This is a genomic window from Mesorhizobium sp. M1142 (assembly GCF_040318565.1).
Taxonomy (GTDB): Bacteria; Pseudomonadota; Alphaproteobacteria; order Rhizobiales; family Rhizobiaceae; genus Mesorhizobium.
The window spans coordinates 1-54120 of record NZ_JAMYMK010000010.1; the positions used below are offsets into that span (position 1 = coordinate 1).

The 54120-nt window shown below is 61.6% G+C and carries 66 protein-coding genes and 1 pseudogene (1 of these 67 only partly in view); 57 read left to right on the plus strand and 10 right to left on the minus strand.

The features are described 5' to 3' along the window. The 38 genes from NKH42_RS17505 to NKH42_RS17690 all read left to right on the plus strand — a co-directional run. A partial coding sequence (locus tag NKH42_RS17505) for an EF-Tu C-terminal domain-related protein (protein ID WP_455749504.1) occupies window positions 1-84 on the plus strand: 84 nt, incomplete at its 5' end. 63 nt (window positions 85-147) lie between these two features. Then, on the plus strand, window positions 148-456 hold the full coding sequence (gene rpsJ, locus NKH42_RS17510; RefSeq protein WP_006205468.1) for a 30S ribosomal protein S10: 309 nt from the start codon (window positions 148-150) through the stop codon (window positions 454-456). A gap of 96 nt (window positions 457-552) precedes the next feature. Further along, the gene (rplC, locus tag NKH42_RS17515; RefSeq protein ID WP_023717519.1) at window positions 553-1281 is read left to right on the plus strand and encodes a 50S ribosomal protein L3; all 729 of its coding nucleotides are present in this window, start codon (window positions 553-555) and stop codon (window positions 1279-1281) included. Continuing rightward, on the plus strand, window positions 1281-1901 hold the full coding sequence (gene rplD, locus NKH42_RS17520; protein ID WP_023675140.1) for a 50S ribosomal protein L4: 621 nt from the start codon (window positions 1281-1283) through the stop codon (window positions 1899-1901). The genes rplC and rplD overlap by 1 nt, the downstream gene beginning before the upstream one ends. Continuing rightward, window positions 1898-2191 carry a 50S ribosomal protein L23 gene (locus NKH42_RS17525; RefSeq protein ID WP_006205465.1) on the plus strand — a complete coding sequence of 98 codons (294 nt, stop codon included), beginning with the start codon at window positions 1898-1900 and terminating at the stop codon, window positions 2189-2191. Before rplD ends, NKH42_RS17525 begins: the two co-directional genes overlap by 4 nt. 22 nt (window positions 2192-2213) lie before the next feature. After that, window positions 2214-3047: a 50S ribosomal protein L2 gene (gene rplB / locus NKH42_RS17530; RefSeq protein WP_023675138.1), complete on the plus strand. Its 834-nt coding sequence runs from the start codon at window positions 2214-2216 to the stop codon at window positions 3045-3047. Window positions 3048-3063: 16 nt separating this feature from the next. Next, entirely contained in the window at window positions 3064-3342 is a 279-nt protein-coding gene (gene rpsS, locus NKH42_RS17535) for a 30S ribosomal protein S19 (protein WP_006205463.1), read from the plus strand. Window positions 3343-3344: 2 nt separating this feature from the next. Beyond that, entirely contained in the window at window positions 3345-3734 is a 390-nt protein-coding gene (gene rplV, locus NKH42_RS17540; RefSeq protein WP_006205462.1) for a 50S ribosomal protein L22, read from the plus strand. Beyond that, a complete protein-coding gene (rpsC, locus tag NKH42_RS17545; RefSeq protein ID WP_352507451.1) occupies window positions 3734-4456 on the plus strand; it encodes a 30S ribosomal protein S3 in 723 nt (240 codons plus the stop codon). The genes rplV and rpsC overlap by 1 nt, the downstream gene beginning before the upstream one ends. 27 nt (window positions 4457-4483) lie before the next feature. Then, window positions 4484-4897, plus strand: coding sequence for a 50S ribosomal protein L16 (gene rplP, locus NKH42_RS17550; RefSeq protein ID WP_006205460.1), 414 nt, complete (start codon window positions 4484-4486; stop codon window positions 4895-4897). Window positions 4898-4910: 13 nt separating this feature from the next. Next, window positions 4911-5111, plus strand: coding sequence for a 50S ribosomal protein L29 (rpmC, locus tag NKH42_RS17555; RefSeq protein ID WP_006205459.1), 201 nt, complete (start codon window positions 4911-4913; stop codon window positions 5109-5111). A gap of 11 nt (window positions 5112-5122) precedes the next feature. After that, window positions 5123-5362: a 30S ribosomal protein S17 gene (gene rpsQ / locus NKH42_RS17560; protein ID WP_023675136.1), complete on the plus strand. Its 240-nt coding sequence runs from the start codon at window positions 5123-5125 to the stop codon at window positions 5360-5362. An 82-nt stretch (window positions 5363-5444) separates the two neighbouring features. Then, window positions 5445-5813 carry a 50S ribosomal protein L14 gene (rplN, locus tag NKH42_RS17565; RefSeq protein WP_006205457.1) on the plus strand — a complete coding sequence of 123 codons (369 nt, stop codon included), beginning with the start codon at window positions 5445-5447 and terminating at the stop codon, window positions 5811-5813. Between the two features lie 12 nt (window positions 5814-5825). Then, complete coding sequence (gene rplX, locus NKH42_RS17570) at window positions 5826-6140, plus strand: 50S ribosomal protein L24 (protein ID WP_254817150.1); 315 nt, start codon at window positions 5826-5828, stop codon at window positions 6138-6140. Further along, the gene (gene rplE, locus NKH42_RS17575; RefSeq protein ID WP_008875670.1) at window positions 6133-6711 is read left to right on the plus strand and encodes a 50S ribosomal protein L5; all 579 of its coding nucleotides are present in this window, start codon (window positions 6133-6135) and stop codon (window positions 6709-6711) included. The genes rplX and rplE overlap by 8 nt, the downstream gene beginning before the upstream one ends. A 27-nt stretch (window positions 6712-6738) precedes the next feature. After that, window positions 6739-7044 carry a 30S ribosomal protein S14 gene (gene rpsN / locus NKH42_RS17580; RefSeq protein WP_023675134.1) on the plus strand — a complete coding sequence of 102 codons (306 nt, stop codon included), beginning with the start codon at window positions 6739-6741 and terminating at the stop codon, window positions 7042-7044. Window positions 7045-7056: 12 nt separating this feature from the next. Beyond that, window positions 7057-7455, plus strand: a complete 399-nt coding sequence (gene rpsH, locus NKH42_RS17585) for a 30S ribosomal protein S8 (protein WP_006205453.1) — start codon at window positions 7057-7059, stop codon at window positions 7453-7455. A gap of 88 nt (window positions 7456-7543) precedes the next feature. After that, window positions 7544-8077, plus strand: a complete 534-nt coding sequence (rplF, locus tag NKH42_RS17590; RefSeq protein ID WP_023675133.1) for a 50S ribosomal protein L6 — start codon at window positions 7544-7546, stop codon at window positions 8075-8077. A gap of 85 nt (window positions 8078-8162) precedes the next feature. After that, a complete protein-coding gene (gene rplR, locus NKH42_RS17595) occupies window positions 8163-8522 on the plus strand; it encodes a 50S ribosomal protein L18 (protein WP_023675132.1) in 360 nt (119 codons plus the stop codon). A gap of 83 nt (window positions 8523-8605) precedes the next feature. Then, entirely contained in the window at window positions 8606-9169 is a 564-nt protein-coding gene (gene rpsE, locus NKH42_RS17600) for a 30S ribosomal protein S5 (protein WP_006333394.1), read from the plus strand. Between the two features lie 24 nt (window positions 9170-9193). Beyond that, window positions 9194-9391, plus strand: coding sequence for a 50S ribosomal protein L30 (gene rpmD, locus NKH42_RS17605; protein WP_006205449.1), 198 nt, complete (start codon window positions 9194-9196; stop codon window positions 9389-9391). 22 nt (window positions 9392-9413) lie between these two features. Further along, the gene (gene rplO, locus NKH42_RS17610; protein WP_023675131.1) at window positions 9414-9887 is read left to right on the plus strand and encodes a 50S ribosomal protein L15; all 474 of its coding nucleotides are present in this window, start codon (window positions 9414-9416) and stop codon (window positions 9885-9887) included. A gap of 191 nt (window positions 9888-10078) precedes the next feature. After that, entirely contained in the window at window positions 10079-11419 is a 1341-nt protein-coding gene (gene secY / locus NKH42_RS17615) for a preprotein translocase subunit SecY (protein ID WP_023675130.1), read from the plus strand. Then, window positions 11416-12027, plus strand: coding sequence for an adenylate kinase (locus NKH42_RS17620; RefSeq protein WP_352507450.1), 612 nt, complete (start codon window positions 11416-11418; stop codon window positions 12025-12027). Before secY ends, NKH42_RS17620 begins: the two co-directional genes overlap by 4 nt. A 198-nt stretch (window positions 12028-12225) precedes the next feature. Beyond that, window positions 12226-12594, plus strand: coding sequence for a 30S ribosomal protein S13 (rpsM, locus tag NKH42_RS17625; protein WP_006205445.1), 369 nt, complete (start codon window positions 12226-12228; stop codon window positions 12592-12594). 138 nt (window positions 12595-12732) lie between these two features. After that, entirely contained in the window at window positions 12733-13122 is a 390-nt protein-coding gene (gene rpsK, locus NKH42_RS17630; protein WP_023799279.1) for a 30S ribosomal protein S11, read from the plus strand. Between the two features lie 104 nt (window positions 13123-13226). Beyond that, the gene (locus tag NKH42_RS17635) at window positions 13227-14237 is read left to right on the plus strand and encodes a DNA-directed RNA polymerase subunit alpha (RefSeq protein ID WP_023675128.1); all 1011 of its coding nucleotides are present in this window, start codon (window positions 13227-13229) and stop codon (window positions 14235-14237) included. A 116-nt stretch (window positions 14238-14353) separates the two neighbouring features. Beyond that, a complete protein-coding gene (gene rplQ, locus NKH42_RS17640; protein ID WP_352974328.1) occupies window positions 14354-14785 on the plus strand; it encodes a 50S ribosomal protein L17 in 432 nt (143 codons plus the stop codon). A gap of 192 nt (window positions 14786-14977) precedes the next feature. Further along, window positions 14978-16465: a DegQ family serine endoprotease gene (locus NKH42_RS17645; RefSeq protein ID WP_352507449.1), complete on the plus strand. Its 1488-nt coding sequence runs from the start codon at window positions 14978-14980 to the stop codon at window positions 16463-16465. A 44-nt stretch (window positions 16466-16509) separates the two neighbouring features. After that, window positions 16510-17820: a replication-associated recombination protein A gene (locus tag NKH42_RS17650; protein ID WP_023675125.1), complete on the plus strand. Its 1311-nt coding sequence runs from the start codon at window positions 16510-16512 to the stop codon at window positions 17818-17820. 136 nt (window positions 17821-17956) lie between these two features. Beyond that, window positions 17957-18787, plus strand: coding sequence for an aspartyl/asparaginyl beta-hydroxylase domain-containing protein (locus NKH42_RS17655; protein ID WP_352507448.1), 831 nt, complete (start codon window positions 17957-17959; stop codon window positions 18785-18787). A gap of 31 nt (window positions 18788-18818) precedes the next feature. Next, window positions 18819-19205: a fluoride efflux transporter CrcB gene (crcB, locus tag NKH42_RS17660; protein WP_352507447.1), complete on the plus strand. Its 387-nt coding sequence runs from the start codon at window positions 18819-18821 to the stop codon at window positions 19203-19205. A gap of 110 nt (window positions 19206-19315) precedes the next feature. Continuing rightward, window positions 19316-19702: a fluoride efflux transporter CrcB gene (gene crcB, locus NKH42_RS17665; RefSeq protein WP_502896091.1), complete on the plus strand. Its 387-nt coding sequence runs from the start codon at window positions 19316-19318 to the stop codon at window positions 19700-19702. Beyond that, complete coding sequence (locus NKH42_RS17670; RefSeq protein ID WP_254817158.1) at window positions 19699-20037, plus strand: DUF190 domain-containing protein; 339 nt, start codon at window positions 19699-19701, stop codon at window positions 20035-20037. The genes crcB (NKH42_RS17665) and NKH42_RS17670 overlap by 4 nt, the downstream gene beginning before the upstream one ends. Window positions 20038-20099: 62 nt before the next feature. Beyond that, window positions 20100-21080, plus strand: coding sequence for an RluA family pseudouridine synthase (locus NKH42_RS17675; protein ID WP_352507446.1), 981 nt, complete (start codon window positions 20100-20102; stop codon window positions 21078-21080). A gap of 68 nt (window positions 21081-21148) precedes the next feature. Beyond that, window positions 21149-22006: a DMT family transporter gene (locus NKH42_RS17680; RefSeq protein ID WP_502896093.1), complete on the plus strand. Its 858-nt coding sequence runs from the start codon at window positions 21149-21151 to the stop codon at window positions 22004-22006. Window positions 22007-22008: 2 nt separating this feature from the next. Next, a complete protein-coding gene (locus NKH42_RS17685) occupies window positions 22009-22800 on the plus strand; it encodes an ATP12 family chaperone protein (protein ID WP_352507444.1) in 792 nt (263 codons plus the stop codon). Between the two features lie 185 nt (window positions 22801-22985). Continuing rightward, on the plus strand, window positions 22986-24872 hold the full coding sequence (locus NKH42_RS17690) for an MFS transporter (RefSeq protein WP_352689265.1): 1887 nt from the start codon (window positions 22986-22988) through the stop codon (window positions 24870-24872). Window positions 24873-24948: 76 nt separating this feature from the next. On the opposite strand, the gene NKH42_RS17695 is transcribed toward NKH42_RS17690, so the two are convergent. Then, the gene (locus NKH42_RS17695) at window positions 24949-25143 is read right to left on the minus strand and encodes a DUF2735 domain-containing protein (protein ID WP_352507442.1); all 195 of its coding nucleotides are present in this window, start codon (window positions 25141-25143) and stop codon (window positions 24949-24951) included. 319 nt (window positions 25144-25462) lie between these two features. On the opposite strand from NKH42_RS17695, the gene NKH42_RS17700 reads away from it, so the two are divergent. After that, window positions 25463-26503, plus strand: coding sequence for a glutamine synthetase beta-grasp domain-containing protein (locus NKH42_RS17700; RefSeq protein ID WP_352507441.1), 1041 nt, complete (start codon window positions 25463-25465; stop codon window positions 26501-26503). Window positions 26504-26624: 121 nt separating this feature from the next. Here the strand turns inward: NKH42_RS17700 and glnA are convergent, their stop codons facing one another. Beyond that, window positions 26625-28034 (minus strand): type I glutamate--ammonia ligase, encoded by a 1410-nt coding sequence (glnA, locus tag NKH42_RS17705; protein WP_254817166.1) that lies wholly within the window; start codon window positions 28032-28034, stop codon window positions 26625-26627. A 53-nt stretch (window positions 28035-28087) separates the two neighbouring features. Then, window positions 28088-28426, minus strand: coding sequence for a P-II family nitrogen regulator (locus NKH42_RS17710; RefSeq protein ID WP_019857988.1), 339 nt, complete (start codon window positions 28424-28426; stop codon window positions 28088-28090). A 364-nt stretch (window positions 28427-28790) separates the two neighbouring features. Here NKH42_RS17710 and NKH42_RS17715 point away from each other — a divergent pair, with 364 nt between their 5' ends. Together NKH42_RS17715 and NKH42_RS17720 are read left to right on the plus strand one after the other, a co-directional pair. Continuing rightward, window positions 28791-30320: an NAD(P)H-hydrate dehydratase gene (locus NKH42_RS17715; protein ID WP_352751738.1), complete on the plus strand. Its 1530-nt coding sequence runs from the start codon at window positions 28791-28793 to the stop codon at window positions 30318-30320. Further along, the gene (locus NKH42_RS17720) at window positions 30317-32320 is read left to right on the plus strand and encodes a hypothetical protein (protein WP_352751736.1); all 2004 of its coding nucleotides are present in this window, start codon (window positions 30317-30319) and stop codon (window positions 32318-32320) included. The genes NKH42_RS17715 and NKH42_RS17720 overlap by 4 nt, the downstream gene beginning before the upstream one ends. Before the next feature lie 172 nt (window positions 32321-32492). Here the strand turns inward: NKH42_RS17720 and NKH42_RS17725 are convergent, their stop codons facing one another. After that, window positions 32493-34025, minus strand: coding sequence for an acyl-CoA carboxylase subunit beta (locus NKH42_RS17725; protein ID WP_352751734.1), 1533 nt, complete (start codon window positions 34023-34025; stop codon window positions 32493-32495). A gap of 387 nt (window positions 34026-34412) precedes the next feature. Here NKH42_RS17725 and NKH42_RS17730 point away from each other — a divergent pair, with 387 nt between their 5' ends. Further along, window positions 34413-35834, plus strand: a complete 1422-nt coding sequence (locus tag NKH42_RS17730) for a DEAD/DEAH box helicase (RefSeq protein WP_352751732.1) — start codon at window positions 34413-34415, stop codon at window positions 35832-35834. A 236-nt stretch (window positions 35835-36070) separates the two neighbouring features. Here NKH42_RS17730 and NKH42_RS17735 read toward each other — a convergent pair whose 3' ends face one another. Then, window positions 36071-36892, minus strand: coding sequence for an SDR family NAD(P)-dependent oxidoreductase (locus NKH42_RS17735; protein ID WP_352751730.1), 822 nt, complete (start codon window positions 36890-36892; stop codon window positions 36071-36073). A gap of 214 nt (window positions 36893-37106) precedes the next feature. On the opposite strand from NKH42_RS17735, the gene NKH42_RS17740 reads away from it, so the two are divergent. The 6 genes from NKH42_RS17740 to NKH42_RS17765 all read left to right on the plus strand — a co-directional run bounded on the left by NKH42_RS17740 (window position 37107) and on the right by NKH42_RS17765 (window position 41837). Then, window positions 37107-38141, plus strand: a complete 1035-nt coding sequence (locus tag NKH42_RS17740; protein ID WP_352751728.1) for a cysteine synthase A — start codon at window positions 37107-37109, stop codon at window positions 38139-38141. Beyond that, a complete protein-coding gene (locus tag NKH42_RS17745) occupies window positions 38141-38884 on the plus strand; it encodes an alanyl-tRNA editing protein (protein ID WP_254817175.1) in 744 nt (247 codons plus the stop codon). Before NKH42_RS17740 ends, NKH42_RS17745 begins: the two co-directional genes overlap by 1 nt. A gap of 35 nt (window positions 38885-38919) precedes the next feature. Beyond that, the gene (gene sseA, locus NKH42_RS17750; protein ID WP_352751726.1) at window positions 38920-39771 is read left to right on the plus strand and encodes a 3-mercaptopyruvate sulfurtransferase; all 852 of its coding nucleotides are present in this window, start codon (window positions 38920-38922) and stop codon (window positions 39769-39771) included. A 5-nt stretch (window positions 39772-39776) separates the two neighbouring features. Beyond that, complete coding sequence (locus NKH42_RS17755; protein ID WP_292655364.1) at window positions 39777-40340, plus strand: GNAT family N-acetyltransferase; 564 nt, start codon at window positions 39777-39779, stop codon at window positions 40338-40340. A gap of 145 nt (window positions 40341-40485) precedes the next feature. Further along, window positions 40486-41292: a 4-hydroxy-tetrahydrodipicolinate reductase gene (dapB, locus tag NKH42_RS17760; RefSeq protein WP_254817178.1), complete on the plus strand. Its 807-nt coding sequence runs from the start codon at window positions 40486-40488 to the stop codon at window positions 41290-41292. 77 nt (window positions 41293-41369) lie between these two features. Then, window positions 41370-41837 carry a DUF1203 domain-containing protein gene (locus NKH42_RS17765; RefSeq protein ID WP_352751724.1) on the plus strand — a complete coding sequence of 156 codons (468 nt, stop codon included), beginning with the start codon at window positions 41370-41372 and terminating at the stop codon, window positions 41835-41837. Between the two features lie 218 nt (window positions 41838-42055). Here the strand turns inward: NKH42_RS17765 and NKH42_RS17770 are convergent, their stop codons facing one another. Together NKH42_RS17770 and ald are read right to left on the minus strand one after the other, a co-directional pair. Beyond that, on the minus strand, window positions 42056-43357 hold the full coding sequence (locus NKH42_RS17770) for an outer membrane protein (RefSeq protein ID WP_352478814.1): 1302 nt from the start codon (window positions 43355-43357) through the stop codon (window positions 42056-42058). A gap of 197 nt (window positions 43358-43554) precedes the next feature. After that, the gene (gene ald, locus NKH42_RS17775) at window positions 43555-44670 is read right to left on the minus strand and encodes an alanine dehydrogenase (RefSeq protein ID WP_352974330.1); all 1116 of its coding nucleotides are present in this window, start codon (window positions 44668-44670) and stop codon (window positions 43555-43557) included. A gap of 157 nt (window positions 44671-44827) precedes the next feature. Here ald and NKH42_RS17780 point away from each other — a divergent pair, with 157 nt between their 5' ends. Beyond that, the gene (locus NKH42_RS17780; protein ID WP_023675099.1) at window positions 44828-45301 is read left to right on the plus strand and encodes an Lrp/AsnC family transcriptional regulator; all 474 of its coding nucleotides are present in this window, start codon (window positions 44828-44830) and stop codon (window positions 45299-45301) included. Between the two features lie 12 nt (window positions 45302-45313). On the opposite strand, the gene NKH42_RS17785 is transcribed toward NKH42_RS17780, so the two are convergent. Beyond that, a complete protein-coding gene (locus NKH42_RS17785; protein ID WP_352689288.1) occupies window positions 45314-45970 on the minus strand; it encodes a 5-formyltetrahydrofolate cyclo-ligase in 657 nt (218 codons plus the stop codon). Between the two features lie 180 nt (window positions 45971-46150). Here NKH42_RS17785 and NKH42_RS17790 point away from each other — a divergent pair, with 180 nt between their 5' ends. Then, window positions 46151-47416, plus strand: a complete 1266-nt coding sequence (locus NKH42_RS17790) for an NAD(P)/FAD-dependent oxidoreductase (protein ID WP_352689290.1) — start codon at window positions 46151-46153, stop codon at window positions 47414-47416. Window positions 47417-47547: 131 nt separating this feature from the next. Then, window positions 47548-49526, plus strand: a pseudogene (locus NKH42_RS17795) (bifunctional 2',3'-cyclic-nucleotide 2'-phosphodiesterase/3'-nucleotidase). 85 nt (window positions 49527-49611) lie between these two features. On the opposite strand, the gene NKH42_RS17800 reads toward NKH42_RS17795, so the two are convergent. Beyond that, the gene (locus NKH42_RS17800; RefSeq protein ID WP_352507425.1) at window positions 49612-50601 is read right to left on the minus strand and encodes a glycerophosphodiester phosphodiesterase family protein; all 990 of its coding nucleotides are present in this window, start codon (window positions 50599-50601) and stop codon (window positions 49612-49614) included. A 159-nt stretch (window positions 50602-50760) separates the two neighbouring features. Between NKH42_RS17800 and NKH42_RS17805 the strand changes: the two genes are divergently transcribed. From NKH42_RS17805 to NKH42_RS17825, 5 genes are all read left to right on the plus strand, one after another. Further along, complete coding sequence (locus tag NKH42_RS17805; protein WP_292655342.1) at window positions 50761-50895, plus strand: hypothetical protein; 135 nt, start codon at window positions 50761-50763, stop codon at window positions 50893-50895. A gap of 103 nt (window positions 50896-50998) precedes the next feature. Continuing rightward, complete coding sequence (locus tag NKH42_RS17810) at window positions 50999-51286, plus strand: Dabb family protein (RefSeq protein WP_352507424.1); 288 nt, start codon at window positions 50999-51001, stop codon at window positions 51284-51286. 96 nt (window positions 51287-51382) lie between these two features. Beyond that, window positions 51383-52267 (plus strand): VOC family protein, encoded by an 885-nt coding sequence (locus NKH42_RS17815; RefSeq protein WP_352507423.1) that lies wholly within the window; start codon window positions 51383-51385, stop codon window positions 52265-52267. Further along, complete coding sequence (gene kdsA, locus NKH42_RS17820; RefSeq protein WP_352507422.1) at window positions 52264-53115, plus strand: 3-deoxy-8-phosphooctulonate synthase; 852 nt, start codon at window positions 52264-52266, stop codon at window positions 53113-53115. The genes NKH42_RS17815 and kdsA overlap by 4 nt, the downstream gene beginning before the upstream one ends. Window positions 53116-53237: 122 nt before the next feature. Further along, a complete protein-coding gene (locus tag NKH42_RS17825; RefSeq protein ID WP_023675091.1) occupies window positions 53238-53603 on the plus strand; it encodes a PRC-barrel domain-containing protein in 366 nt (121 codons plus the stop codon). 78 nt (window positions 53604-53681) lie between these two features. On the opposite strand, the gene NKH42_RS17830 is transcribed toward NKH42_RS17825, so the two are convergent. Next, window positions 53682-53804, minus strand: coding sequence for a hypothetical protein (locus tag NKH42_RS17830; protein WP_084642452.1), 123 nt, complete (start codon window positions 53802-53804; stop codon window positions 53682-53684). 213 nt (window positions 53805-54017) lie between these two features. Between NKH42_RS17830 and eno the strand changes: the two genes are divergently transcribed. Next, window positions 54018-54120, plus strand: the beginning of a protein-coding gene (gene eno, locus NKH42_RS17835) for a phosphopyruvate hydratase (RefSeq protein WP_352507421.1). It continues 1172 nt past the right edge of the window; the window shows 103 of its 1275 coding nt (coding positions 1-103); its start codon is at window positions 54018-54020; the stop codon falls past the right edge of the window.

Sequence of the window (54120 nt, forward strand, 5' to 3'; positions counted from 1 at the left end):
GCCATGGAAGAGAAGCTGCGCTTCGCCATCCGTGAAGGCGGCCGCACCGTCGGTGCCGGCATCGTCGTCACCATCAAAGAGTAATTTGGACTTAAACCGATCTGTCGCGGGCGCTGCCCGCGCCGCGCCAGAACAAGGAAGTGACGCATGAACGGACAGAATATCCGCATCCGCCTGAAGGCGTTTGATCACCGGGTGCTCGACGCCTCGACACGGGAAATCGTGTCGACCGCCAAGCGCACCGGCGCCAACGTCCGCGGCCCAATTCCGCTGCCGACGCGGATCGAAAAGTTCACGGTCAACCGGTCGCCTCACGTCGACAAGAAGAGCCGCGAGCAGTTCGAGATGCGCACGCACAAGCGTCTGCTCGACATCGTCGACCCGACCCCGCAGACGGTCGATGCTTTGATGAAGCTCGACCTGGCCGCCGGTGTCGACGTCGAGATCAAGCTCTAAGAAACCAGAGGTCAGCGGGGCGACCCGGAACTCTGAAGGAACAAGAGGCGTGGAGGGGCGACAGCCCCGACAGGGAACTCTAAAGGAATTGAACCGATGCGTTCAGGTGTGATTGCAAAGAAGGTGGGAATGACCCGCATCTACAACGATGCCGGGGAACATGTTCCCGTCACTGTTCTCCAGATGGAGAACTGCCAGGTCGTGGCGCAGCGCACGCAGGAGAAGAACGGCTATACCGCCGTCCAGCTCGGCGTTGGCCTTGCCAAGGTGAAGAACACGTCGAAGGCGATGCGCGGCCATTTCGCGACCGCTTCCGTCGAGCCCAAGGCCAAGGTTGCCGAGTTCCGCGTCTCCGCCGACAACATGATCGATGTCGGCGCCGAGATCACCGTCGAGCATTTCGTCGTCGGCCAGAAGGTCGATGTGACGGGAACCACGATCGGCAAGGGTTTCCAGGGCGTCATCAAGCGGCACCACATGGGTGGCGGCCGCGCGACGCACGGCAACTCGGTGTCGCACCGTACACACGGCTCGACCGGCCAGCGCCAGGATCCGGGCAAGGTGTTCAAGGGCAAGCATATGGCCGGACACATGGGTGACACCCGCGTCACCACGCAGAATGTCGAGGTCGTCTCGACTGACGCCGATCGTGGCCTGATCCTGATCCGCGGTGCGGTCCCGGGTTCGAAGGGTGCATGGATCCTGGTCCGCGATGCGGCCAAGGTGGCGCTTCCGGCCAATGCGCCGAAGCCCGCCGCGATCCGCGCCGTTGCAACCGATGGTGCCGCCAAGAACGAGGCCCCGGCCACAGAGGGAGCGGAATAATGGACCTCAAGATTACAACGCTTGGCGGCAAGGACGCCGGTAAGCTGAAGCTCTCCGAAGAGATTTTCGGCCTTGATCCGCGCGAGGACATCCTGCAGCGCGTCGTGCGCTGGCAGCTCGCCAAGAAGCAGCAGGGCACGCACAAGGCCAAGGGCCGCGCGGAAATCGCCCGCACCGGCGCCAAGATGTACAAGCAGAAGGGTACCGGCCGCGCCCGTCACCATTCGGCTCGCGCTCCGCAGTTCCGCGGCGGCGGCAAGGCCCACGGCCCGGTCGTGCGCAGCCACGAGCACGATCTGCCGAAGAAGGTGCGTGCGCTCGGTCTCAAGCATGCGCTTTCGGCCAAGGCCAAAAGCGCGTCGATCATCATCATCGACGAGCTGAAGCTGACCGAGGCCAAGACCAAGGCACTGATCGCGAATTTCGCGACGCTGGGCCTGAGCAACGCCCTGGTGATCGGCGGCGCCGAGCTTGACAAGAATTTCAAGCTGGCCGCGACCAACATCCCGAACATCGACGTGCTGCCCATCCAGGGCATCAACGTCTACGACATTCTGCGCCGCGGCACGCTGGTCCTTTCCAAGGCCGCCGTCGAGGCTCTCGAGGAGCGCTTCAAATGACCGACCTTCGTCACTACGACGTGATCGTCTCGCCGGCGATCACCGAAAAGTCGACCATGGCTTCCGAGCAGAACCAGGTCGTCTTCAATGTCGCCAAGAAGGCGTCGAAGCCGGAAATCAAGGCCGCCGTCGAAGCGCTGTTCGGCGTCAAGGTGATGGCTGTGAACACGCTTGTCCGCAAGGGCAAGATCAAGCGCTTCCGCGGCACGATCGGCCGCCAGAGCGACGTCAAGAAGGCGGTTGTGACGCTGGCCGACGGCCAGTCGATCGACGTCGCGACGGGTCTCTGAGCAAGGTCGCGAGGACAGAACAATGGCACTGAAAAAATTCAACCCGGTAACGCCGAGCACCCGTCAGCTGGTCATCGTCGACCGCTCGGGCCTCTACAAGGGCAAGCCCGTCAAGGGCCTGACCGAAGGCCTGACCAAGTCGGGCGGCCGCAACAATTACGGCCGCATCACGGCCCGCTTCATCGGCGGCGGTCACAAGCGCACCTACCGCATCATCGACTTCAAGCGCCGCAAGTTCGACGTCGTCGGTACGGTTGAGCGTATCGAGTACGATCCGAACCGCACCGCCTTCATCGCGCTGATCAAGTACGACGATGGCGAGCTGTCCTACATCATCGCCCCGCAGCGTCTGGCTCCCGGCGACAAGATCGTGGCCGGTGAATCGGTCGACGTGAAGCCGGGCAATGCGATGCCGCTGGCCTCGATGCCGGTCGGCACGATCGTCCATAATATCGAGCTGAAGCCCGGCAAGGGCGCTCAGGTCGCCCGTTCGGCCGGTGGTTATGGCCAGCTCGTCGGCCGCGACCAGGGCATGGCGATCCTGCGCCTCAATTCGGGCGAGCAGCGTGTCGTCCACGGCTCCTGCATGGCCACTGTCGGCGCCGTGTCCAACCCAGACCACGGTAACATCAATGACGGCAAGGCTGGCCGCACCGTGTGGCGTGGCAAACGTCCGCACAATCGCGGCGTGACCATGAACCCGGTCGACCATCCGCATGGCGGCGGCGAAGGCCGCACCTCGGGTGGCCGCCATCCGGTTTCGCCCTGGGGCAAGCCGACCAAGGGCAAGAAGACGCGGTCCAACAAGGCGACCGACAAGTTCATCCTGCGCTCGCGCCATCAGCGCAAGAGCTAAGAAGAGGTAACGCCAAGTGACTCGTTCGATTTGGAAAGGCCCCTTCATCGACGGCTACCTTCTGAAGAAGGTGGACAAGGTTCGTGAAGGTGGTCGCAATGAGGTGATCAAGATGTGGAGCCGCCGCTCCACCATCCTGCCGCAGTTCGTCGGCTTCACCTTCGGCGTCTACAACGGCCAGAAACACGTTCCCGTCTCGGTGAACGAGGACATGGTCGGTCACAAGTTCGGTGAATTCGCTCCGACCCGGACCTATTACGGTCACGGCGCGGATAAGAAGGCGAAGAGGAAATAATCATGGGCAAGGCCAAAGCTCCGCGCAGGCTTGCTGACAACGAAGCGCGCGCCGTGTTGCGCACGATCCGTATCAGCCCGCAGAAGCTGAACCTGGTTGCCGCGCTGATCCGCGGCAAGAAGGTCGCGACAGCGCTTTCCGACCTCGAATTCTCGGCCAAGCGGATTTCCGGCACGGTCAAGAAGACGCTGGAATCGGCGATCGCCAACGCGGAAAACAACCACGACCTCGACGTCGATGCGCTGATCGTGGCGGAAGCCTATGTCGGCAAGTCGATTGTCATGAAGCGGTTCCATGCCCGTGGCCGTGGTCGCGCCAGCCGTATCGAGAAGCCGTTCTCGCACCTCACGATCGTCGTTCGTGAAGTCGAAGAAAAAGGGGAGGCCGCATAATGGGCCAGAAAGTCAATCCGATCGGTCTGCGTCTCGGCATCAACCGCACCTGGGATTCGCGGTGGTTCGCGAACACCGGCGAATACGGCAAGCTGCTGCACGAGGACATCAAGATCCGCAAATATCTTGAGAAGGAACTCAAGCAGGCTGCGATCTCGAAGGTCGTGATCGAGCGTCCGCACAAGAAGTGCCGCGTCACCATCCATGCGGCGCGTCCGGGCCTGATCATCGGCAAGAAGGGCGCCGACATCGAGAAGCTTCGCAAGAAGCTGATGGAGATGACCAAGTCCGAGACGCATTTGAACATCGTCGAAGTGCGCAAGCCGGAGATCGACGCGACCCTGGTCGCCCAGTCGATCGCCCAGCAGCTCGAGCGCCGCATCGCGTTCCGCCGCGCCATGAAGCGCGCCGTCCAGTCGGCGATGCGCCTGGGTGCCGAAGGCATCCGCATCAACTGCGCCGGCCGTCTCGGCGGCGCCGAGATCGCGCGCATGGAATGGTATCGCGAAGGCCGCGTGCCGCTGCATACGCTGCGCGCCGATGTCGACTACGGCACGGCCGAGGCGAATACGGCCTACGGTATCTGCGGCGTCAAGGTCTGGGTGTTCAAGGGCGAGATCCTCGAGCACGACCCGATGGCTTCGGAGCGCCGCGCCACCGAGGGCGATCATGCGCATGGTGGTGGTGAGCGCGAGCGCGGTCGCCGTCGCGAAAACGCGTAAGACAGTCAGGAATTTGGAGTTAGAACGATGCTGCAGCCAAAGCGCACAAAGTTCCGCAAGCAGTTCAAGGGCCGCATCCACGGTACCGCCAAGGGCGGCACCAACCTGGATTTCGGTGGTTTCGGGCTGAAGGCGCTTGAGCCGAATCGCGTCACCGCGCGTGAGATCGAGGCGGCTCGCCGCGCGATCACCCGCGAGATGAAGCGCGCCGGCCGGGTGTGGATCCGTATCTTCCCGGACGTGCCGGTTACGTCGAAGCCGACTGAAGTCCGTATGGGTAAGGGCAAGGGCGCCGTCGACTACTGGGCGGCACGCGTCAAGCCGGGTCGCATCATGTTCGAGATCGACGGCGTCAACGAAGAAACCGCCCGTGAGGCGCTGCGTCTCGGCGCGGCCAAGCTCTCGGTCAGGACGCGCTTCGTACAGCGCATCGCAGAATAAGGACGGGCTGATCATGAAAGCCGAAGACATCCGGACCAAGACGCAGGACCAGCTGACCGACGACCTGGCCAGCCTGAAGAAGGAGCAGTTCAACCTGCGCTTCCAGAAGGCCACCGGCCAGCTTGAGAAGACCGCGCGCGTGAGGCAGGTCCGCAAGGACATTGCGCGTATCAAGACCATCGCTGCGGAAAAGTCCGCGGCCAAGAAGGCTTAAGGACGAAAACCATGCCAAAGCGCATTCTGCAGGGCACCGTCGTCAGCGACAAGAACGAGAAGACGGTTGTCGTCAAGGTCGAACGGCGCTTCACGCATCCCGTGATGAAGAAGACCGTGCGCATGACCAAGAAGTACAAGGCGCACGACGAGAACAACGCCCACAAGGTCGGTGATCAGGTGTTCATCCAGGAATCGAAGCCGATTTCCAAGGACAAGCGCTGGGTCGTGGTGTCTTCGGACCAGGCCTGATCGGGGCTAACGAAACGAATTTTGGACAGACCGGGGAGGGGTGAGAAACCCGTCCCGTTAGAAAAGAAGAAGGCGGCCAGTCATGATTCAGATGCAAACAAACCTCGACGTCGCGGATAATTCCGGCGCCCGTCGTGTCATGTGCATCAAGGTGCTGGGCGGCTCGAAGCGGAAATACGCTTCCGTGGGCGACATCATCGTGGTGTCGATCAAGGAAGCCATCCCGCGCGGCCGCGTCAAGAAGGGCGATGTGATGAAGGCGGTCGTGGTTCGCACGGCCAAGGACATCCGCCGCCCGGACGGCAGCGTGATCCGTTTCGACAAGAACGCAGCCGTTCTCGTCGACAACAAGAAAGAGCCGATCGGCACGCGTATCTTCGGACCGGTTCCGCGCGAACTCCGCGCCAAGAACCACATGAAGATCATCTCGCTCGCGCCTGAAGTGCTGTAAGGAGCCGGACCAATGCAAAAGATTAGAAAAGGCGACAAGGTCGTCGTGCTGGCCGGCAAGGACAAGGGCCGTTCGGGCGAAGTCCTTTCGGTGCAGCCGAAGGACGACACCGCGCTGGTGCGCGGCGTCAACCTGATCCGTCGTCATCAGAAGCAGTCCCAGTCCCAAGAGGGCGGGATCATCACCAAGGAAGCGCCGATCCAGCTGTCGAACATCGCGCTGGCCGACCCCAAGGATGGCAAGCCGACCCGCGTCGGCTTCATCTTCCAGAAGGACGGCAAGAAGGTGCGCGTCGCCAAGCGCTCGGGAGAAGTCATCAATGGCTAAGGCTCAAACCAAGCAGGCAACTGCCCAGAACACGCCGCGCCTCAAGCAGGTCTACAACGAGACCATTCGCAAGGCGCTGCAGGAGCAGTTCGGCTACGAGAACGAGATGCAGGTTCCGCGCATCGACAAGATCGTGTTGAACATGGGCGTCGGCGAGGCGACCGGCGATTCGAAGAAGCCTTCGATCGCGGCGGAGGACCTTGCAATGATCGCCGGCCAGAAGGCCGTTGTCACCCGCGCCCGCAACTCGATCGCCGGCTTCAAGGTTCGCGAGAAGATGCCGATCGGCGCCAAGGTCACGCTGCGCAAGGAACGCATGTACGAGTTCCTCGACCGCCTCGTGAACATCGCACTGCCGCGCGTCCGCGACTTCCGCGGGCTCAACCCGAAGAGCTTCGATGGCCGTGGCAACTATGCCATGGGCATCAAGGAACACATCGTGTTCCCGGAGATCAACTACGACAAGGTTGATCAGATCTGGGGCATGGACGTCATCGTTTGTACGACTGCGAAGACGGACGACGAAGCCAGGGCATTGCTCAAGGCCTTCAACTTCCCCTTCCGCCAGTAACGGCAGCGAGAAAAGGAAAAATCTGAAATGGCAAAGACCAGCTCAGTCGAGAAGAACAACAGGCGCCGCAAGCTTGCGGACCAGTTCGCTGCCAAGCGCAAGGTGCTCAAGGCGATCATCATGGATCAGTCCAAGCCGATGGAAGAGCGCTTCCGCGCTCAGCTGAAGCTTTCGGCGCTGCCGCGCAACTCGGCCAAGACCCGCATCCGCAACCGCTGCGAAGTCACCGGACGTCCGCGTGCCTATTATCGCAAGCTCAAAGTATCGCGTATCGCGCTTCGTGATCTCGGCAATAACGGCCAGATCCCGGGCCTGGTCAAGTCGAGCTGGTAAGGAGGACATAAGATGTCATTGAGCGATCCTCTCGGCGATATGCTGACCCGCATCCGCAACGCGTATGGCCGTAAGAAGTCGAGCGTTTCGACGCCGGCTTCGCGCCTGCGCACCCGTGTCCTCGACGTGCTGAAGGCCGAAGGCTATATCCGCGACTACAGCCAGACCGACTTCGACAACGGCAAGTCCGAAATCGAGATCGAGCTGAAGTATTTCGACGGTGCGCCGGTGGTGCGCGAAATCGCCCGGGTCTCGAAGCCCGGCCGCCGCGTCTACGTTTCGGCCAAGTCGATACCACACGTCGCCAACGGCCTCGGCATCGCCATTCTTTCGACGCCGAAGGGTGTGATGGCCGACCACGAAGCGCGCGAACAGAATGTCGGCGGGGAAATCCTCTGCCAGATCTTCTGATCTGGTATGTGACCCGTTGGAATCCGGCTTTCGGGATCAAGTCCCGAAAACCGAGACCTGAAACAAGAGAAGTGACGAGGACAACAGAATGTCTCGTATTGGAAAGAAACCCGTTTCGCTGCCGCAGGGCGTGACCGCGACCGTCAACGGCCAGACCGTGACGGCGAAGGGTCCGAAGGGCGAGCTGAAGTTCGTGGTGAACGACGAAGTGCTGGTCAAGATGGAAGGCAGCGAGATCGCTGTCCAGCCGCGCGACCAGACCAAGACCGCCCGTTCCAAATGGGGCATGTCGCGCACGCAGATCGTCAACATCCTGCAGGGCGTCAAGGACGGCTTCGAAAAGAAGCTCGAGATCACCGGCGTCGGCTATCGCGCCGCGATGCAAGGCAAGAACCTGCAGCTGGCGCTCGGCTTCAGCCACGACGTTGTCTACGAGACGCCGCAGGGCGTGACGATTTCGGTGCCGAAGCCGACGGAAATCACCGTGACCGGCATCGACAAGCAGCAGGTCGGCCAGGTTGCCGCCGAGATCCGCGAGTACCGCAGCCCCGAGCCCTACAAGGGCAAGGGCGTTCGCTATGCTGGCGAGAAGATCGTCCGCAAGGAAGGCAAGAAGAAGTAATTTTAACGCCGCGGGGAGCGGTCGCGGGAGGCTCGTCCTACCGCATATGGTTGCCCCCGTTTTTTGAAGGCAAGGAACTGATATCATGGGCTCGAAAGAATCCACCCAACGCCGCGCTCAGCGCGTCCGCCGCCAGATCAAAAAGGTTGCCGGCGATCGTCCGCGTTTGTCGGTCCATCGCACGTCGAAGAACATCTATGTCCAGGTGATCGACGACGCCAAGGGCCACACCATCGCGGCTGCTTCGACGCTTGAGAAGGAGCTCAAGGGCTCGCTCAAGACCGGCGCCGACACCGCGGCCGCAGCTGCCATCGGCAAGCTGATCGCCGAGCGTGCCTCGAAGGCCGGCGTCAAGGAAGTCGTCTTCGACCGCGGCGCCTACATCTACCACGGCCGCGTCAAGGCGCTTGCCGAGGCTGCACGTGAAGGTGGTCTGAGCTTCTAAAAACGAAATTCGCCCCGGCGACCCACAGAGGCCGCCGGATATCATCATCAACCGTGCTTCCGGAAAAAAACAAGGAACAGGATATGGCACAGGAACGTAGGGATGGCGGCCGTGGCCGTGATCGCGAAGAGCGCGACGACGGCATGGTCGACAAGCTCGTCCACATCAACCGTGTCGCCAAGGTCGTCAAGGGCGGCCGGCGCTTCGGCTTTGCAGCACTCGTTGTCGTCGGCGACCAGAAGGGCCGCGTCGGCTTCGGCCACGGCAAGGCGCGCGAAGTGCCGGAGGCGATCCGCAAGGCGACCGAATCGGCCAAGCGCGACATGATCTTCGTGCCGTTGCGCTCGGGCCGCACGCTGCACCATGACGTCGAGGGACGCTGGGGCGCGGGACGGGTCCTGCTGCGCGCCGCCAAGCAAGGTACCGGCATCATCGCCGGCGGCCCGATGCGCGCCGTATTCGAGACGCTCGGCATGCATGACGTGGTCGCCAAGTCGATGGGTTCTTCCAACCCCTACAACATGGTTCGCGCCACTTTCGACGCGCTGAAGAGCCAGATGCATCCGAAGGATGTGGCTGCCGCGCGCGGCATCAAGTATTCGACCCTTCAGGCCCGCCGCGGCACCGCCGTTGCGGCTGAAGAATAGTCGACGCTGACCAGGGATCTGACCATGGCCAAGAAAGCAACCAAGACCATCACCGTCGAGCAGATCGGTTCGCCGATCCGCCGGCCGAAGGAGCAGCGCGCAACGCTGGTCGGCCTCGGCCTCAACAAGATGCACAAGCAGCGCACGCTGGAGGATACGCCCTCGGTGCGCGGCATGATCGCTGCCGTCCAGCATCTCGTCCGCGTCGTGGACGAGGGCTGAGCCAGAGCGCAGGAGAATCCAGATGAAACTCAATGATCTGCGTGACAAGGACGGCGCGACGCACTCCAAGAAGCGTCTCGGCCGTGGCATCGGTTCCGGTTCGGGCAAGACCGCCGGTCGCGGCGTTAAGGGCCAGAAGGCGCGCTCCGGTGTCGCCGTCAACGGCTTCGAGGGTGGCCAGATGCCGCTCTACCGGCGTCTGCCGAAGCGCGGCTTCAACAATATCTTCGCCAAGAGCTTCACTGTCGTGTCGCTGGCCCGCATCCAGGCGGCGCTCGATGCCAAGAAGCTTGACGCTAAGACAGTTGTGACGGCCGAGGCGCTGGTTGCGGCCGGCGTCATCCGTCGCGTCAAGGACGGCGTGCGCATCCTTTCGGACGGCGACATCAAGGCCAAGCTTGCCTTCGACGTGGCCGGAGCCTCCAAGGCCGCGATCGAGAAGATCGAAAAGGCCGGCGGCTCGGTGAAACTGCCTGAGCAGGCAGCCGCCGAGTAACGGCAATTTGAAGCACGTTCGGCAAAGGCGGAATTCGGTTTTGCCTGCGGTCGTGCTTTGATCCGACAGATGTGGCGGCCGCATCAACGCGGCCGCTTGCATGTTTGCAGTCCGGAGCTTATCTCGTGAGCTTCGGTGACACGCGCCGCCTGAGCTGCGGGCATCGAGCGTGACCAAGCGGAGAATCAGGCATGGCTTCGGCTGCTGAACAACTAGCCTCGAATCTGAATTTTTCGGCCTTCGCCAAAGCCGAGGATTTGAAGAAGCGCATCTGGTTCACCATCGGCGCGCTGCTCGTCTACCGTCTTGGCACCTACATCCCGCTGCCCGGCATCAATCCCGACGCTTTCGCCCAGGCCTTCTCGTCGCAGAGCAAGGGCGTGCTCGGCATGTTCAACATGTTCGCCGGCGGCGCCGTGCAGCGCATGGCGATCTTTGCCCTTGGCATTATGCCCTATATCTCCGCTTCCATCATTATGCAGCTGATGACCTCGGTCATTCCATCGCTGGAAGCGCTGAAGAAGGAAGGCGAGCAGGGCCGCAAGATCATCAACCAGTACACGCGCTACGGCACAGTGCTTCTGGCGCTTGTCCAGGCGTACGGGATTTCGGTCGGGCTTGAGGGCGGCAACGGCATCGTCAACGATCCCGGCATGTTCTTCCGCATCTCTACCGTCGTCACGCTGGTCGGCGGCACCATGTTCCTGATGTGGCTTGGCGAGCAGATCACCGCCCGCGGCATCGGCAACGGCATTTCGCTGATCATCTTCTCCGGCATCGTCGCCGGCCTGCCGCGCGCCATCTCCGGCACGCTGGAGCTTGGCCGCACCGGCGCCTTGTCGACCGGCCTGATCCTGGCGATCATCGTGCTCGCCATCATCGTCATCGCGCTGATCGTCTTCTTCGAGCGCGCCCAGCGCCGCCTGCTGATCCAGTATCCCAAGCGCCAGGTTGGCAATCGCATGTTCCAGGGCGATACCTCGCATCTGCCGCTGAAGCTCAACACGTCCGGCGTCATTCCGCCGATCTTCGCCTCGTCGCTGCTGCTACTGCCTGCGACCGTCGCCGGCTTCTCGCAGACCACCAATATGCCTGCATGGGCTAGCACCATCCTGGCGGCGCTCGGCCACGGCCAACCGCTCTATATGGCCTTCTACGCGGCGATGATCGTGTTCTTCGCCTTCTTCTATACGGCGATCGTCTTCAATCCGAAGGACACCGCCGACCAGCTCAAGAAGCATTCGGGCTTCATCCCGGGCTATCGTCCGGGCGAGCGCACTGCGGACTATATCGACTATGTGCTCACCCGCATCACCGTCGTCGGCGCCATTTATCTGGTGCTGGTGTGTCTGTTGCCCGAGTTCCTGATTTCAGCGACTGGCGTACCGTTCTACCTTGGTGGCACTTCGCTCCTGATCGTGGTCAGTGTAACGCTCGATACGGTGGCGCAGATTCAGGGTCACCTGATCGCGCACCAGTATGAGGGCCTGATCAAGAAGTCGAAGTTGCGCGGGGGGAAAAAGGCCAGATGAGGTTGATATTGCTTGGACCGCCGGGGGCGGGCAAGGGGACACAAGCACTGAGACTGGTAGAACGACACGGCATCCCACAGCTTTCCACGGGGGACATGCTGCGTGCTGCTGTTCAGGCCGGCACCGAAGTCGGCAAGCGCGCCAAGGCGGTGATGGACGCTGGCGAACTGGTGTCCGACGCTATCGTCAATGCCATCGTGGCCGAGCGCATCGATCAAGCTGATTGCGCAAACGGTTTCATCCTTGACGGGTATCCCCGAACTCTGGTGCAAGCGGACGCCGTTGAGGAAATGCTGTCGGATCGCGGACTGGAGCTAGACGCGGTCATCGAATTTGTCGTCGACGACAAGGCGCTGGTTGGCCGAATCGTCAAGCGCGCCGAAGAAGCCAAGGCCGCAGGCCTGCCGGTGCGCAAGGACGACAGTCCAGCGGTGTTCGAAGAACGCTTGAGGGAATATTACAAGAAAACCTCGCCGCTGATCGGCTACTACTATGCCAAGGGCAAACTCAAGGGCGTCGATGGCATGGCCGACATCGATGCGGTGACGCAGCAGATCGAGGCGGTGCTCAGGGCGACGACCCGGCAGGTTGGCCGAGCGGCCGGCTAGAGAATCGAACGATTGCGCTTGACTGGAGCGGCCCGCTGGGGTATGGCGGCCCGTCTTCCTATCAGGCATGAGGCTTGCTTGTCCGCAAGGGCAAGGCAGGCCGCTTTGAACTGGAAACTCCCGCAAGGGCCGGCCTCCACCGGACGCGGGGCAACTTGAAGCGCCGGCTCGCCCGGCCTACATGGAGAAGAGAAGAACATGGCTCGTATAGCCGGCGTCAACATTCCGACCAACAAGCGCGTCGTCATCGCGCTTCAATACATTCACGGCATTGGCAAGAAGTTCGCCCAGGAGATCGTCGACAAGGTCGGCATCCCGGCCGAGCGTCGCGTCAACCAGCTGACCGACGCGGAAGTGCTGCAGATCCGCGAGACCATCGACCGCGACTATCAGGTCGAGGGCGATCTGCGCCGCGAAGTGTCAATGAACATCAAGCGACTCATGGACCTCGGCTGCTACCGCGGTCTGCGTCACCGCCGCTCGCTGCCGGTTCGTGGTCAGCGCACACATACCAATGCGCGCACCCGCAAGGGGCCGGCCAAGTCGATTGCCGGAAAGAAGAAGTAATTTAGGGCAGTAAGGAGTAGGGCAGTAAGGCACTAGGAACGGCAGACATACTGCCCTACTGCCATATTCCCCTACTGCCTTCTCCCTGGTGGAGCCGCTGGCATTACGGCGGTGTAGAGATCAACTGAAAGGACCATCATGGCCAAGGAAGCCACTCGTGTTCGCCGTCGCGAACGCAAGAACATCTCGTCGGGCGTTGCCCACGTTAATTCGACCTTCAACAACACGATGATCACCATTACCGACGCGCAGGGTAACTCGATTGCCTGGTCGTCGGCTGGAGCCCAGGGCTTCAAGGGATCGCGCAAGTCGACCCCGTTCGCTGCCCAGATGGCCGCCGAAGATGTTGCCAAGAAGGCCCAGGAACACGGCATGCGTATGCTGGAGGTCGAGGTCTGTGGACCCGGCTCCGGTCGTGAATCGGCGCTGCGCGCGCTGCAGGCCGCCGGCTTCACCATCACCTCGATCCGTGATGTGACGCCGATCCCGCATAATGGTTGCCGCCCGCGCAAGAAGCGCCGCGTTTAAAGAATTTACCGAACGCCGCGCGAGCGCCTCAAGGGCGCTCCTCCACGGTATTCCAGGTCGCCCGCCACGATTGGATGGTGGCGGGACAACGGAAGGAAAGCACTATGATCCAGAAAAATTGGCAAGAACTGATAAAGCCGAACAAGATCGAGTTCTCGTCGAAGAAGAAGACGCTGACCACGCTCGTCGCCGAGCCGCTCGAGCGCGGCTTCGGCCTCACCCTCGGCAACGCGCTGCGCCGCGTGCTTCTATCTTCGCTGCGTGGCGCGGCTGTGACCGCCGTGCAGATCGACGGCGTTCTGCATGAATTCTCGTCCATCGCCGGCGTGCGCGAGGACGTGACCGACATCGTCTTGAACATCAAGGAAATCGCCATCCGTATGGAAGGCGACGGCCCCAAGCGCATGGTCGTACGCAAGCAGGGACCGGGTGCGGTTCTCGCCGGCGACATCCAGACCGTTGGCGACGTCGAGATACTCAATCCCGACCACGTCATCTGCACGCTGGACGAGGGCGCTGAAATCCGCATGGAATTCACCGTCGACACCGGCAAGGGCTATGTGCCGGCCGACCGCAACCGCGCCGAGGACGCGCCGATCGGGCTGATCCCCGTCGACAGCCTGTATTCGCCGGTCAAAAAGGTCTCCTACAAGGTCGAGAACACCCGCGAGGGCCAGGTTCTCGACTATGACAAGCTGACCATGACCATCGAGACCGATGGTTCGATCTCGGGCGAGGACGCAGTGGCCTTCGCCGCTCGCATCCTGCAGGACCAGCTCGGCCTGTTCGTCAATTTCGACGAGCCGCAGAAGGAAGTCGCCGCCGAACAGGTTACCGAGCTTGCCTTCAACCCGGCGCTGCTCAAGAAGGTCGACGAGCTCGAGCTTTCGGTGCGTTCGGCCAACTGCCTGAAGAACGACAACATCGTCTATATCGGCGACCTGATCCAGAAGACCGAAGCCGAGATGCTGCGCACCCCGAACTTCGGCCGCAAGTCGCTGAACGAGATCAAGGAGGTCTTGGCGGCGATGGGCCTGCATCTCGGCATGGAAGTGCCGGACTGGCCGCCGGAAAACATCGAAGACCTCGCCAAGCGTTACGAAGATCAATATTAAGCATGATCCCGAACCGAAGGTCAGCGCAGCAAAAAGTTGCAGACTTTTCGGACAAGATCATGCGGCTAACCAACTGGGGCTCAGGCCTCTTGAAACCGCAATGAAGGAGAAGAGCCATGCGCCACGGATTTAAAGGCCGCCGGTTCGCCCGCAGCATAAGCCATCGCAAGTCGATGTTTGCCAACCTTGCCGTGTCGCTTATCGAGCACGAGCAGATCCTCACCACGCTGCCGAAGGCGAAGGATTTGCGTCCGATCGTCGAGAAGCTGGTGACGCTCGGCAAGCGCGGCGACCTGCACGCCCGCCGCCAGGTTATTGCCCAGATCGGCGATGAAGGCGTCGTCAAGCGCCTGTTCGATACCATCGCGCCACGTTATGCCACCCGCAACGGCGGCTATCTGCGCATCATGAAGGCCGGCTTCCGCCACGGTGATAACGCGGCAATGGCGGTCATCGAGTTCGTCGACCGCGACACCTCGGCCAAGGGCGCCGGCGACCGTGCCCGCATCGAGGCCGAAGGCACCGACGAGGAAGCCGCAGCCGCATAAGGCTCGGCTTTCCTGAGAAGTTCAAAAGGGGCCTTCGGGCCCCTTTTTCTGTTTCCGAAGGTACCGGGCAGGGCTAGCAGGGGTTTTGTCACCGGTTTTTGCGGCGACTACCAAAATAATCGGATTTCAGCGGCTTAGCCTTTCATTTTGCACAATCGTCAGGACAATGGCGCCCGACTTGGAGGATTCGGAATGCGCGTTAAACGGCTGTCCATTGTTCTGATCTGCGCCTTGATGGCGTTGGCCGTCGTGCCTGCGGCCAGGCACGCGCTGGCGGAGGAGACCAAGCCAGATCCTGGTCTGTCCGACGTGCTGACCGATCTGTTGCATGGCGTCGAAGGCGAAAACGCCACCTCCGGCCCCGACAAGCGCGTGCCCTTCGGCCGCGAGGAGGTGCAGCTGTCCTTTGCGCCGCTGGTCAAGCAGACGGCGCCGGCTGTAGTCAATGTCTACGCCTCGCAGACCGCCAAGGTGGCGTCACCCTTCGACGGCGATCCGTTTTTCGAGGAGTTCTTCGGCCGCTCGCAGCCGCGCGCGCAGTCGTCGCTCGGTTCGGGGGTACTGGTCGATCCGACCGGCGTCGTGGTCACCAATTTCCATGTCGTCAAGGACGCCGACCAGGTCAAGGTCGCGACCGCCGACGGGCGCGAATTCGACAGTAAGGTGCTGCTCAAGGATGAGACGCTCGACCTCGCCGTGCTCAAGATTTCTTCTGACAAGCCGTTCCCGGTGATCGCCATCGGCGATTCCGACGCGCTCGAGGTCGGCGACCTGGTGTTGGCGATCGGCAATCCGTTCGGGGTCGGCCAGACCACCACCAGCGGCATCATTTCGGCGGTGGCGCGCAGCCATATCGGCATCTCCGATTCCAGCTTCTTCATCCAGACCGATGCCGCCATCAACCCCGGCAATTCCGGTGGCGCGCTGGTCAACATGGGAGGGCAGCTGATCGGCATCAACACCGCGATCTATAGCCGTAGCGGCGGCTCGATCGGCATCGGCTTTGCCATCCCTTCGAACATGGTCCGCGCCTTCGCCGATGCGGCCAAGGCCGGGCTCGACTTCTTCGAGCGGCCGTATGCCGGTGCCGAGTTCGAGGCGGTGACGCCGCAGATTGCGGAATCGCTCGGCATGGACAAACCGACCGGTGCGCTGGTTTCTTCGGTCGAAGAGGCGGGACCCGCGGCCAAGGCAGGGCTCAAGCCTGGCGACGTAGTGCTGTCGCTCAACGGCAAGCCGGTCGAGAGCGTCGGGGCGCTGGACTACCGGATGGCGACGCTGTCGATTGGTACGAATGCCAGCTTCGGCGTTCTGAGCAAGGGTCAGCAAGCGACGATGGACATCGCTCTGGAACGACCGCCCGAAGGCGCCAAAGCTGCGGAACTCACATTGCGCGGCCGCAGCCCCTTTTCCGGCGCCAAGGTTGCTGAACTGTCGCCACGGCTTGCCCAACGGCTCGGTCTGCGCACCGATGTCAAAGGCGTAACCGTGGTCGACATCAACCGCGATTCGCCCGCTGCCGATTTTGGATTCCAGCCGGGCGACATCGTGCGTGAGGTCAATGGCCTGACGATCGACAAGGCGGCGACCCTGGAACAGGTAGCCCAGCAGGATACGCGCTGGTGGCGCTTTACCGTCGAGCGCGGCGGGCAGATACTGCGCCAGGTGTTGCGTTACTGAGCCCGACCGTCAGCATGATCGGGCTCCAGGCAAGAAGAAGTTGCATGGCCGATCTGTTCAGTGTCGATGAACCGGAAAAGACGCCGCCCGGCAGGCCGCTGGCCGACCGTTTGCGCCCAAAGAACCTCGGCGAGGTCGTCGGCCAGGAGCATCTGACCGGACCCGACGGCGCGCTGACGCGGCTGATCGGCTCCGGCTCGCTCGGCTCGATGATCTTCTGGGGCCCGCCCGGCACCGGCAAGACCACGGTCGCACGGCTGCTTGCCGGCGAGACAAGCCTCGCCTTCGAACAGATCTCGGCCGTGTTTTCCGGCGTTGCCGACCTGAAGAAAGTGTTCGAGGCAGCGAAGCTGCGCCGCTCGAACGGCCGCCAGACGCTGCTGTTCGTCGACGAGATCCACCGTTTCAACCGCGCCCAGCAGGACAGTTTTCTGCCCGTGATGGAAGACGGCACCGTCGTGCTGGTCGGCGCCACCACCGAGAACCCGTCCTTCGAGCTTAACGCCGCGCTTTTGTCGCGCGCGCGCGTGCTGGTCTTTCACTCGCTCGGCGAAGACAGCATCGCCAAGTTGCTGGCGCGGGCCGAGGAGGCAGAGGGCAGGGCGCTGCCGCTCGATGAAGACGCGCGTGCGATGCTCATCCGCATGAGCGACGGCGACGGCCGCGCGGCGCTGACGCTCGCCGAAGAGGTCTGGCGCGCAGCGAAATCAAAGGAGGTGTTCGGCGCCGAAGCTCTGCAGCGCATCGTCCAGCGCCGCGCGCCGATCTACGACAAAGGCCAGGACGGCCATTACAATTTGATCTCCGCGTTGCACAAATCGGTGCGCGGCTCCGACCCCGACGCGGCACTCTACTATCTGGCCCGCATGTTCGACGCCGGCGAAGATCCGCTTTATCTCGGGCGCCGGTTGGTGCGCATGGCGATGGAGGATATCGGGCTGGCCGACCCGCAGGCGCTCGTCGTCGCTAACGCCGCCAAGGACGCCTACGACTATCTGGGCTCGCCCGAGGGCGAACTGGCCTTCGCCGAGGCGACCGTCTATCTCGCCACCGCGCCGAAATCCAATGCAGTCTATACCGCGTTCAAGGCCGCCACACAGGCGGCGAAGGAATTCGGTTCGCTGCTGCCGCCCAAGCACATTCTCAATGCGCCGACCAAGCTGATGAAACAGGAAGATTACGGCGCCGGCTATCGCTACGACCACGACGAACCCGACGCTTTTTCCGGCCAGGACTATTTTCCGGAGAAGATGGGAAGGCAGACATTCTACGACCCGCCCGAGCGCGGCTTCGAGCGCGATATCAGGAAGCGGCTGGACTATTGGGCGAAGCTGCGCAGCGAGCGGGAAAAATAGCTGCCAGTCGCACAGTGGCGTGATCGCCGTTGTCTGGCGTGACAAAAAACCCTATCAAGATGCGCCTTCGGCCGGCGGACAGGCCAGAAACGTACCGACGATATTCAGAACGGAATCGCGCCTGGCGCGTGGAAAAATGACGAAAAAATCTCGCAAGACCCTTCGGAAGTTCGCCATAGCGATCCCGCTGCTGGCGCTCGGCTTTTATTTCATTCCCATCCTGATGACAATTTTCATTGTCCTCGGTCTGATCGACGTGTTGCGCAACGACAACAAGAACTGGGCCCTGTTCAGTGGTTATTTCCTCGGCAACGGCATCTTCACCTGGCTGCTTTCGCCCTTCAATCTGCTGGTCGATCTGCTGTGCTACAGAAACCGGGGTGTCTGGAAACTGGACCAGTTTCCTCCGGACTATCAACGCGAGGTCAACGAGGTCCTGGACGTATTCAAGGAGCGCAAGGACGAGATCATCGCCGATATCGACGCCAATTTCGGCAGCGGCCGGCGCGGCATGTATGTCTATCAGTGGTATGGCAAGCACAAAATAGACAACGTTGCCGAATTCAACAAGGATTTCAAATATATCAAGACGATTGCCGTTTCTGTTTTCAGCGGCAGGGAATCGACTTCCTGGCACTTTGGCCCGCTCCGGCTCAGCCTGCGCATTCTCTACAACCTCATCCCGGTGAAATCGGAAGTGTTTGTCGAGTGCGGCAACGCCAAGAACTACTGGCACGAGAACCCGCTGTTCATCTTCGATGACACACTGCTGCATCGCTCGGTCAACCAGTATGACGGGCGCCGCTACTGTGTGTTCATGGACATCATTCGCCCGTCGCCGTTTCCCGGTCTGATCTCGACACTCCTGGCCATCGTTTCGGTCAGCGTCGAGCGCATCAATGCCATGTTCTACAAGAACTGGAAGATGATCGCCTCCAGCAAGCCGAAGAAGGCCGGAGCCGCCTGACACCGTGGTGTGACCGGCGTGAGGAAGCACGATGTATCATCTTTTGCTTGTCTGCCTTGGTGGCGCGATCGGCGCAATGGCCCGCTTCTTCTTGTCCGGCTTCGTCGCCCGCCGGGTTGGCGAGACCTTTCCCTGGGGCACGATGGTGGTCAACGTCTCGGGAGCGTTTGCAATCGGTGTCGTTGCGCATGCGGTGACGCGCGACGGCATGCCCGCCATCTGGGCCTTTGCCGTCACCGGCGGCCTCGGTTGCTACACTACGGTCTCTTCCTTCAGCCTGCAGACGCTGGCACTGGCGCGCGAGGGCGAATGGCTGCGCGCCGGCGGAAATGTGCTGCTTTCGGTTTTCCTGAGCCTCGGCGGCGTGACGCTGGGCTTTGCCGCGGGAAGTCTTCTGATTGGCAGCGGGGCGCCGTGAGCGGCCCGCGGAAGCTCCGCCACAACGGGACGGACACTGCCGCGGCCGGGCATGGCGGACGCCTCATTGGTTGGCGCAGAACCTCCGAAGCGGTTCGGCTCTATGCGACCGTGGCCGCAGGCAGCATGATCGGCGGTGTGCTGCGGGCGCTTGCCTCATCGACGAGCACTGCCCTGTGGGGCGCTGGATTTCCCTTCGGCACACTCCTCGTCAACATTGTCGGCTCATTCCTCATCGGCTTCTACACGACATTGACGGGACCGGATGGTCGTGTCTTCGCCGGTCCGCTGCAGCGCCAGTTCTTCATGGCCGGCTTCTGTGGCGGCCTGACGACCTTCTCGGCCTTCAGCCTTGAAACGCTCACCCTCGCGCAAGGCGGGAGGTTTCTGGCGGCTGGACTCAATATCGCGATCTCCGTGGTGGCCTGGCTTGCCGCCGTCTGGCTCGGCCACATCTTTGCAGTTCGCCTCAACCGGCTGAGAGGGTCCAGGCAATGAAGATACCAACACAGGCACAATTGCTGCGCATATTTATCGGCGAAAACGACAAGGCAGATGGCCGTCCGCTGTATGAGGTTATCGTGCTGAGGGCCCGCGAAATGCAGATCGCCGGCGCGACAGTCCTGCGCGGCGCGATGGGGTTCGGCCATTCCAGCCGGCTTCACACCACGAAGATCCTCCGCCTATCGGAGGATCTGCCCCTCGTCATCGAGATCGTCGATGACGAGGAAAAATTGGCCGCTTTCCTGCCCGTTCTTGAAACAATCATGACAAGTGGTTTGATTACGCTGGAGAAAGTTCAGGTTCTGCAATATGGAACCGACAACGAATAACCGAGTGAGATTGCGGGTGCCGGCGAATGCCGTTGCATGCCTGCAAAACGGCGATTGGAATCATGGCAGGCGTTGAACAGATCACAGTGGACGCCGGTGAGGCGGGCATGCGGCTCGACCGCTGGTTCAAGAGCCATTTCCCCGGTCTCGGTTTTGGTCATCTGCAGAAGCTGCTGCGTTCCGGCCAGATCCGCGTCGACGGCGGCAGGGTGAAGGCCGATACCCGCGTCGAAGCCGGCCAAACGGTGCGTGTGCCGCCGCTCGAAGTCGACAAGAAAGGCGAAAGCCCGCTGACCGGCCATTCGATACGCAACCAGGGCGACGCCGATGTCCTGGCCAAGATGCTGATCCATGAGGACCCGAAGGTCTTCGTCTTCAACAAGCCGGCCGGCCTGGCGGTGCAAGGCGGCTCCGGGGTCACCCGCAATGTCGACGACATGCTGGAAGCCTGGCGCAACCAGAAGGGCGAGAAGCCACGTCTGGTGCACCGGCTCGACCGCGACACGTCGGGTGTTCTGGTTGTCGCCCGTACAAGGCTCGCCGCCATGAAGCTCGCCGAAGCGTTCCGGGCGCGTGAGACGAAGAAAACCTACTGGGCGCTGGTCAAGGGTGTGCCGCCGAAGCGCGAGGACAAGATCTCGACCTGGTTGATCAAGGAACCGACGCCCGACGGCGATCGCGTGCGCATCGCCAAGCATGGCGAAAAGGGCGCCGACCACGCCGTGTCCTACTACCGTGTCATCGAGCAGGCTGCACAGACGATGACCTGGCTGGAGATGGAGCCGTATACCGGCCGCACCCACCAGCTTCGTGTCCATGCCGCGCATATCGGCTGCCCGATCATCGGTGACCCCAAATATTTCGAGGCCGACACCAATTGGGATTTTCCCGGCGGCATGCAGAACCGTCTGCATCTGCACGCCCGCCGCATCGTCATCCCGCATCCCGATAAGGGGTTTGTCGACGTCACCGCGCCGATGCCGCCGCACATGCGCCAGAGCTGGAACCTGATCGGCTTCGACGACGCCAGTGCGGAGGACTAGGGCCGGTGGGCGTCGCCACAGATACGCTCGACCGCCGTGACGCGGTCGATCTGGCGGCCTCCGCCATCATGGTTGGGCTGACTTTTTCCTGGGGGCTGAACTACGTCGCCGCCAAGATCTCCTATGCCGGCTACGATGCCGTTTTCCTGTCGATCGCCCGCTCGGTGATCGGCGGCCTGTGTGTTTTCGGCTGGTGCCGCTGGCGCGGCATCGCGCTGTTCACGCCCGACAAGACCCTCGTCGCCGGCATTCTGGCAGGCGCGCTTTTCGGTCTCGAGTTCCTGTTTCTGTATGTCGGGCTCGAACACACCACCGTCGTGCGCAACACCTTGCTGGTCAACACCATGCCGTTCTGGATGCTGGTCGGCGGCCATTTCCTGCTGGGTGAAAGCATCACGGCACGCAAGCTCGTTGGTCTTCTGCTCGCTTTCGCCGGACTGGTCGCGGTGTTTTCCGACAAACTGAGCGCCAATGGCGGCGCAACATTGAGCGGCGATTTGCTCAGTCTCGGCGCCGGCATTCTGTGGGCCGTGACCAATATCGTCATCAAGCGGTCGAAGCTGGTGACGGCCAGCGCCGAAAAGCTGCTGCTCTATCAGCTGGCCGGGGCCGCCGTCGTCGGGATTTTGGTGATGCCTTTTGCCGGCCCGCCAGTCCGCAGCTTTGCCGTTCTGCCGACCTTGGCTCTGTTGTTCCAGGCCGTCTACGTCGTCGCCTTCACCTATGTTCTGTGGTTCTGGCTGCTCCGGCGCTACCCTGCATCTGGACTGTCGAGCTTCACCTTCCTGTCGCCGGTGTTCGGTGTGCTCTGCGGCGCCGTCTTCTTGAACGAGCCGTTGACCGTTCGTATCTTCCTGGCACTCGGCCTCATCGCCGCCGGTCTTATCATCGTCAACCGGCCGGCCCGAAAACAAGCCCCCGGATGAGCATGCGCGACATATTGAACGACCTCGAAGCGGGAAAGCAGCTCTCCGATCCGGACCCGGTGCGTCGCGCCCAGATCCAGATGAAGACGCAACTGCCGAAGCGCTTCTACAAGACGGTCGCGGTAGCACCGGTCGAAGACGGTTTTGCGGTCCATCTCGATGGCAAGCCCGTCCGCACGCCGGCCAAGGCGCTGCTGGCGCTGCCGACCGAAAAGGCGGCTGCTCTCGTCGCCGAGGAATTCGCCGCACAGGAGGAGACCATCGACCCGGTGACGATGCCGGTGATGCGTCTGGTCAATACGGCAATCGATGGCGTCGCCTGTGATCCCCAGGCGGTGCTGGAGGACGTCCTGCGCTTCGCCTCATCCGATCTGCTCTGCTACCGCGCCGATGCGCCCCAAGGACTAGTCGACCGGCAGAACGAGCATTGGGACCCGGTCATCGACTGGGTGCGCAGCGCACTCGGCGCCCGGTTCCATCTCGCCGAAGGCGTGATCCATGTCGAACAGCCGCGCGAGAGTATCGCGCTGCTCGGCCAGCATCTTGCCCAACGTGCCGATCCGCTGCGCCTTGCCGCCATCCACGTCATGACCTCGCTGACCGGATCGGCGCTGCTGGCGCTCGCCGTCGACTTCGGCGAGCTCGACGGCGAGGCGGCCTGGGCTGCCGGTCATGTCGACGAGGACTGGCAGGCTGAGCAATGGGGCCATGATGCAGAGGCGCTCGCGCGCCGCGCTGCCCGCAAGCGCGACATGATGGCCGCAGTCAAGCTGCTCGAAGCTCTCAAAGGCTGACGGCACCGCCCGCTATTTCGCACTGCACATTAGACCAAAGTCATAATCCCAAAGGCGGTCTGCCTCTGGGCACTGCTTTCTGTCATTTTTTGCACCGGTGGCTGCACTGAGTCTGCGTTGCGAGGAAACGCGGACGATGACGCGCAGCATCGAGGGCTGACGGAATCACACGGGAGGATACGCTCATGGCAATGGCATCGACCGCCGGCAAAACAAGCCGCGGCATGACACGCGAGGAGAAGAAGGTCATCTTCGCTTCTTCGCTCGGCACCGTTTTCGAATGGTACGATTTTTATCTCTACGGCTCGCTGGCCGCCTTCATCGGCGCCACCTTCTTCTCGTCGGCGCCGGAAGCGACACGCAACATCTTCGCCCTGCTCGCCTTCGCGGCCGGTTTCCTGGTGCGCCCGTTTGGCGCCCTGCTGTTCGGCCGCATCGGTGATCTCGTCGGCCGTAAATATACCTTCCTCGTCACCATGACGATCATGGGCCTGTCGACCTTCCTGGTCGGCCTTCTGCCCGGATATGCGAGCTGGGGCATCGCCGCGCCGGTGATCCTGATCATCCTGCGCATGCTGCAGGGCCTGGCGCTCGGCGGCGAATATGGTGGCGCCGCGACCTATGTCGCCGAACATGCGCCCGACGACCGCCGCGGCTACTACACGTCATGGATCCAGACGACGGCGACGCTCGGCCTGTTCCTGTCGCTGATCGTCATCCTGATCGTGCAGGCCTCGATGAGCAAGGAAACTTATGCCGCCTGGGGTTGGCGCGTTCCTTTCCTGGTCTCCTTCCTGCTGCTCGGCATCTCGCTCTGGATCCGGCTGTCGCTCTCCGAATCGCCGACCTTCCAGCGCATGAAGGACGAAGGCAAAGGCTCCAAGGCACCATTGACGGAAGCCTTCGGCCAGTGGAAGAACGCAAAAATCGCGCTGCTGGCGCTACTCGGCCTTACCGCCGGTCAGGCCGTGGTCTGGTACAACGGCCAGTTCTATGCGCTGTTCTTCCTGCAGAACGTGCTCAAGGTCGAGGCGCAATCGGTCAACATCATGATCGCCATTGCGCTGGCGATCGGCTCGATCTTCTTCGTCGTGTTCGGCTGGCTTTCCGACAAGATCGGCCGCAAGCCGATCATCATGGCCGGCCTTGCACTGGCAATCGTCTGCACCTTCCCATTGTTCAGGGCGCTGACCTGGGCAGCCAATCCGGCGCTCGCCACCGCGCAGCAGAACACACGCGCGACGGTGACCGCGGCACCGGGGGACTGCAAGTTCCAGTTCAATCCGGTGGGCACTGCAAAGTTCACGACCTCGTGCGATATCGCCACCTCGTTCCTGACCAAGAACTCGGTGCCGTACGACGTGGTATCGACTGCGGCGCCCGGTACAGCCGCGTCGGTCAAAATCGGCAACGAGACGGTTGAGTCTTATGACGCCACTGCCGCCGGCGATCAGGCCAAGGCCAAGGATGCCGCTTTCGCCAAGGCGGTCTACACGGCACTTCGGGATGGCGGCTACCCGCTGAAGCGGGCAGCCGCCAAGGTGCCGGACCAGAAGCTCGAGGCCTTCATTGCGGCCAATCCTGAGCTGAAGCTCGATGCCGCGGCAATCCGCGCCGGCGACAAGGCCACCGTTCCGACTGACCAGGCGATCAAGGACAAGCTGCTGACTGCCGACGAGGCTGCGGGAGCCCCCGAGGTCACCGTCTATACCGTGCCGGGCGGCGGTCCCTTCGCCATGTTTGCCGACCCTGCAGCGGTCAACTGGCCGATGACGATCGCCATCCTGCTCATCCTCGTGATCTTCGTCACGATGGTCTACGGGCCGATCGCCGCGATCCTGGTCGAGATGTTCCCGACCCGCATCCGCTACACCGGCATGTCGCTGCCCTATCACATCGGCAATGGCTGGTTCGGCGGGCTGCTGCCGGCCACGGTGTTCGCGCTTAGCGCCTACAAGGGCGATATCTACTATGGTCTCTGGTACCCGGTGGTGATCGCGGCGATGTCGCTGATCATAGGCATGATCTTTATCAGGGATACGCTCGGAACGGACCTGCACACCAAACAGTAGCCGGCCCGTCCCGGTTCAAAGCAAAGCCCGGCGCGAGCGATCGCGCCGGGCTTTTTCAATTTATCGAGTGCAGGGCTTAGCTCTTCCGATCCTGTTTCGCTTCCTCGATCGCTGCCTCATGATACCAGGCACTTCCGAAATCCGTTCGGTTGCGCAAAGAAGCAAGTTCTGCCGCGAACTTAGCCTTTCCGCTTAAATTTGAGGCAGAGGCGCGCGCTGCCACCGGGAACATCAGGATTTTGGCCGACTGACGAGTGGAAATGATTTCCATTGTCGGTTTCCTTTCTTCGACAGAACCTTGCCGATTCAACCTTTGCCCAACATAGGTTCAGCAATCGAATTAGGCAACATGATTACGAAAAGATCAGTACTTGCATATTATTTGTGCAAAATGTGCTTGTGGATGATCCGAGCGCAGCATGACGGCGGACCAGCGATTTTGGGTGGATACAACCCCACTTTTGCCGCATCCGTCGCCGGCGAGAATGGCACACGAATTGCATTTTACTAGTCCGGCAGGTCGGCTGCTGGATAGGCCGGCTCGCCCCGGCGCCATCCAGGGTTCGGTGATCAAGCAACGAGAGGCTAGAATGACGAAATACAAGCTCGAGTACATTTGGCTCGATGGATACACCCCGGTTCCCAACCTCCGCGGAAAAACGCAGGTCAAGGACTACGCCGAGTTTCCGACGCTCGACCAGCTTCCGCTGTGGGGCTTCGACGGTTCTTCGACCATGCAGGCCGAGGGCCACAGCTCCGACTGCGTTTTGAAGCCGGTCGCCATTTATCCGGATCCCGCCCGCACCAACGGCGCGCTCGTCATGTGCGAAGTCATGATGCCGGACGGCGTAACGCCGCACGCGTCCAACAAACGCGCCACCATTCTCGACGACGAGGGCGCCTGGTTCGGCTTCGAGCAGGAATATTTCTTCTATAAGGACGGCCGTCCGCTCGGCTTCCCCGAGAGTGGCTATCCGGCGCCGCAAGGCCCGTACTACACTGGCGTCGGCTACAGCAATGTCGGCTCCGTCGCCAGGCAGATCGTCGAGGAGCATCTCGACCTTTGCCTTGCCGCCGGCATCAATCATGAAGGCATCAACGCCGAGGTGGCCAAAGGCCAGTGGGAATTCCAGATCTTTGGCAAGGGCTCCAAGAAGGCCGCCGACCAGATGTGGATGGCGCGCTATTTGTTGCAGCGCCTGACCGAGAAGTACGGCATCGACATCGAATACCACTGCAAGCCGCTCGGCGACACCGATTGGAACGGCTCCGGCATGCATGCCAACTTCTCGACCGCCTATATGCGCGAAGTCGGCGGCAAGGGCTATTTCGAGGCGCTGATGGCAGCCTTCGACAAAAACCTGATGGACCACATCGCCGTCTATGGGCCGGACAACGACAAGCGTTTGACCGGCAAGCACGAGACCGCGCCCTGGAACAGGTTCAGCTACGGCATCGCCGACCGCGGCGCTTCGATCCGCGTGCCGCATTCCTTTATCAACAACGGCTACAAGGGCTATCTCGAGGATCGCCGTCCGAACTCGCAGGGCGACCCCTACCAGATCGCTTCGCAGATATTGAAGACGATCGCCTCCGTCCCGACCAGCGCCGAGGTTTCGGCGGCGGCTTGAGAATGCGTTCACGGCGCGGACCTCGGGTGTCTGCGCCGTGACTTTCTTTCCCATCCCATTGCATCAAAAAACCCCGGCGTGTCTCCGCCGGGGTTTTTCTACGTGACTATGAGGTTCGGGGTCACACCGAATAATACATATCGTATTCGACCGGATGCGGCGTCATTTCGAAGCGCATCACCTCGGCCATCTTGAGCTCGATATAACTGTCGATCTGGTCGTCGTCGAAGACGCCGCCGGCCTTCAGGAAGCCGCGGTCCTTGTCGAGGCTCTGCAGGGCTTCGCGCAGCGACCCGCAGACGGTCGGGATCTTCTTCAATTCCTTCGGCGGCAGGTCGTAGAGATCCTTGTCCATCGGCTGTCCCGGGTGGATCTTGTTCTTGATGCCGTCGAGGCCGGCCATCAGCATGGCGGCAAAGGCGAGATAGGGGTTGGCACCAGGATCGGGGAAGCGGACCTCGACGCGCTTGGATTTCGGCGACGAGCCGAACGGAATGCGGCACGAGGCCGAGCGGTTGCGTGCCGAATAGGCGAGCAGCACCGGCGCTTCATAGCCCGGCACCAGGCGCTTGTAGGAATTGGTCAGCGGGTTGGTGAAGGCGTTGATCGCCTTCGCATGCTTGATGATGCCACCGATGTAGAACAGGCAGCTCTCGGACAGGCCGGCATATTCGTTGCCGGCGAAAGTCGGCTTGCCTTCCTTCCAGATTGACTGGTGGACATGCATGCCCGAGCCATTGTCGCCGAACACCGGCTTCGGCATGAAAGTGGCCGTCTTCCCATAGGCGTTGGCGACCTGGTGCACGACATATTTGTAGATCAGCATCTTGTCTGCGTTGCGGACCAGCGTGTCGAACTTGATGCCGAGCTCGTGCTGCGCGGCGGCCACTTCGTGATGGTGCTTTTCAACGCGCACGCCCATTTCCGCGAGCACGGTGAGCATTTCCGAACGCATGTCTTGTGCCGAATCGATCGGCGGCACCGGGAAATAGCCGCCCTTGATGCGCGGCCGGTGACCGAGATTGCCGGTCTCATAGTCGGTGTCGTCATTGGACGGCAGTTCAGTGGAATCCAGCCTGAAGCCGGTGTTGTAGGGATCGGCCTTGTACTTGACGTCGTCGAACACGAAGAACTCGGCTTCAGGACCGACGAAGATCTGGTCGCCGATGCCTTCCGCCTTCATGTAGGCCTCGGCCTTCTTGGCGGTGCCGCGGGGGTCGCGGTTGTAGGATTCTCCCGAGATCGGATCGAGAATGTCGCACAGGATGACCATGGTCGACTGGGCGAAGAACGGGTCCATATGCACCGTATCTGCATCGGGCATCAGCACCATGTCGGACTCGTTGATCGCCTTCCAGCCGGCGATCGAGGAACCGTCGAACATGACGCCATCGGCAAACATGTCTTCCTCGACCTCGACGACATCCATCGTTACGTGCTGCAGTTTGCCCTTCGGATCGGTGAAGCGCAGATCAACGAACTTCACGTCGTTGTCTTTGATCTGCTTCATGATGTCTTTGGCTGTCGTCATGTCCCTGCTTCCCTATGTGATGACGTTTGAACGTGGCCTTTTAACGGGAAAATTCAGACGGCGTCCATGCCGGTTTCGCCGGTGCGGATGCGCACCACTTCCTCGATGTTCGAGACGAAGATCTTGCCGTCGCCGATACGGCCGGTCTGGGCCGCCTTGCGGATAGCTTCGATCGCGGCTTCGACCGCATCGTCGCCGAGCACGACCTCGATTTTCACCTTTGGCAGGAAGTCGACGACATATTCGGCGCCGCGATAAAGCTCGGTGTGGCCCTTCTGGCGGCCAAAGCCCTTGGCTTCGGTCACGGTGATGCCTTGCAGCCCGGCCTCCTGAAGCGCTTCTTTCACTTCGTCTAGCTTGAACGGCTTGATGATCGCTTCGATCTTTTTCATGTAAAAAGTGGCCTCCACTGCCAAAAAAGACGGGTTGTGAGCCCCGCTTGCGCCTCAATCAGGCACGAACTGTGCCAATTGATGGAGCGCCGAGCAGCCTCACATGATTTGGATACCATGCCGCGCAGGAATGTACATTCGCATCATTCGCTGCGTCGGATGTGCCATGAACGCCGCGAGCCTACACACCGCCGGTCCTGCCGTCCGCACAAAAATTGGGCAGATCGGATATTTCGTGAGCAGCTGCGCGCCGTCGTCCCGAACGAGGTGCGCCGCCAAATTTGCTTGGGGACCTTCGTTGTTTGCGTCGGATCAAAAACTGGACAATGCTTGGAGAAATGATGTGCATGTCGCCTGATATTTCATGAGCAACGAACTTTTGTCTCCCTCCGAAATGGCCGAGGCCGACCGGCTGGCGATTGCCGCCGGTCCATTCGACGGTATTGGCCTGATGCGCAATGCCGGCGCCGCGGTTGCCGCCGTAGTGCTCAAGCGCTACCCGGCGGCGACACGCGTCCACGTGCTTTGCGGCCCCGGTAACAATGGCGGCGACGGCTATGTCGTGGCCCGCATCCTTCGGGAGAGCGCCGTCGATGTCTCTGTGTGGGCGTCCGGATCGCCCAAAGGCGGCCGTGATGCGGCACTCGCTGCCTCGGAATGCCCGGTTGAAGCTCGGCCGCTGTCGGATTTCGTTGCCGAGATGGGCTCCGTCGTGGTTGACGCGCTCTATGGGGCGGGGCTGTCCAAGCCGCTGTCCGGCGACGCCGCCAAGGTGATCGACATTGCGGCCGAATTGAACTTGCCGGTTGTGGCGGTCGACCTGCCGTCGGGCGTTTCAGGCGAGAGCGGCAATGTGTTAGGAAAGGCCTTCCGGGCCCGGACCACGGTGACCTTCGCGCGAAAAAAGCCAGGCCATCTGCTGTTGCCGGGGCGCGAGCTGTGCGGCGACATCGAGCTCGCCGATATCGGCATAGACAACAGCATCGTTGCGCAGCTTCAACCGCGAACATTCGAGAACATTCCGGCGCTCTGGCTTGACCGCCTTCCGGTTCCGGCGGTCGACGCCCATAAATACAAGCGCGGCCATGTTGGCGTCTTTTCCGGCGGACCGTCGGCGACGGGTGCTGCGCGGCTGTCGGCGCTTGCCGCGGCCCGGAGCGGGGCAGGGGCCGTCACCTTGCTGTCGCCGGCGAACGCCATCCAGGTGAACGCGGCGCATCTGACCTCGGTCATGCTGCACAAGATAGACACTATCGCGGATGTGGACGAATTCGTCGGCAACCGCCGCCCATCGGCCTTCGTGCTTGGCCCGGGATTTGGCATCGGGGAGAAAACGCGCGATTTTGCCCTGGTCGTACTCGGCAACGCCCATGGGCAGGGCAGCGGGATCGACGGGCTGGTGCTCGACGCCGACGGCATCACCTCGTTTCGCGACGCGCCGGATGCCCTGTTCGAAGCCGCCCGTCGACCGAAAACGCCGGCTCTGGTGATGACGCCGCATGAGGGCGAGTTCGCCAAGCTTTTTCCCGATGTCGCCGGGAACCACGATTTGTCCAAGCTCGCCAAGGCCCGCGCCGCCGCTAAGCGTGCCAGTGCTATTCTCGTCTACAAGGGCGCCGACACAGTGATCGCGGCCCCCAATGGCCGGGCAGCGATCAACAGCAATGGTGCCTCATGGCTGGCTACCGCCGGTTCGGGCGATGTGCTGTCGGGCATCATCGCCGGGTTGCTGGCTCAGGGCATGCCAGCCTTCGAAGCGGCCTGTGCGGCAGTCTGGATCCATGCCGAGACCGGCAGCCGTTTCGGACCGGGACTGATCGCCGAGGACCTGCCGCTGGCGCTGGTGGCGGTGCTGCGCGAGCTCGTTGAAAGCCGCGGGATGGCTGCCGAATGAACCGCCTGACTGCGCTGCTCGTTGCGATCATTAGTGCCATGTCCATGGTACAGGCCGCGAACGCCGAAACTCCGCTAACCATCGTCGACGACCCGGCCGTTCTCGCCGAGCTTGACGGCAAGGGCTATGGTTTCGCCGGCATTTTCGGCGTCGATGGCAAGGGCGATTTGAAGACTCTCTACGACAAGGCGCCGGCCTATCATGCGATCGTCGAAACGATTGCAAGCGACGTCGCAGCATTGCGGGCCGAGATGAAGGCCGGCGGCCGGCCGCTTTACGAGGTGACCGACGGCAATGTCGGCCGTGTCATGGACATGCGCTGGCTGAGGACCGATGCCGCGCGCTTCCGTCTCGTTGGCATAGTCAACCGGCTCGATCGGCGCGACTTCGCCGCGCTGCAAGGCGACACGAGTTGCGGCGAAGTGCGCTTCATCTATCGCCTCGCCTACAGCTTCAAGAAGAACGGCAAGGTTTTGGCCTCGCGCCTACCGTTCAATTTCAGTGCCATCTACAATGTCGCGCCGGATGCCGATGGCGGTTGTGTCGGCGTCGCCGGACGCTGGGCGCCACAACTCGACGAGAGCGTCGATGCCGGCTGGCTGATCGGCGGGCCGCTGGAAAGAGCGGCACTCACCTTCAAGCAGCTCGAGCTCAATGCGCAAGTGGTCCGCTTCCCCTCCGGCCAGGAGACCGAATTCGGCGGACAGGCCGCCTATCTCATGCGCATTTTCGGCATCGACGGCGGGGCTGTCAGTGAAAAGCCGCTGGAAAACACGCCCGACACGGCACGTCTCGCCGACGACGCTGCGCTGAAAGCAAGACTTGCCGACTATGTCCGCACCAATGTCGCGGCAATCGACCTCGGCGTCTACCAAATCCCCGATAAGTTCTTGGCAAAGAAGGTAGTCTCGTGGTCGACTTTCGGCAGCGCAAGGCAGGCCAACCACCCGTTCACGCCACTGTTCCAGCCCGCGGATTTCGCCGGGCTCGATTATTCCAAGCGGAAGCTGGTGCGCACGTCAGAGGCATTGGTCGAGCGGCTGGACAATGGCACCTGCCAGGGCTGCCATCAGGCGGGTTCGACCGCCGGGTTCCACTTTATCGGTCTGGATGACAAGACGACCTCGCCGCTCAACCGCATCGAGGTCGGTATCTCACCGCATCTCCACGCCGACATCCCGCGCCGCGTCGCCTGGCTGCACGCGACTGCGAGGGGTAAGGAACCGAACCGCTTCCGCCCGCTGTCCTTCGCGCCGCCGGCGACATGGAACGAGGCCGGCGAAATTGCCTATTCGCCGGCCGAAATCGCGATGCCGTGCTTCATGCCAGAAGATGCAGCCCGCTTCGGCGCGACTTGGCAATGCGGCGGCGGCACCGTCTGCACGCCGCTAGCGACCGCGTCCGGCGTGCGCACCAAGCTGGCGCAATGTCTGTTGCCCAAGGACAGCGAAAACATATTCTCCGGCCATCCGTGCCTGACCGGCTCGATCACCAGCAACCCGGCGCAACCTTTCAATGACCGCTATATCATCACCGGCCAGTTCGCGGCGTTCGCGCCAGGCATTTCGCGTACCGGCTACACCTGCCGACCGCCGAAGATCGGCGTGCCGGCGGGTATCGCCTATCGCGGCTGCGACGATCGGGATCGCAGCTTTGCCGCCTTCAAACCGGGCAAGCCGATGCCGAACGAGATTTGCGGATTGGTCGGCGGCAAAAAATTCGACACCTGCGTGGCGACCAATAATTTCGACCAGTGCCTGGGCGGCGCTGTCAATCGCGGTAATCGTCCCGCTTGCTCGGCCGACCATTTCTGTCGCGAGGATTACATGTGCCAGTCGCTGCCGCCCGATACGCCGGGCATCGGCAAGGTGAAAGGCATCGGCTTCTGCTCGCCGACCTATTTCATCTTCCAGATGCGCATCGACAATCACGTCACGCCGTGGTCGGGCGCTGTCAGCGCGACGATGGGAGCCGGGTTCGGAGCGGCGGAAGCGGAATAGGCCGACGACTCTGACATTGGCCGCAGTAGCTCCAGGCGGACAGCTATCGATCGAGGTCGTCGGCGATGTTCGATGTCCATTCACCGTCGAAATGCCGGACGCGTTCGGCGACGATCGTATCGCTCAGCAGGCTCGACAAGGCGGAAACCAGATCAGGCGCGACATCAGCGCCTCACAGCGGTATATTGTCGTGTTTCTTCCACGGGTTCTGCATGTCCTTGTTGCGCAGCATCCTGAGTGCGCGGGCGATGCGCCGGCGGGTCGAATGCGGCATGATCACCTCGTCGACATAGCCGCGCTCGGCGGCAACGAAGGGCGACAGGAAGCGATCCTCGTAAGCCTTTGTATGCGCAGCGATTTTCTCCGCATCGCCGATGTCCTTGCGGTAGATGATCTCGACCGCGCCCCTGGCGCCCATGACGGCAATCTGCGCCGTTGGCCAGGCATAGTTCATGTCGCCGCGCAAATGCTTTGACGCCATAACGTCATAGGCGCCGCCATAGGCCTTTCTGGTGATGACGGTGATCTTTGGGACGGTCGCTTCGGCATAGGCGAACAGAAGCTTGGCCCCATGTTTGATCAGCCCGCCATACTCCTGCGCGGTGCCGGGCAGGAAGCCCGGAACGTCCACGAAGGTGACGATCGGGATCGAGAAGCAGTCGCAGAAGCGTACGAAGCGCGCCGCCTTGCGGCTGGCGTCGGCATCGAGCACGCCGGCCAGCACCATCGGCTGGTTGGCGACGAAGCCGACGGTGCGGCCCTCGACACGGCCGAGGCCGGTGACGATGTTTTTCGCAAAATTCTGCTGGATTTCGAAGAAGTCACTCTCGTCGGCAACTTTAAGGATCAACTCCTTGATGTCGTAGGGTTTGTTGGCATTGTCGGGGATCAGCCTGTCGAGCGACAGATCGTGATCGGTGACCGACTGGTGGCATTCGATCTCGGGAATTTCCGCCGTGTTGGAGGCGGGCAGCAGATCGACCAGCCGGCGCATCTGCAACAGCGCCTCGACGTCATTGTCGTAGGCTCCGTCGGCGATCGAGGACTTCGTCGTGTGGATGGAAGCGCCGCCGAGGCTTTCGGCGGTGACTGTCTCGTTGGTGACGGTCTTCACCACATCCGGCCCGGTGACGAACATGTAGGAGGTGCCGCGGACCATGAAGATGAAGTCGGTCATCGCAGGCGAATAGACGTCGCCGCCTGCGCAAGGGCCCATGATCAGCGAAATCTGTGGGATGACCCCGGAGGCCAAAACATTGCGCTGGAAGATCTCGGCGTAGCCGCCGAGCGCCGCCACGCCTTCCTGGATGCGGGCGCCGCCGGCGTCGTAAATGCCGATGATCGGCGCGCGGTTGCGCAATGCCATCTCCTGCACCTTGACCACCTTTTCGGCATGTGCCTCGGACAGCGAGCCGCCGAACACGGTGAAATCCTTGGCGAAAAGATAGACCGGGCGACCGTTGATGGTGCCCCAGCCGGTAACGACGCCATCGCCGGCGATCTTGGTTTTCTCCATGCCGAAATCGGTCGAGCGGTGCTCGACGAACATGTCGAACTCCTCGAACGAGCCTTCGTCGAGGAAGACGTCGATGCGCTCACGGGCGGTGAGCTTGCCCTTCTTGTGCTGGGCCTCGATGCGGGCTCGGCCGCCGCCCATGCGGGCGATCTCGCGGCGCCGCTCCAGTTCTTTCAGCACGTCCTTCATGACCGGTCCCCAAAACGGAAAGCTGGATTGTGGTAGTCGTGGCAGCAAGTGAGCGCAAGCGCCGCTTCGCCATGGCTTTTGCTGCGCTGCAGCATCCGACCCCTTGCATTCCGAAGCGAACTGGGCCATATGCGGCGGTATAGGCGCTTGGGCTGGGACACTCCGGCCTTCTCGACGAATGAGACTGGTTGCGTCTGTTTTCCCTCTTCCCGACATATCGGCAAGGTGGCGAAAAAGCCCCGTGGCATGAAGCCTGCGGGCACGACAGCGCAGCCGCGTGGACGATAACGTCCGCCCGCCTTGTCGTTTCATGACAATTTTCGACGGCAGGTTGCGCCCTGCCGCCATCGATGTTTGCGGCCAGAAGCCGCATGAAAGAAGAATATTTTGACCAATGAAAACACTTTGACCGGTGAGAACACTGGGGAACTGACCGGTTTCGCCGCACTTGGAATTAGCGGTGCACTGCTCAAGGCCACCCATGGCGCCGGCTTTACCGATCCCAAGCCGATTCAGGCGCAGGCCATCCCGCCGCAGCTCGAAGGCCGCGACATTTTCGGCATCGCCCAGACCGGCTCGGGCAAGACCGCGGCGTTCGCACTGCCGATCCTGTCGAAGATCATCGCGCTTGGCACCAAGCGCCGGCCGAAGACGGCTCGCGCACTGATCCTGGCGCCGACGCGCGAGCTCGCCGTACAGATCGAGGACACCATCAAGATTCTCGCCAAGGGCGCACATGTCTCGACCGCGCTGGTGCTTGGCGGCGTCTCGCGTTTCAGCCAGGTCAAGAAGGTTGCACCCGGCGTCGACATCCTGATCGCCACGCCTGGCCGGCTGACCGATCTGGTGCGTGAGGGCGACCTCGTACTTGCCGACACCAAATGGCTGGTGCTCGACGAAGGCGACCGCATGCTCGACATGGGCTTCATCAACGACGTCAAGCGCATCGCCAGGGCAACGGCGCCGGACCGTCAGACGGTGCTGTTCTCGGCGACTATGCCGGCCGAAATCGCCGAGCTGGCGAAAGGCTTGCTGAAGAACCCGATCCGCGTCGAAGTCGCCCCCCACAGCACTGCGGCCGCGGAGATCGTGCAGGGCGTCGTCTTTGCCCGCACCAAGCAGAAGCGCCAGGTGCTGTCGACGATGCTCGCCGACGACGCGATGAAGTCCGTTATCATCTTTTCGCGCACCAAGCATGGCGCCGACAGGGTGACCAAGGACCTCGAGCGCGACGGCTTCAAGGCCGCCGTTATCCACGGCAACAAGTCGCAGAATGCCCGCCAGAAGGCGCTCAACGATTTCCGCGAAGGCTCGGTGCGAATTCTCGTGGCGACCGACATTGCAGCACGCGGCATCGATGTGCCCGGCATTAGCCATGTGGTGAATTTCGACCTGCCGGACGAGGCGGAGAGCTATGTCCACCGCATCGGCCGCACCGGCCGTAACGGCATGGATGGCATCGCCATCACGCTTTGCGACCCTTCGGAAAACGCCAAGCTGCGCCAGGTCGAGCATATCATCCGCACCAAGCTGCCGATCGTTGCCGATCATCTCGGCAGCCCCGATCCGCAGCGCAATCCGGCCGAGAAGAACGAGCGCAGCTTCGAGCCGGCCAACGATCGCAACGACCACAACGGCCGTCGCGACGGCAGGCGTCCCGGCGGCGCCAACAACGGCTTCGCCAAGAAGCGTTTCGGCGGCGACAAGCCGGCCTTTGCGGGCGACCGCAAGCCGGAAGGCGCCAAGCCCTTCAAGGGCAACAACAAGCGCCGCTTCGGCGCCAAGCGGCCGGCTGCGCGGGCGGCATAACCTGACCGTTTTGCGTCCGGCCAAGCCTGGCTTGGTTACTCACGATTGAAAAGGGCGACCGGAGTGATGCTTCGGTCGCCCTTTGCTTGAGGCCTCTGGTTTACTTCACCACCGCCTCGACCCACACGACAGTCCGCTGCGCGAGGGAAGGCGTGGTCAATGGCGCGAGCGCGTCGCCGGCAATGACGTGGCGCCCCAGCGACCCGCAAACACGATCCGTCGCCGCGTCACCGATCCTATTCGACCGGTGGCTTGCGGTCGAAATTCAGCGGCCGCGCATCCCAGCGGGTGACCGTGCTGATCACCCATCGGCAGAACGGCCTCGGCAGCATCCTGAGCAGCTTCAGCGTCCAGCTCAGGCGGCGTGGGAAAGTGACTTCGAAGCCGCCGCATTCGATGCCTTGCGCGATACGGCGCGAGGCCAGGTTGACCGGCATCAAGCCCGGCATCGGCAGGACGTTCTTCTCAGTCAGCCGCGTGTCGACAAAGCCCGGATTAATCACCTGGATGCGGACGTTCATCTTGTCGAAATCATATTTCAGCGACTCGGCCAGGATATTGACCGCCGCGTTGGTGCCGCCATAGGCGGCGGTAGTGGGCCAGCCGAAATAGGCGGTGACCGAACCGATCAGCACGACATGGCCGCGCGAGCGCACGCGCATGCGTTCGATGACCGGCACCAGGCCATTGATGATGCCGAAATAATTGACTTCGAAAGACCAACGGAAATTGCGCGCGACAAGATCCTCGCCGGGCGTTGCGATATAGCTTCCCGCGTTGAACACTGCCAACACGATCGGACCGAGATTTTTCTCGATCGCTGCAACCGTCTCTGCCATGCGTTTTTCGTCGGTCACGTCGCAAGGAAAGGCTGCGACACGCCCCGACATCTGCGCCGTTTCGACGATGAGCGTATCGATCGGCTGGTCATCGGGCGCAGTCACCGCGATGACATAGCCCTGAGCGGCAAGATCCTTGGCCAGCGAACGGCCGATACCGCTGCTGCCGCCCGTAATCCAGGCGACGCCATGCTTCGGATTGGCCCGATAGAGTGTCATGCTGCGCCCCGCCGGCCCTTCTTAACCTGTGCTCTACCGGTGAAGAAATCGAATGAAAAGAGTGCTTTTCGGTACATCGTTGAAATGAATACCGGCTGGGCGCCCCTGGGTGCAGGAATTGCAGTGTGCGAATGCGACTGGACCAGGCAAATTCTTGCCTTGAAACCGAAGCTTCGGGTTTCTAGGGTTTCGCCGCACCCACAAAGGAATCTCCATGCCCCGTTCTGTGATCGACGTGATCGGCAACACGCCCCTGATCCGCCTCAACAAGGCCTCGGAAGCAACCGGCTGCGAGATCCTGGGCAAGGCCGAATTCATGAATCCCGGGCAGTCGGTCAAGGACCGCGCCGGCCTGTTTATCATCCGCGATGCGGAGCAGCGCGGGTTGCTGCGGCCCGGCGGCGTCATCGTCGAGGGGACGGCCGGAAATACCGGCATCGGCTTGACACTGGTTGCCAAGGCGCTCGGCTACCGCACGGTGATCGTCATTCCCGACACCCAGAGCCAGGAGAAGAAGGATACAATCAAACTGCTCGGCGCCGAGCTGATCGAAGTGCCCGCCGTGCCTTACAAGAACCCGAACAACTACGTGAAGCTGTCGGGCCGGCTGGCCGAGCAGATGGCGAAGACCGAGCCGAACGGCGCGATCTGGGCCAACCAGTTCGACAATGTCGCCAACCGTGACGGCCATATCCGCACCACGGCCGAAGAAATCTGGAACCAGACCGACGGCAAGGTGGATGGTTTCGTGTCGGCGGTCGGTTCCGGCGGCACTCTGGCAGGCGTCGGTTTCGGGCTGAAGGCCAAAAACAACCAGGTCAAGATCGCGCTGGCCGATCCGCTGGGGGCAGCGCTCTATTCCTTCTACACCAGCGGCGAGCTGAAATCCGAGGGCAGTTCGATCACCGAAGGCATCGGGCAGGGGCGGATCACCGCCAACCTCCAAGGCTTTACACCCGATTTTGCCTTCCAGATCCCCGACGAGGACGCGCTGCCGATCATATTCGACCTGATCCAGGAGGAGGGGCTTTGCGTTGGCGGTTCGACGGGCATCAACATTGCCGGCGCCGTTCGCCTGGCGCGCGAGCTAGGCCCCGGCCACACCATCGTGACCATGCTTTGCGACTACGGCACGCGCTACCAGTCGAAGCTGTTCAATCCTGAATTCCTGCGCGAAAAGAAGCTGACGGTGCCGGGGTGGATGGAGCAACAGAGCACGATTTCGGTACCGTTCGAAAGGGTTGCGTGATGGCGCACAAGACCGAAGCGCTGTTTCGTGACGACGCCTATTTGGGGACGGCCGACGCCACCGTCGTCGCAGTCAACGATCGCGGCGGCATCATTCTGGACCGGACGGTGTTTTACGCCACATCGGGCGGACAGCCGGGCGACACCGGCAGCCTCGAACGTGCCGACGGCACCGGCATAGCGATTGCCGCTACGATCACCGGCGAAACCAAGGACGAGATCATCCATGTGCCGGCGCTGGAGCAGGCAGTTCCAAAGGTGGGCGAGCGCATGCGGCTCGCCATCGACTGGCCGCGGCGGCAGTTGCTGATGCGCATGCATTCTGCCTGCCACTTGCTTACCGTCGTCTGCCCGTTCCCGATCACCGGCGCCGCGGTTTCCGAGGACGACAGCCGTATCGATTTCGACATCCCGGACGCCGGCTTTACTAAGGAAGACGTGACGGCCAGACTGATGGAGCTGGTGCGGGCCGACCACCCGATCTTCACCCGGCTCATTTCCGACGAGGAACTGGCATCCAATCCGGGCCTGGTGAAATCCAAGAATGTGCGCCCTCCGGCTGGCACGGGAAAGATCCGATTGGTCTGCATCGGCGAGAACGCCTCGATCGACAGCCAGCCTTGCGGCGGCACCCATGTAAAGAGCACCGGCGAAATCGGCGAGATCCATATCGGCAAGATCGAGAAGAAGGGCCGCGAGAACCGGCGCTTCCGCATTCGCTTTGGTCCTATGCCGCCAGCCTGATATAGGACTGCGACAGGCGGGACAGGAGAGAAAAGATGGCCGACGACAGTCCTTTCACCATCGATGCCGATTGGTTGCAGAAGCGGCTCGGCAAGCCCGGCCTGACGATTGTCGACGCGTCCTGGTATCTGCCGGCACAAAAGCGCGACGCGCGCGCCGAGTATGGCGCAGCGCATATTCCAGGCGCCCGCTTCCTTGACCAGGATGCGGTTTCGGACCCCGACGCGGCTCTGCCGCACACGCTGCCGTCGCCGCAGCATTTCGCGCAATATGTCGGCGCGATGGGTATTTCGGCCGATGACACGATTGTTGTCTATGACGGGCCAGGGTTCTTTTCTGCACCGCGCGTCTGGTGGTTGTTTCGCGTCATGGGCGTATTCCAGGTCTATGTTCTCGACGGCGGCTTCGACCGTTGGAAAGCCGCCGGACGGCCGGTGACGGCGGAGCCGACGAAGATCGCCCCTTGCGTGTTTTATGCCAACTTTGATGCCGCCCGCGTCGCCAGCCTTGCCGACATGCGCCGGATCGTCGAGACGGGGGAGAGCCAGATCGCCGACGCGCGCTCGCCTGGCCGTTTTGCCGGCACCGAGCCGGAGCCGCGCCCCGGCATCCGCTCCGGTCATATGCCGGGCGCGCACAACGTGCCGTTTTCGGCGCTTTCGGAAAACGGCGAATTGTTGCCAAAGGACAGGCTACGCAACGTGATCGAAGGAGCGGGCATCGACCTGTCGAAGCCGGTCGTCACCTCCTGCGGCTCGGGCGTCACCGCGGCAGCCATCACGCTAGCTTTGGAGACGCTTGGCCATACCGACAACAGGCTTTATGACGGTTCGTGGACCGAATGGGGCGGGCTTTCCGACACGCCCGTCGTGACGGGCAAGGACTGACGGGAATGGAAGACGGATCGCTGGAAGACATCGACGTCACCGTGACGTTTCTCGAAATGCATGTGCCGCCTGCCTATTCGCCCCCTCTGCCGTACAACCGCCAGATCGCGCTGCTCAAGACCAAAGACATTCCGCTGCATTTCTACCGCTATTTGATGGATCGGGTCGGCCGCAAATGGCACTGGGTCAATGTGCTGAGGCTGAGCGACGAGGAGCTTGCGGCGGGCATTCACCGCGAGGACCGCGACATCAGGGTGCTTTATCTGGATGGTGCGCCGGCCGGCTTCTTCGACCTCAAACCGCATTTGCCGGAGGAAGTGGAACTCGCTTATTTCGGAATGATGGAGCACGCGACCGGGCAAGGCATCGGCCGCTGGTTCCTCGGTGCGGCAATCGCCGCGGCGTGGTCGCACGGGCCAAGGCGGGTAACCGTGCAAACCTGTACCCTCGATCACCCGGCAGCACTGCCGCTCTATCAAAAACTAGGCTTTACGCCAGTGGCGCAAAAAAAAGAGGTCGTACATCCGATGTCTTTCGCCGAGCGCGCGGCCAGCGTCATGCGGCCGTGATTTCAGGCCCGTTCATCCAGGCTTCAGCTTGTCGTTGCCACGCCCAGGGTCTGGATCAACACTCAAAGGTGTGTCCGACTTGTATGAGCCTGGCACTTTCCATATCGCTGTCGTCTAAAAACCGATGGTGATGGAGGATCGCACGATGACAATACGGGTGGTAATGGCCGGCGCGACGGGCTGGGTCGGCAAGGCGCTGGTTCCGGCGATCGGGGCGCAAGGCGACATGGCGCTGGCCGGGGCCGTGTCACGTAGCGGCGCTGGGCAGGATTCCGGTCTGCTGGTTGGCATGCCGGCTAATGGTATTGTCGTTTCGGCTTCGCTGGCCGAGGCGCTGGAGGCGCCGTCGGACGTACTGGTCGACTTCACCAAGCCGCATGTCGTGAAAGACCATGTGCTGCTCGCCATCGACAAGGGACGGCACGCTGTGATCGGCACATCGGGACTGGGTGCTGCCGACTATGCCGACATCGATGCCGCGGCGCGCGCCAACGGCGTCGGCGTCGTTGCCGCCGGCAACTTTTCCATCACCGCGACGCTGATGAAGCGGTTTGCACTTATGGCGGCAAAATACGTGCCGGATGTCGAGGTCATCGATTATGCCAGTGCAAAGAAGCCCGACGCGCCCTCCGGTACCGCACGGGAGCTTGCTGAGGCGCTGGCCGACATCCGCAAGGCCTCAACGGCAAAGCCGGTCTCCGAGGTCTCTGGCGTGCCGGCTACTCGCGGGGGTGCGGTCGGCGCAGGCGAGGGGGTGCAAGTGCACGCGCTTCGCCTGCCGTCCTACATCCTGTCCTGCGAGGCGCTGTTCGGCCTGCCAGACGAGCGGCTGACCATCCGCCACGACGCCGGCTCGTCCGCGGCACCCTATGTGGCGGGCACGCTGCTCGCCATCAGACGGGTACAGCAGATCAAGGGTCTGGTTCGCGGTCTCGACGCGCTGATGGACTGATCCATTTCGGCAGGAATCGGGTGGGAAGCTCTGTCTTGCGAGCATAATTTCCGGTCAACGACACCGGAGATTTTGCCATGATGATAAGATTCAAGGCCTTGCCAACCGACGCGGTCCGGGCACTTCAGCGCGGCGGGGCGGATGCTTATGGCCTGAAGCCAGAGCGGCAGATTTCGGACGGCGACGGCGTGCCTTGCCGTCATTGCTTGAAGAATGTTGCTGCGGGGGAACCCTATCTTGTTCTGGCCTATCGGCCTTTTTCGGAGCTGCAGCCTTATGCCGAAACCGGGCCGATCTTTCTGCATGCGGAAGAATGCGAACGCGCTGCCGAGGTTGAGTTGCTTCCCGAAATGCTCGAAAGCAGCGATTACATCGTGCGCGGTTATTGCAAGGACGACCGTATTGTTTACGGTAGCGGCGGCGTCATTCCGACCGACGCCATTGCCGCACGGGCAGAGACGTTGTTCAGACGCGACGACATTGACTACGTCCACATCCGCTCGGCCCGCAACAATTGCTATCAGTGCCGGATCGACCGCGCGTAACCGAACAGGCTGCACCGGCTTGGGCCTGTCGCACTCCCGTCGCATACAAGCGGTAGAAAGAGACTGTCGATCGATTTGCCGACCGCGGATGAACCGGCGGAAATCTCGATAACCGAGGAAGCGGGGCTTTGGCTCCGCTTTTTTGTGCCTGCATTGTTCGCAAAACAAAAAACCCGCCGGGATTAGCCGGCGGGCTTGAACGATTTGCCTGGAGGGCCTTAGTTGAACTTATACTTCGCACCGATACGGACGGTGTGGAAAGAAGGAGTGGTGGTGAGGACATCGCTCGGCCCTCCAAACTCCTCCAGAATATCCTTCTCGGCAAACTGCGAATAACGATATTCGAGACCGACAGTTACGTTGTTGGTCACGGCCGCTTCCAAACCACCACCGACCGAGAAGCCGCTCGAGCCCCAATCGATGATGTCGCCGATGGGTGAAGATGCGTTCAGATCGAAATGCTGCCAGCTGTAACCGCCAAGCACATAGGCGAGGGTTGATTCGTTGACCTTCAAACCGACCCGGCCCAGCACATCGAAACCATAGTCGGTGTCCAGATTAATGGACCCGCCGGGCACTTCCAGCTCCGAGGTCATGCCGGAGTAGCGAGCATCAACCATAACGCCGGCAACCCAGCTGCCGAAGTCATGATCGTAGCCGGCGTTCAATTCGCCAAACACGCCTTCGCCGCCGATACCGTTGAACTCCAGGTCGCCAAGCGGCGGAACATTGATCTGATGCACCGACGCACCCGCGCCGCCCGCACCGCCGATATAGAAGCCGGTCCAGTTGTAGGTAGGTGCCTCAAAGGAAGAGACACCGCCATTCTGGGCGCCAAAACGATAATTGGCTGCTACCTGGAACGTGTGACGCGATGTATCGAGGTTGATTGCGCCATCCGGTACACCGAACTCGGAAAGGACATCATCGTTGGTGCTGAATTGCGTAAAACGATATTCGGTTTTGATGGTCCAGTTGCTGTTGATGGCCGTCTCGACGCCGGCTCCGACGAAGTAGCCGCTCTGGTCCCAGTCGAAGTCAAAACCTGCGCTCGTGTCAAATTTGTATTTCTGCCATGAATAGCCACCAAGGACATAGCCCAAAGTGTTTGGCGTGAAGAGGTAGCCTGCCCGCAAGCCAGCGTCGAAACCATAGGTCTCTTTGACCGATGCGTCGAATCCAGCAACGTCGAGGGAGGTTTCGATGTTGCCGGCATGAGCGTCCAGAAGTCCGCCGATCAGGAACCGCGGCGCCACCATATAGTCATACCCAACGGTGAGTTCACCGTACAGGCCTTCGCCACCAATACCGTTGAACGACACCCCAGGAATGAAGTCGCTGCTCAACTCGTGGACGTTCGCCCCGGCGCCAACGCCAAAGCCGACGTAGATGCCACTCCAGTTGAAGCCCGCCGTCTCCACGACCGGTTCGACCACGTCGGCGGCATGAGAGACCGACCCAAGCGCCAGAACAGAAACTGCGCCGAGAAGAAGAGATTTCGTGAATTTTCTGCTGATCATTACCCTGCCCCTGGTGAACCCGACATCTACGTAGCATCGGCTCATTGTGGCGGCTGTAACAAAAAAGCCACAGAAAGAGCACATTGCATCAAACGGGCACCAGATGCGGGCAAGACCGGCTGTAGACCGAGAAAATTGCCTGTGAACAAGCAGCCGCCGACAGCATCGGCGACTCATCAGGAACAAACGGTTGGAAATCAGGCCGCGAGAACGGCCTTCGGCTCGACCAGTTCGTAACCGAGCGCTTCGGCCACCGCGCGATTCGTTATCTTGCCCTTGTGGACGTTCAGTCCGTTGCGCAGATGGTGGTCGTCTACCAGCGCCTTGAGGCCCTTGTCGGCGAGCTGCAGGCCATAGTGCAGCGTAGCATTGTTGAGCGCGTGGGCCGAGGTGACCGGCACCGCACCCGGCATGTTGGCGACGCAATAATGGATGATGCCGTCGACTTCATAGGTCGGCTCGGCATGGGTGGTGGCGTGCGAGGTCTCGAAACAGCCGCCCTGGTCGATGGCGACGTCGACCAGCACGGCACCTTTCTTCATGCCCGACAGCATTTCGCGCGTCACCAGCTTGGGCGCTGCTGCCCCCGGGATCAGCACGGCGCCGACGACTATGTCAGCCGAAAAACATTCTTCCTCCAGCGCCTCGACGGTCGAGTAGCGGGTGTGAACGCGGCCGCCAAAGATGTCGTCGAGCTGACGCAGGCGCGGGATCGAGCGGTCGATAATAGTGACGTCGGCGCCGAGGCCGGCCGCCATCCGTGCGGCATGCAGGCCGACAACGCCGCCGCCGAGCACGGTGACCTTGCCGGGGAGCACGCCGGGCACGCCGCCAAGTAGCACGCCGCGGCCGCCATTGGCCTTTTGCAGCGCCGTGGCGCCCGCCTGGATCGACAGGCGGCCGGCAACTTCCGACATCGGCGCCAAGAGCGGCAGGCCGCCGCGCTCGTCGGTGACCGTCTCGTAAGCTATCGCGGTCACGCCGGAGGCCAACAGGCCCTTGGTTTGCTCCGGATCCGGGGCAAGATGTAGATAGGTATAGAGGATCTGGCCGTCGCGGAGCTGAACCCATTCGCTGGGCTGCGGCTCCTTGACCTTCACGATCATGTCGGACTTGGCAAACACGTCGGCTGCCGTCTTGGCGATCGTGGCGGCGGCAGCGCGATACGCGTTGTCATCGGCGCCGATGCCTGCACCGGCGCCGGTCTCGACCAGCACTTCATGGCCATGCGCGACATATTCGCGGACCGAGCCCGGTGTCAGGCCGACGCGGTATTCGTGATTCTTGATTTCCCGGGGGCAACCGACGCGCATCTTTTTTCTCCTGATCCGGCCCTTTGGGGCTCGTTCCCTGTCTAGAAATAGTGAACCACGAATCGCTCGATAAGTGTTTGCGAATGCGCTTGCCTGAGAGGCGACTCTTCGATAATCGTTGCGCAAAACATTGCAATTGTCGCAGGAACTCGCAAAAATGCCGCTCGACAGGATTGATATTGCCATTCTTGAGACGTTGCAGAAGGATGGGCGGATACCCAATGCAGCGCTCGCCGAGAAGGTCGGCCTATCGCAGTCGGCCTGTTCGCGGCGGCTGGACAATCTGGAGAAATCCGGAACCATCCGCGGCTATCACGCCCGGCTGTCCAACGCTGCACTTGGGCACCAGATGACGGCGATCGTGCATATATCGCTGTCCGGGCAATTCGAGAAGACGTTGTCGGATTTCGAGGCGGCGATAAAGCGCTGCCCGAACGTCCTATCCTGCCATTTGATGTCGGGCGAATATGACTACATCCTGCGCATAGCGGCAAAGGATCTCGTCGACTACGAACGTATCCACAAGGAGTGGCTGTCGGCAATGCCGCATGTGACGAAGATCAATTCGTCTTTTGCCTTGCGCGAAATCGTCGATCGCACGGCCGTGGGAATGAAACCTGAACTCGCCTAGGCCCGAACTCGCCTAGGTGTTGACTGCCTCGGTCACCACACGGTCCATCGGAATGTCGTGTGGCTGCGGGTAGATGCTGACGATGCGCTGCAGTTCGTAGCCGACGCCGATGACCAGCGGCTTGAAGGGCATCGCGGCAAGCGTACGATCGAAGAAGCCGCCGCCATAGCCCAGGCGAAACTGCTCAGGATCGATGCCGACAATCGGCGAAATGACTATGTCGGGTAACACCGGATCGCCGTCAGCCGGTATCGGGATATTCCAGACGCCCTTCTCTAGCCGGTCTCCGTGGGTATAGGCGCGAAAGACAAGCGGCCGGTCTTTCTCGACGACGACGGGCAACGCCGTGCGCCCGCCCCGCGCGTTGACGGTTTCCATCCACGGGCGCAGGTCCGGCTCGCCGCGAAACGGCCAATAGAGGCTGACCACGCGGCCGGCGACGTCACCGATCACCGCGTCGAGCCCTTCGGCAATGCGCTGCGACATGGCTGCGCGCGTGTCGGCTGAAACGGCAAGGCGGGATGCGATCAATCGCTGGCGCTCGGCCTTGCGCCAGCGCCTTACGTCGGTCCAGTCGGATAGCGGAGCTTGGAACTCCGGGTCGAGCTCGTGCATAAAACAAGGCGGGGAGGCGTACTGCGCTGAGCCTTCGTCTTCATCCCTAGCCATGCTTCACCTGCAATATACAGTTCCAACCAAGTCGTATCGTGGACGCAGGCTATATCTGGGAACGAGTCTGCAGCATGCGTATTCACGACATCAAGAGACGACTCCCAGTTAGTTGCAGCGCAGGCATTGCTGCACTGCACAAGGACACTTACATCAGCCTTGGCGAGAGGGATGAGTGAGATGAACACAACCAACCATCACGTCGTCGTCGTGGGCGCCGGATTCGGCGGTCTCGAATTCACCCGCGCACTTGCCGGCGCGCCGGCGCGCATCACCATGATCGACAGGCGTAATCATCACCTCTTTCAGCCACTACTCTACCAGGTGGCGACGACGGCGCTGGCCACCTCCGAAGTGGCCTGGCCGATCCGCCATCTCCTGCGCAAGCGCGATGATGTGACGACGCTGCTCGCCACCGTTACCGGCATCGACCGCACCGGCAAGCGCGTGCTGCTGCAGGACGGTGGCACGGTCGCTTACGACACGCTTGTGCTGGCGACCGGCGCGCGGCACGCCTATTTCGGCCATGACGAGTGGGAACCGTTCGCCCCGGGCCTGAAGACGCTGGAGGACGCCACCACCATTCGACGGCGTATTCTTTTGGCTTTCGAGCGGGCCGAACGGGAAACCGATCCCGCCAAGCGTCAGGCATTGCTGACGCTGGCGATCGTCGGCGGCGGGCCGACCGGCGTGGAACTGGCCGGCACCATTGCTGAGCTGGCGCACGACACGCTGCGCGGTGAGTTCCGCAACATCGACACGCGGCAGACGCGTGTGGTGCTGATTGAGGCCGGCGACCGCATCCTCTCCAATTTCGCTCCCGAACTCTCCGGTTATGCAACGAAGGCGCTCGAAAGGCTCGGCGTGACCGTCGAACTCGGCCGGGCGGTTACGCGCTGCGATGCCGAGGGTGTCGTCTTCGGCGACACACACTTGCCGGCCAGGACAATCCTGTGGGCGGCGGGCGTCGCCGCTTCGCCGGCCGCCGAATGGCTCGGCGCGGCAGCGGACCGCGCGGGCAGGGTGCTTGTCGAGCCCGACCTGAGTGTGCCGGGAAACCCGGAGATTTTCGTCATCGGTGACGCAGCGCACGTCCTGCGGCCGGATGGCCGGCTGGTGCCGGGCGTCGCGCCGGCCGCCAAGCAGCAGGGGCGGCACGTCGCCGCGACGATCAAGGCAAGGCTTGCCGGTGACGCGACACCGCGTCCTTTCAGCTACAGGCATGACGGCGATCTGGCGACGATCGGCAAGCGCGCCGCGGCCATCGATTTCGGCTGGATCAAGCTCACCGGCCGGCTTGCCTGGTGGCTGTGGGGCTTGGCGCATATCTACTTCCTGATCGGCTTTCGTAACCGGCTTGCGGTTTCCCTGAGCTGGCTATGGATCTACTTCACCGGTCAGCGCAGCGCGCGGTTGATCACCCAGGGCGACGACGATAAGGGCTGATTGTTCGCTGCCGGACATTCATCGGCGCGTCACCTCCTCTTGATGGAATCGGCTTCTGGACTCGGCTGGATTTCGGCGCGAAGCTTTGCTTAGGGCAGGACTTGTCACGTCGTGGAAGAAAGAGAAAACGAATGTCCCAACTGCGCCACCTCGTCTCACGCCGCGATTTCCTCGCCGGCGTTGCCGCCAGCGGAGCGCTGATCATGCTGCACCCGTTCTCCGCCCGTGCTCAAGCCAATCAGGCGCATCTGAGAATTATGGAGACGACCGACATCCACGTGAATGTGCTGCCTTACGATACTACGCCGACAAAGCCAACGACACGATGGGGCTGTCGCGAACGGCATCGTTGATTGAAGCCGTGCGAAAGGAAGCAACCAACGCGATGCTGGTCGATAATGGCGACCTTCTACAAGGCAACCCGATGGGCGACTACATCGCCTACGAGAGAGGGATGAAGGATGGCGATCTGCATCCGGTCATGAAGGGCATGAACCTGCTCGGCTACGAATGCTCGACGCTCGGCAACCACGAGTTCAACTATGGCCTGTCGTTCATGGACAAGGTGCTGGCCGGCGCCAATTTCCCGTTCGTCTGCGCGAACCTGATCCGCGGCACCGAGCTCGCCGCGAACCCGCGCGACGACAAGCTCTATCTCAAGCCGTATGTCATCCTCGACAGGAAGATCAAAGACGGATCGGGCGCCGAGCAACCGATCAGGATCGGCATCATTGGCTTCGTGCCGCCGCAGATCATGGTCTGGGACCTGAAAAATCTCGAAGGCAGTGTCAAGACGCGCGACATCGTCGAGGCGGCCAAGGCGTGGGTGCCGCAAATGAAGGAAGAAGGCGCCGACATCGTCATTGCGCTCTCCCATTCCGGCATCGACGTGAAGCAAAGCGACATGATGGAGAATGCCTCCGTCTTCGTGGCAGGTGTCGAAGGCATCGATGCGGTGTTCACCGGCCACCAGCACCTCGTCTTCCCTGGCAAGAAGGACTTTCAGTTGCTGGAAGCCGTCGATCCGGCGAAAGGCACGCTGCAAGGCAAGCCCGCCGTTATGGCCGGCTTCTGGGGCTCGCATATGGGGCTGATCGATCTGTTGCTGGAGCGCGACGGATCGACATGGAAAATCGTCTCGGCGACCTCTGAGGCCAGGCCGATCTTTGAGCGGGTCGACAAGACGAACAAGCCGACCGTCGCGGACGACCAGCGCATCGTCGACGCGCTCAAACAGGATCACGAGGCGACGCTCGCCTATGTGCGCCGGCCTGTCGGCAAAACCTCGGCGCCGCTCTATTCCTATTTTGCGCTGGTCGCCGACGATCCATCGGTCCAGATCGTCAGTCAGGCGCAGACCTGGTACTTGAAGGACATCCTGAAGAACACCGAGTGGAAGGATATGCCGCTGCTGTCGGCAGCGGCACCGTTCAAGGCGGGTGGGCGCAACGGCGCCGACTACTACACCGACGTGCCGGTGGGCGATATCGCCATCAAGAACGTCGCCGACCTCTACCTCTATCCAAACACGGTGCGCGCCGTCGAAATCACCGGAGCGGAGGTGAAGGAATGGCTGGAAATGTCGGCCGGCATCTTCAACCGGATCGAACCGGGCAAAGCCGACCAGGCGCTCATCAACACTGACTTCCCATCCTATAATTTCGACGTGATCGACGGCGTCACCTACAAAATCGATCTGTCGCAGCCACCGAAATATGATTCGAAGGGCGGGCTGGTGAATGCTGGCTCGAACCGCATCATTGACTTGATGTTCAACGGCAATCCAATTGATCCCAAGCGGAAATTCGTCGTCGCCACCAACAACTACCGAGCCGGCGGCGGAGGCAATTTCCCGCAGATCAATGCCTCGAAGATCATCTACGAAGCGCCCGACACCAACCGCGATGTGATCGTGCGTTATATCGTCAGCAAAGGCACCATCAATCCGTCGGCGGACGCCAACTGGTCGTTTGCGCCACTACCGGGAACCAGCGTCGTATTCCAGACCGGCGCCAGGGCAAAGGATTTCATTGCGCAAGTGACGTCGCTGAAGATCGAGCCGGCGGGCGAGGGCGAAGCAGGGTTTGCCAAGTACCGCATCACTCTCTAGGTGAGGATTTGAGCGTCGACTCGAAACTGTCTCAGCGCTAAGATACTGTCCGGTATGGCAAACCTTTTTCCAGCAGATGGCCTTGTCACCCACGTGGTGCGAAACGCCGCTTGATGGCAGGCATGACCAGATCCAGTGCGTCCGTCGAAATCCCACCGGAATAATCGTCCGGCAGTTGGTCGATCGAGGCTGGGTCGTCGAGGCCTTGTGAAAAGCCGCCGCCGGAATAGGGACCGAGCAGGTAGACATGGCTGCCGACACCGTCCATACGGTCGAGAAAACGGTCCGGCCAGCCCCACATCCACTTTGCGATATTGACGGGGATGAGCAAAGTGCCCTGGCGGCAGGCATCAGGAACGTAGCCGCTCCAGCCGAGCGCAGTGTAGCGAAGAATGCAGCGCGTCAGGGATGCGCGGCTCAGCGTGTGCGTATCCGGCAACGCTGCCTTGACCGCGTCCATAGGCCTGTCGCCGCCATAGACCGTCAGATTGGCGCGCTCGGCCGGCGTCAATGTGGCGAGCCAGGCAGCCAGCATCTCGCCTTCCTTGGGATCGTTGCTTTTGACGTTGATGTTGAAGCGTCGGTTCGGGAAGCGCTGCAAGACTTCATCCAGCGACGGCATCATGCCGACACCCTTGCCGCGAAACGGAAAGGTCTTGCCGCCATCGGCAGTGTAGCCATAACCAATATCGAGCGCCTTCAATTCGGACATTGCATGGCTGCGCGTTTGACCCTTGCCGTCGGTGCGACAATCCAGCGTCCAATCGTGGAAGACGGCGAACTTGCCGTCCGTGGTAGGATGGACATCAAGTTCGAGCGCGTCCGCACCGAGCGCGAAGGCGGCTTCCATCGACGGTATCGTGTTCTCGAGGAGGGAATGGCGCGGCGTCAGCATGCGAGCGGCCGTGCATGTTTCCGATCCGAGGTTCGTACGGTCGAAATCCTGAGCCAGGCCGCGATGCGCAAGCACCGAAGGGGTGCCGGCCGGCCGGCTCGAAAGCAGCGAGGTGTTGTTGAGCCAGATGCCGCCTGCAGCGACAAGAATTGCAACGAGGGAGATCGTCCGTCTGCGCATGATATGATTTCCCATTGGCCGTTATGGCCGCATCCTGCGTCACGATCGGACTTTTTGACGGCCGGGCAGATCAAACGGCCGCTAAAGATTCCCGGGGAGGGTCCCCAGCAGCGTTGGAATCGTTATGGTTGCAGCCGTCCATATGCGCTAGTTTTAGTCATGCGCTATGTCATCGTCATCACGACCGTCACCTTTTTCCTGATCTGGGACGGCATTTACAACCAAGGCCGCTACCTCGACAGGACGGTCAGGGAGGTGACCCGCATCGTGCACTATGTAACCAGCATGGTGTAGTTTCTCTTCGCTGCTACGGTTCGCAGACGCGACAAACCTGCCGATTGACGGCACGCTGCCGCTGACACAAAAGAACGCCGGTCCAACGGTCGAGGAGGCTGGGTTGATCCGGCATATCGTTTTCTTCAGCGCACGGCATAAAGCGGATGTCGAGGCAGTGCGCACGGGCCTCCTTGAGCTTGGCAAGATACCTCATTCGCGTCATTTCGAGGTAACGCTCAACACCAAGGTCGACCCGCTCTCGGATGAGATCGATGTGGTCGTCTACGCCGAGTTCGAGGACGAAGCGGCGCTCGCCGCCTACAAGGCGCATCCGCTCTATGCAGAGACGACCAGCCGGGTCAAACCGCTACGCGAATTGCGTTATTCGGCCGACATCGTTGCAAGGTGACGAGCCGCCGTCCACTACCCGCTGATAGTGGTCTTGCCGCTGAGGCGTCGGCCAAGCCCTTGAACCATTTTCAGGAATGAGGCACATCGCGCGGACATGACCGAGAACACCTCCGCAAGGCCTCATCCGCTCGATCACTTGGTGCTGCCGACCGCGAGCCTCGATATTGCGCGGGCGCGCTTGACCCTGCTTGGCTTTACCGTTGCCCCGACAGGTATCCACCCTTTCGGAACGGAAAACTGCTGTGTCTTCCTCACCGACGGCACCTATCTCGAGCCGCTCGTGGTCGCCGACAGACAGGCCGTGGCAAAGGCGATCGCGAACCGCAATGTCTTTGTCGCGCGTGATCGCACCTATCGCGAAGAAAACGGCGATGAAGGATTTTCTGCCGTGGCGCTGGGCACCGAAAGCGCCGCCGCGGACTACGCGCGCTACATGGAAGCCGGTCTGTCGGCGGGAGACGCGCTAAGCTTTTCGCGCGCCTTCACCGATGCGACGGGAACGAGCGAAACCGCATCGTTCAAACTGGCCTTCGCGGCTACAGGCAAGGCAACGGACGCTTTTCTCTTCGCCTGCGAGCGGATCAATGCGCCGAACATCGACCGCACTGCGTTGCAGGTCCACGCTAATGGCGCAACCGGCATTGTCGAAGTCGTAGCAGTCACTGGCGAACCTTTCGAACAAGGCCGCTTGATTTCGATCGCAGCCGGAATCGAGGCGCAGGGCGGCACTGTCTATGAGCTGCCGAATGCCGTTGTAACCATTCTGGATCCTGCAGCCTATTCGGCACGCTTCGGCATTCCTGCCGGCGCGCCATCTGAACTCCGCTTTGCTGGGATCGTCTTTTCGATTAGGCACGCCGACGCCGTCGCCAAGCTGCTTGCAGCCAATTCCGTCGAACACCACACGCGCGGCGGTGATATCATCGTGCCGCCGGCGCCAGGGCAGGGCGCCGCCTTCATTTTCCGGGAGATCGCATGAACAAGCTCAATCCACTGATGCCGAACTCTTCCGTTGCGGTCGGCAAAGTCATTTTCGGCAACAGCGCGCCCTTATCGCTGATCGCCGGTCCATGTCAGCTGGAATCGCGGCAGCACGCTTTCGACATGGCCGGTGCGCTAAAGGAATTGACTGAAAGGCTCGGCATTGGGCTCGTCTACAAGACCAGCTACGACAAGGCCAATCGCACCTCGCTTGGCGGCACGCGCGGCGCGGGGCTTGAAGCGGCAATGCCTATCTTCGACGACTTGCGCAAGAATTTTGTGCTGCCGATCCTGACTGACGTCCACACTGAGGAACAATGCGCGATCGTCGCTCCGCATGCCGATATCCTGCAGATTCCTGCCTTCCTCAGCCGCCAGACCGATTTGCTGATTGCTGCGGCAAGAACCGGCAAGGTGGTCAATGTGAAGAAGGGCCAATTCCTCGCGCCGTGGGACATGAAAAACGTCGTCGCCAAGATCATCGGCTCCGGCAACGCCAATGTCTTGGTGACCGAGCGCGGCGCATCCTTCGGTTACAACACCTTGGTGTCCGACATGCGGGCGCTGCCGATCATGGCCGAGATCGGTGCGCCGGTGATTTTCGATGCCACCCATTCCGTGCAGCAGCCGGGTGGGCAGGGCGGTTCGTCTGGAGGCGACCGGCGCTTTGTCGAGACGCTGGCGCGCGCGGCCGTCGCGGTTGGCGTCGCCGGCGTCTTCATCGAGACGCACCAGGACCCCGACAACGCGCCTTCCGACGGTCACAACATGGTGCCGCTAAAGGATCTTCCCGCATTGCTTGAACGACTGATGGCCTTCGATCGCATCGCCAAGAGCGTGGGTTGAACCAGCAGTTGCGCCACAGCAGCGTCGTCAGGAAAACTTTGAAGAATTTCGAACCCGCCTGGAACCTTAGCCCGCGGCCCTCATTGTCAAAATCTAATGTCAACGACGACGAGGAGAATACCATGACGACCCAGACGGGACACACCGAAGCCATCGCCGCTTCGCGGGTTATCGGCACATCGGTCTACAACACGGAAGGCACTCATATCGGCGACATCGAGGACGTCATGCTCGACAAATTGTCGAACGGAATCATGTTTGCCGTCATCGGTTTTGGCGGATTTCTCGGCATTGGCGAGAAATACCACGCCATTCCGTGGGCGAGCCTTGATTATGACGAGAACAAGGGTGGCTATGTCGTGCCGTTCACCAAAGACCAGCTGATGGCCGCTCCTTCTTACTCGATCAACGAGCTGACCGGCGCCGACGGCGAGGCCGCACGTGACGCCTCATACAACTACTACAAGGTCGAGCCTTACTGGCATTGACCTTACTGGCACTGACTAAGTCTCCTGGAATCAAAAAAGGCCCCCGGGAAATCGGGGGCCTTTCGATGTGGCGGGTTGCTACTGCGCAATCTGCAGGGCCGGCAAAGGCGACGATCCCTGCGGGGGTTGCTGATTGTCGCACGACGTCAGGAACGCAGCCGCGATCAGGAACAAACTCACAATACCGCTCAACTGGGACATGGCGAAACTCCTCCTGTTTCGCCCCGCGCGACAACAGCCATAAACCAGAAACCGGCATGCGGCCTATGACAAATGATGACAGTGTTTTGTGCTTCGTGAGTCCCAAGAGCGGCAATGGGCGCGGGGCAATATTTGCAACTGCCCCGATTGCGTTTTGCGGCGCTTTGGCTAAGAGGTGCGCGACGCTTCAATCGATCAATCGGGGACATCGCAATGACGGCCATCATCGACATTGTCGGGCGTGAAATCCTGGACAGCCGCGGAAATCCGACCGTCGAGGTCGACGTCGTGCTCGAAGATGGCTCGATGGGTCGCG

Coding starts and splice junctions, on each gene's coding strand:
- NKH42_RS17740 (WP_352751728.1), top strand. CDS start 37,107: ATGCCCCGTTCTGTGATCGACGTGATCGGCAACACGCCCCTGATCCGC.
- NKH42_RS17670 (WP_254817158.1), top strand. CDS start 19,699: ATGAAGATACCAACACAGGCACAATTGCTGCGCATATTTATCGGCGAA.
- NKH42_RS17825 (WP_023675091.1), top strand. CDS start 53,238: ATGACGACCCAGACGGGACACACCGAAGCCATCGCCGCTTCGCGGGTT.
- rpsK (WP_023799279.1), top strand. CDS start 12,733: ATGGCCAAGGAAGCCACTCGTGTTCGCCGTCGCGAACGCAAGAACATC.
- glnA (WP_254817166.1), bottom strand. CDS start 28,034: ATGACGACAGCCAAAGACATCATGAAGCAGATCAAAGACAACGACGTG.
- NKH42_RS17765 (WP_352751724.1), top strand. CDS start 41,370: ATGATGATAAGATTCAAGGCCTTGCCAACCGACGCGGTCCGGGCACTT.
- NKH42_RS17620 (WP_352507450.1), top strand. CDS start 11,416: ATGAGGTTGATATTGCTTGGACCGCCGGGGGCGGGCAAGGGGACACAA.
- rpsJ (WP_006205468.1), top strand. CDS start 148: ATGAACGGACAGAATATCCGCATCCGCCTGAAGGCGTTTGATCACCGG.
- NKH42_RS17790 (WP_352689290.1), top strand. CDS start 46,151: ATGAACACAACCAACCATCACGTCGTCGTCGTGGGCGCCGGATTCGGC.
- ald (WP_352974330.1), bottom strand. CDS start 44,670: ATGCGCGTCGGTTGCCCCCGGGAAATCAAGAATCACGAATACCGCGTC.
- NKH42_RS17710 (WP_019857988.1), bottom strand. CDS start 28,426: ATGAAAAAGATCGAAGCGATCATCAAGCCGTTCAAGCTAGACGAAGTG.
- rplF (WP_023675133.1), top strand. CDS start 7,544: ATGTCTCGTATTGGAAAGAAACCCGTTTCGCTGCCGCAGGGCGTGACC.
- rplD (WP_023675140.1), top strand. CDS start 1,281: ATGGACCTCAAGATTACAACGCTTGGCGGCAAGGACGCCGGTAAGCTG.
- rplO (WP_023675131.1), top strand. CDS start 9,414: ATGAAACTCAATGATCTGCGTGACAAGGACGGCGCGACGCACTCCAAG.
- NKH42_RS17830 (WP_084642452.1), bottom strand. CDS start 53,804: ATGTCCCAGTTGAGCGGTATTGTGAGTTTGTTCCTGATCGCGGCTGCG.
- NKH42_RS17645 (WP_352507449.1), top strand. CDS start 14,978: ATGCGCGTTAAACGGCTGTCCATTGTTCTGATCTGCGCCTTGATGGCG.
- NKH42_RS17720 (WP_352751736.1), top strand. CDS start 30,317: ATGAACCGCCTGACTGCGCTGCTCGTTGCGATCATTAGTGCCATGTCC.
- NKH42_RS17805 (WP_292655342.1), top strand. CDS start 50,761: ATGCGCTATGTCATCGTCATCACGACCGTCACCTTTTTCCTGATCTGG.
- NKH42_RS17815 (WP_352507423.1), top strand. CDS start 51,383: ATGACCGAGAACACCTCCGCAAGGCCTCATCCGCTCGATCACTTGGTG.
- secY (WP_023675130.1), top strand. CDS start 10,079: ATGGCTTCGGCTGCTGAACAACTAGCCTCGAATCTGAATTTTTCGGCC.
- rplE (WP_008875670.1), top strand. CDS start 6,133: ATGGCTAAGGCTCAAACCAAGCAGGCAACTGCCCAGAACACGCCGCGC.
- rpsE (WP_006333394.1), top strand. CDS start 8,606: ATGGCACAGGAACGTAGGGATGGCGGCCGTGGCCGTGATCGCGAAGAG.
- NKH42_RS17745 (WP_254817175.1), top strand. CDS start 38,141: ATGGCGCACAAGACCGAAGCGCTGTTTCGTGACGACGCCTATTTGGGG.
- NKH42_RS17650 (WP_023675125.1), top strand. CDS start 16,510: ATGGCCGATCTGTTCAGTGTCGATGAACCGGAAAAGACGCCGCCCGGC.
- rpmC (WP_006205459.1), top strand. CDS start 4,911: ATGAAAGCCGAAGACATCCGGACCAAGACGCAGGACCAGCTGACCGAC.
- NKH42_RS17770 (WP_352478814.1), bottom strand. CDS start 43,357: ATGATCAGCAGAAAATTCACGAAATCTCTTCTTCTCGGCGCAGTTTCT.
- NKH42_RS17675 (WP_352507446.1), top strand. CDS start 20,100: ATGGCAGGCGTTGAACAGATCACAGTGGACGCCGGTGAGGCGGGCATG.
- NKH42_RS17690 (WP_352689265.1), top strand. CDS start 22,986: ATGGCAATGGCATCGACCGCCGGCAAAACAAGCCGCGGCATGACACGC.
- rplV (WP_006205462.1), top strand. CDS start 3,345: ATGGGCAAGGCCAAAGCTCCGCGCAGGCTTGCTGACAACGAAGCGCGC.
- NKH42_RS17785 (WP_352689288.1), bottom strand. CDS start 45,970: ATGGCTAGGGATGAAGACGAAGGCTCAGCGCAGTACGCCTCCCCGCCT.
- rplQ (WP_352974328.1), top strand. CDS start 14,354: ATGCGCCACGGATTTAAAGGCCGCCGGTTCGCCCGCAGCATAAGCCAT.
- rplC (WP_023717519.1), top strand. CDS start 553: ATGCGTTCAGGTGTGATTGCAAAGAAGGTGGGAATGACCCGCATCTAC.
- dapB (WP_254817178.1), top strand. CDS start 40,486: ATGACAATACGGGTGGTAATGGCCGGCGCGACGGGCTGGGTCGGCAAG.
- NKH42_RS17735 (WP_352751730.1), bottom strand. CDS start 36,892: ATGACACTCTATCGGGCCAATCCGAAGCATGGCGTCGCCTGGATTACG.
- NKH42_RS17800 (WP_352507425.1), bottom strand. CDS start 50,601: ATGCGCAGACGGACGATCTCCCTCGTTGCAATTCTTGTCGCTGCAGGC.
- kdsA (WP_352507422.1), top strand. CDS start 52,264: ATGAACAAGCTCAATCCACTGATGCCGAACTCTTCCGTTGCGGTCGGC.
- NKH42_RS17655 (WP_352507448.1), top strand. CDS start 17,957: ATGACGAAAAAATCTCGCAAGACCCTTCGGAAGTTCGCCATAGCGATC.
- rpmD (WP_006205449.1), top strand. CDS start 9,194: ATGGCCAAGAAAGCAACCAAGACCATCACCGTCGAGCAGATCGGTTCG.
- rpsC (WP_352507451.1), top strand. CDS start 3,734: ATGGGCCAGAAAGTCAATCCGATCGGTCTGCGTCTCGGCATCAACCGC.
- NKH42_RS17725 (WP_352751734.1), bottom strand. CDS start 34,025: ATGAAGGACGTGCTGAAAGAACTGGAGCGGCGCCGCGAGATCGCCCGC.
- NKH42_RS17700 (WP_352507441.1), top strand. CDS start 25,463: ATGACGAAATACAAGCTCGAGTACATTTGGCTCGATGGATACACCCCG.
- rpsQ (WP_023675136.1), top strand. CDS start 5,123: ATGCCAAAGCGCATTCTGCAGGGCACCGTCGTCAGCGACAAGAACGAG.
- NKH42_RS17685 (WP_352507444.1), top strand. CDS start 22,009: ATGCGCGACATATTGAACGACCTCGAAGCGGGAAAGCAGCTCTCCGAT.
- sseA (WP_352751726.1), top strand. CDS start 38,920: ATGGCCGACGACAGTCCTTTCACCATCGATGCCGATTGGTTGCAGAAG.
- NKH42_RS17755 (WP_292655364.1), top strand. CDS start 39,777: ATGGAAGACGGATCGCTGGAAGACATCGACGTCACCGTGACGTTTCTC.
- NKH42_RS17780 (WP_023675099.1), top strand. CDS start 44,828: ATGCCGCTCGACAGGATTGATATTGCCATTCTTGAGACGTTGCAGAAG.
- rplN (WP_006205457.1), top strand. CDS start 5,445: ATGATTCAGATGCAAACAAACCTCGACGTCGCGGATAATTCCGGCGCC.
- rpsH (WP_006205453.1), top strand. CDS start 7,057: ATGTCATTGAGCGATCCTCTCGGCGATATGCTGACCCGCATCCGCAAC.
- rplX (WP_254817150.1), top strand. CDS start 5,826: ATGCAAAAGATTAGAAAAGGCGACAAGGTCGTCGTGCTGGCCGGCAAG.
- rpsM (WP_006205445.1), top strand. CDS start 12,226: ATGGCTCGTATAGCCGGCGTCAACATTCCGACCAACAAGCGCGTCGTC.
- NKH42_RS17715 (WP_352751738.1), top strand. CDS start 28,791: ATGAGCAACGAACTTTTGTCTCCCTCCGAAATGGCCGAGGCCGACCGG.
- NKH42_RS17635 (WP_023675128.1), top strand. CDS start 13,227: ATGATCCAGAAAAATTGGCAAGAACTGATAAAGCCGAACAAGATCGAG.
- rplR (WP_023675132.1), top strand. CDS start 8,163: ATGGGCTCGAAAGAATCCACCCAACGCCGCGCTCAGCGCGTCCGCCGC.
- crcB (WP_352507447.1), top strand. CDS start 18,819: ATGTATCATCTTTTGCTTGTCTGCCTTGGTGGCGCGATCGGCGCAATG.
- rpsN (WP_023675134.1), top strand. CDS start 6,739: ATGGCAAAGACCAGCTCAGTCGAGAAGAACAACAGGCGCCGCAAGCTT.
- rplB (WP_023675138.1), top strand. CDS start 2,214: ATGGCACTGAAAAAATTCAACCCGGTAACGCCGAGCACCCGTCAGCTG.
- NKH42_RS17525 (WP_006205465.1), top strand. CDS start 1,898: ATGACCGACCTTCGTCACTACGACGTGATCGTCTCGCCGGCGATCACC.
- NKH42_RS17680 (WP_502896093.1), top strand. CDS start 21,149: ATGGTTGGGCTGACTTTTTCCTGGGGGCTGAACTACGTCGCCGCCAAG.
- NKH42_RS17695 (WP_352507442.1), bottom strand. CDS start 25,143: ATGGAAATCATTTCCACTCGTCAGTCGGCCAAAATCCTGATGTTCCCG.
- rplP (WP_006205460.1), top strand. CDS start 4,484: ATGCTGCAGCCAAAGCGCACAAAGTTCCGCAAGCAGTTCAAGGGCCGC.